Origin of the sequence: Desertimonas flava (assembly GCF_003426815.1) — a bacterium.
Lineage (GTDB): Bacteria > Actinomycetota > Acidimicrobiia > Acidimicrobiales > Ilumatobacteraceae > Desertimonas > Desertimonas flava.
In genome coordinates this window covers 1-56,229 of sequence record NZ_QKYK01000032.1, presented here as the reverse complement: position 1 = coordinate 56,229, position 56,229 = coordinate 1, and the positions used below count along the sequence as shown (strand labels likewise).

The window sequence follows — 56,229 nt, the reverse complement described above, 5'->3', positions numbered from 1 at the left end:
CCACCCCGACGAGCCGCTGGCCGCCTTCTATCCCAACGTCGCCGCCCGTCTCGGCGTCGAACGCCCGCCGGGCCCGGCGATCGAGGCGTTCCGGGCGTTCTGCGGCGACCACGCCGCCGACCTGCGCCGTCTGCTGTCCACGCGGCGCACCCAGACGAACGAGATCGGACGGACAGCGCTGTTCCTGCCCGTCTTCGCGCTCGTCGAGCGGGATGCCGGACCGTTCGCCCATGTGGACGTCGGCGCCAGCGCCGGGCTCAACCTGCTCCACCCCTTCTACGACTTCTCGTACGAGCCCGGCGGCGAGATCGGGTCGGGCTCGACGGTGCGCATCACGTGCGGGACGCGGGGCCAACCGCCGATCCCGTCCACCCGCCCGACCGTGGTCTCGGGGACAGGTCTCGACGCGACCCCGATCGACGTTCGCGATCCCGATCAGGCCCGCTGGCTCGAGGCCTGCGTCTGGCCCGACCAGGTCGAGCGATTCGAACGGCTCGCGGCCGCGGTCGCCATCGCCGTGCGAGAGGGGGTCGACGTGCGCCGCGGCGACGCCGTCACCGACGTCGGGGCGCTCGTCGCCGAGGCGGCCGCAGTGGGGCACCCCGTGGTGACCACGAGCTGGGTGCTCAACTACCTCACCTCCGCGCAGCGCCTCGCGTTCGTGGCGGCCCTGGACGCCGCCGGGGCCGAGCGGGATCTTTCGTGGGTCTACGCCGAGAACCCCACGTTGTGCCCTGAGCTGCCCGGGGGGCCCGTCCGCCCACCCTCGGCGAGCGACCCGACGGCGCTCGTGCTGGTCCGCTGGCGGGGCGGGCGACGCGAGGCCGTCCACGTCGCCGACACCCATCCCCACGGCCGCTGGCTCCACTGGCTGGGCACGCCGACCTGACGGTCCGCCGCCGCCCGGTTGCACGTTCTGGGCACCGATCGTGCCATCTCACGATCTGGACACGACCCGTCGCATCCGTGACACGGATGGTGCCCAGAACGGCAAGGAGAAGCGCTGAGTCAGGCGGAGAGGGCCGACTTCACGGCGTCGGGGATCGGCGCCGGCGCGTGCGTGCCCGGCGTGACGCTGACGTAGACCAGCGTCACGACGAATCGCGGCTCGCCCCGGCACGACCCGGCGATGGTGACGTCGAAGCTGGTGCGCCCCCACCGGCTGACCGAGCAGTCGAGAGCGACCACGTCGGGATACGTGGTGCCGGTCGTCCACTCGACCTCGGCCTTCTTCACCATGAAGTCGAACGTCGCCGAGTCGTTCCCGGCCGAGTACATGGCGCCCGGCGGCATGACCGCCTCGAGCCACCTGGCGACGGCGTCGTCGGCGTAGGCGAGGTAGTGGGCGTTGAACACCACGCCCTGCATGTCGCACTCGCCGTAGCGCACCGCGATCGAGTGCCGGAAGGTGGTGCCGACCGGGGCGGCCCCGGCTGAGCTGGTCGCTGTCACGCCGATCTGTGTACCAGGCGGTCGCGGTCGACGGCGAGGCGGTTGCGGAAGTCGGTCAGCTGGCGTTCGATCACCGCCGGGCCGGCAGCGCCGCGGGACGAGCGCTGCTGCACCCCGACCCCGGGGCGGACGAGGGCGGCGGCATCGGGACCGAGACGTTCGTGCCCCGCGGCGAGTTCGCGCAGCGAGGTGCCCGACGCCAGGTGGTCGCGCACGAGGGCCCCGACGATCGCATGCGCCTCCCGGAAGGGTGTGCCCGCCCGGACAAGCCATTCGGCCAGATCGGTGGCGGCCGTGGTCTCACTGTCGGCGGCCGCGGCCATGCGCTCGGGGACGAACGTTGCCGTGGCGATCATGCCGGTGAGGGCGGTGAGCGCCAGCGAGACGTGCTCGACCGAGTCGAACAAGGGCTCCTTGTCCTCCTGGAGATCCTTGTTGTAGGCGAGGGGCAGGCCCTTGAGCACCGTGAGCAGGGCGACGAGGTTGCCGATGAGCCGTCCCGCCTTGCCCCGGGCGAGCTCGGCGATGTCGGCGTTCTTCTTCTGCGGCAGCATCGACGAGCCCGTCGAGTAGCCGTCGTCGAGCTTGGCGAACCCGAATTCCTCACTCGTCCAGAGCACCCACTCCTCGCCGATCCGCGAGAGGTGGATGCCGAGCAGGGCGATGTCGAACAGCGCCTCGGCGACGTAGTCGCGGTCGCTGACGGCGTCGAGCGAATTGTCGAACGGCCTCGAGAACCCGAGCTGGGCGGCGGTGAACTCGGGGTCGATCGGCAGCGACGTGCCGGCCAGCGCGCCCGCTCCCAGCGGCGACACGTCGAGACGTTCGACGGTCGCCAAGAGACGGTCGACGTCACGGGCGAGGGCCCAGCCGTGAGCGAGGAGATGATGCGCCAGGAGCACGGGCTGCGCCCGCTGCAGGTGCGTGTACCCGGGCAGGTAGATGCTGGTGTCGGCGGCGGCCCGATCGACCAGGACGTCCTGGAGGGCGAGGACGCCTTCGGCGACGGCGACGAGCTCGCGTCGGGCCCACAGGCGCAGATCGGTCGCCACCTGGTCGTTGCGGCTCCGCGCCGTGTGCAGCTTGGCCCCGGCGGGACCGGCGATCTCGGTGACCCTCCGCTCGACGGCGGTGTGGATGTCCTCGTCGGACTGGACGAACTGGAACGTCCCGGCAGCCAGCTCCATCGCGGTCACGTCGAGCGCCGCCAGCACGGCATCGCGCTCGGCGTCGGTGATGAGGCCCACCGCAGCGAGTCCGCGCACGTGGGCGCGCGAACCGGCGATGTCGTCGGGCCACAGGCGTTGGTCGAACGACAGGCTGGCGTTGAATCGCATGAGGGCGTCGGCGGGGCCCGACGCGAAGCGCCCGTGCCACAACGTCTTGCCCGTGGTCTCGTCGCTCACCGTCAGGCCTCCAGTCCGGCGAGGTTGCGCAGGCGGTCGGCGAGGGCGGCGCCGCCCTCTGCGGCCTGCGTCTCGGCGGCGACGCAGATGAGCGTGTCGTCACCCGCCACGGTGCCGAGCAGGCCGTCGATGGCGCTGCGGTCCAACGCCGACGCGACGACGTGGGCGCACCCGGGCGGGGTGCGCAGCACGACGAGGTTGCCCGATGACGAGACGTCGGCGACCCACTCCCCCAGCACGCGCCGGAGCTGGTCGAAGGGCGCGATCCGATCGGTCTCGATGGCCGGCAGGGCGTAGACGCTCTGGCCTCCCGGGGCGCGGACCTTGATCACCCCCAGCTCGTCGAGGTCGCGTGACACGGTGGCCTGAGTCGTGGCCAGGCCCTCGCCCTCGAGCAGCTCGAGCAGCTGAGGCTGACTCGCCACGGCGTGCTGGCCGATGAGGCGGGTGATCGTCTGCTGCCGATGCTGCTTAGCGCTCACGGCCTCACTCCGAGCACGAAGGCGAGCGCACCGCGGGCAGCGGGAAGGCGGGCGTGGCCCTGCTGGAACACCCGGCTCTGCGGGCCGTCCATCACCTCGGCCGTCACCTCGAGGCCACGGTACGCCGGCATGCAGTGCATGAACACGGCGGACGGGGCCGCCGCGCTCATCAGGGCCTCGTCGACCGTGAACCCCTCGAAGGCCTGGACCCGAGCGGCCTTTTCGTCCTCCTGACCCATCGACACCCACGTGTCGGCGTGCACGGCGTCGGCTCCGGCGACGGCCTCGACGGCCTTCACGTGATACTCGGCACTCGCCGCGCCGAGCACCACGAAGCGCTCCAGCTCTCCGGGATCGGGACCGAAGCCGTCGGGGCAGGCGAAGGCGAGATGGGCGCCGAGCAGGGCACCGATCTCGCCGAGCGATCGGGCGACGTTGTTGTAGTCGCCGACCCACGCGATGCGTCGTCCGGCGAGCGGTCCGAACGCCGCCTCCATCGTCAACGTGTCGGCGAGCGCCTGCAGCGGGTGGGAGTGGTCCGACAGCATGTTGACGATCGGAACCCCCTCTGTCGCTGTGGCCACGGCGGCCATGCGCTCGAGCAACGAGTGCTGGAAGACGCGGGCCGCGATGACGTGGTGGTAGCCCTGGAGGATCTTGACGATGTCGTCGGCCGGCTCCCGGACGTCGATGCCGACCTCCTCGCCACGGGTGTACACGGGATGGCCACCGAGGTGGAACACGGCCATCTCCATCGAGTGGCGCGTCCGGTTCGAGGGCTTCTCGAAGATCAAGGCCGCACCCTTGCCCTCGAGCGGTCGGCCGAGCGCGGCCGGGGGCTTGGCTGCGAGGTCGAGGATCTGGCGGATCTCCCCAGCGGTGAAGTCGGCGATATCGAGCAGATGGCGCGTGGTCATGACCACTCCCTCGAGGTCGCGGCCTGCGTGGCCGGGGAACGCAGCAGATGGCGCGTGGTCATGACCACTCCCTCGAGGTCACGGCCTGCGTGGCCGGGGCACGCAGCAGATGGCGCGTGGTCATGCCCACTCCCTCGAGGTCGCGGCCTGCGTGGCCGGGGAACGCAGCAGATGGCGTGACTCGCTGGTCATGACAGGACCTCGGTCAAGATGGCGATCGCCTCGTCGATCTCGTCGTCGGTCACGGTGTAGGGCGGCGCGAACCGCAGCGCCGTGGGGGTCACGGGATTGGCGACGAGCCCGCGGTCGAGCAACTCGGCGTAGACCGCCTTGGCGTCGCGGTCGGCGAGCTCGGCGGCGAGCAGCAGGCCGCGCCCACGCACCTCGGTCACGCCCGGCACCGACCGCAGCACGGCGGCGAACCGTTCACCCTGCTTGGCGACGAGGGCAGGGGCGTCGAGGCGGCGCATCTCGGCGAGCACGGCACCGACCGCCGCCGTGGCGATGGCCGTGGCGCTGTAGGTGCTGCCGTGGTCGCCGGCCTCGAACACCGAGGCCACCTCGTCACGGGCCCAACACGCGCCGACGGGCATCCCGTTGCCGAGGGCCTTGGCCAGCGTGACGACGTCGGGGACCACCCCGTCGTGCTCGAAGCCGAACCACGCGCCGGTTCGTCCGAGCCCGGTCTGGATCTCGTCGACGATCATCAGCGCGCCGACCTCGTCGCAGATCTCACGGATCGCCTGGAGGTATCCGGGCGGGGCGACGTTGACGCCGCCCTCCCCCTGGACCGGCTCGATCAGGACGGCCGCGACCGTGCCGTCGACCGCCATCTTCAGGGCGTCGACATCGCCCCAGGCGACGTGGCGGAAGCCCTCGGGCATCGGCTGGAACGGTTCGTGCTTGGCCGGCTGGCCGGTGGCCGCGAGGGTGGCGAGCGTCCGGCCGTGGAAGCTGCCGAACGCGCTGACCACGGTGTGGCGACCACGACCGCCGTACTTCCGTGCCAGCTTGATCGCGCACTCGTTGGCCTCGGCGCCGGAGTTGGTGAAGAACACGCGGCCGGGCTTCCCGGTCACCTCGGCGAGCAGGTCGTCCACGGCGACGGCGGCGCGGATCGCCGGCGGGTTGGCGAAGAAGTTGCTCACGTGCAGCAGCTCGCCGGCCTGCTTCGAGATCGCCTCGGCGATCACGGGATTGGCGTGGCCGAGGGAGGTGACCGCCAGCCCGCACAGGAAGTCGAGGTAGCGCTTGCCGTCACCGTCGAACAGCTCGGTGCCGCGGCCGCGCACGAAGAGTCGTTGCGGCGGCCCGAAGACCTCCATGAACGGCGAGTGGTCGAGCCCCAGGCCGGCATACACGTCAGTGGTCATGATCTCTCTCCGTTCCGTTCAACCGCGTCGCGACCATCGTGCCGATGCCCTCGTCGGTGAACACCTCGAGGAGCAGCACGTGGGCGATGCGCCCGTCGAGGATGTGCGCCCGGCCGACCCCATTGCGCACGGCATGGACGCAGCTGGCCACCTTGGGAATCATCCCGCCGGCGATCGTCCCGTCGGCGACGAGGGCCTCGAGGTCGTCGGCGGTCACCTGCCGGATGAGGCTGGCCGGGTCGTCGACCTGGCGGCGCAGACCCTCGATGTCGGTGAGGTACACCAGCTTCTCGGCGCCGAGCGCCTCGGCGATGGCACCGGCGACGGTGTCGGCGTTGATGTTGTACGCCTGCCCGCTCTCGTCGACGCCGATGGTGGCGACGACCGGGATGAACTCGTCGGCGAGCAGGCCGTCGAGGATCTCGGGGTTCACCGCTGACACGTCGCCGACGAAGCCGAGGGCGGCGTCACGCGGTGTCGCCCGCAGCAGGCCGGCATCCTCGCCGCTGACGCCGACGGCGTAGTTGCCGTGCACGTTGATCGCCGCGACGATCTGCGGGTTCACCTGGCCGACGAGGACCATGCGGGCGATGTCGACGGTCTCGGCGTCGGTGACGCGCAGGCCGTCGCGGAACTCGGTGGTCTTGCCGAGACGCGACATCAGCGAGGAGATCTGCGGGCCACCGCCGTGCACGACGACCGGGCGCATGCCGACGAGACGCATCAGCACGATGTCCTGGGCGAACACCTCGAGGGCGTCGTGGCCGTCGGTGCCGGCGATGGCGTTGCCGCCGTACTTGACGACGACGGTCTTGCCCGCGAAGCGGCGGATGTACGGCAGCGCTTCGACGAGCAGCGCCGCCCGCTGATGCTCGACGTCGAGCATCACGGCATGAGGCCGACGGTCGGGAGACCGGCGGTCTCGTCGAGGCCGAGGGCGACGTTGGCAGCCTGCACGGCGCCGCCGGAGGCGCCCTTGGTGAGGTTGTCGATGGCCGAGATGACGAGGACGTAGCCCGTGCGCTCGTCGTAGCGGGCCGTCACGTGGGCGGTGTTGGAGCCGAGCGTGGCCTTGGTCGACGGCGATGCCGGGGTGACGTGGACGAACGGCTCGTCGGCGTAGGCCTGCGTGAGCGTGGCCAGCAGGGACTCCGTCGACAGCCCGTCGCCGGTCGGCCGGGCGTAACACGTGGCGAGGATCCCACGGTTCATCGGCACGAGGTGCGGCGTGAAGATGACGCTCACGTCGCGGCCGGCGCCGGCCAGGTTCTGTTCGATCTCAGGCGTGTGGCGATGGTCGAGCAGGCCGTAGGCGGTGAGGTTCTCGTCGACCGTGCAGAACGCCGTGGCCTCCTTCGCCGCTCGCCCGGCGCCGGAGACACCCGATGCAGCGTCGACGATCAGTCCCGTCGGGACGATCAGGCCGGCGTCGAGCAGCGGGGCGAGGGCGAGCGTGGCCGCCGTGACGTAGCAACCGGGCGTGGCGACGAGACGAGCACCCTCGAGGTCGCCGCGTGTCCGCTCGGGGAGGCCGTACACGGCCTCGGCGAGCAGCTCGGGTTGGTCGTGGTCGAAGCCGTACCACTGCGGGTAGAGCGACGCGTCCTTGAGCCGGAAGGCCGCCGAGAGATCGACGACGCAGCCGACCTTGCCGACGAGTTGCGGCGCCAGCGCCATCGACGCCTCGTGCGGGAGCCCGAGGAAGACCAGGTCGAGTCCATCGGCGGCCGCCGGGTCGAACGTGTCGAACGTGCGCCCCGGGTAGTGCGCGGCGAGCGATGGGTAGAGGTCACCGAGGGCGACGCCGGCCTGGGTGTCGGCGGTGGCGTAGGCGAGCTCCAGCTCCGGGTGGAGGGCGATCAGCCGAAGCAGTTCGGCGCCGGTGTAGCCCGACGCCCCGAGTATGCCGACACGAACCATGACGCATGATCATACGGAGCGCCGCATGTTCATGCAAGCAGGTACGCGGTTCTCATTTCTTCAAGACCACCGCCGAGTCGCCTCGCGACGATGCAGCTCATGAAGCTCGTCGACGACGAACGCGGAGCCATCGATCTGTTGACCACGCCGCGGACGTGATCGACGAAACCCGTGCTGCGGGTGGCGGGTGGACAGCGACCGCGCATTGCTCGTGGCGAGAGTTCGGCGGCCTGTCTCTGAGCAGCGGTCAGAGCAGCGTCCGGAGGGCCTCCACCCAGGTCCGGCGGGCGTCGTCACCACGCCGATCGTGCTCGTCGCGCAGCTGGGCCCACGACTCGAACGACGTCAAGGTGCTCACCACGGCGACCAGGTCGTCGCGCTGGGTGGGTGCGAGGGGATCGAGCTCCGCGGCGAAGTGCGTGCGCACCTGGCCGGAGAGCAGCGCCCGCCCCTGGTGCAGACCGGCGCCGAAGGCCGTCACCGCGACTCGATCGCGAGCGAGCCGGGCCATCGGCTCGGTCGTCTCGTAGAGCGCGAGGCGCGCGTCCACGAACCGCCCGATCCGCTCGTCGAGCGCCCCGACACCGATGTCGGGGATCTCGAACAGGTGGGCATAGCGCTCGAAGTACCTCCGGACCGTGGCCTGGCGCAGCTCGTCGAGGTTGTCGAAGTACCGGAACAGCGACGCCTGGGACACGCCTGCCCGTTCGGCCACCTGCTCGGCCGTCGGCGGGAGGTGACCCTCGAGGGCCAGATCGATCATCGCCTCGGTGACAGCGAGACGCCCGCGGGTTCGGCGAGCCCGACGGCCATCGACGGGCTCCGCCTGCCCGTGTGCCGTCCCGCCGAACCCGCGGTCCGTGCCAGCGCCCACCCCATCTTCGACGCCGGCACCATCTCGTTGCTCCACCGGTTGTGAGAGTATCACACGCGAAACAAATTGACACCCTCTCTCTCAAAAGTTACGTTCGGCCAGGGAGGGACACATGACACAGCCAGTCTCGGGCCGCATCGGTCGGACCGCCGCCGAGTCGGAGCCGTGGTTCGAGGAGGCACCACATCCCGGCGAGGATGCGCCGAACGTCGTCATCGTGCTCCTCGACGACACCGGCTTCGCGCAACTCGGCTGCTACGGGTCGTCGATCGACACCCCGCACATCGACGCCCTGGCCGCGGACGGCCTGCAGTTCACCAACTTCCACGTGACGCCGCTCTGCTCGCCGACCCGAGCGGCGCTGCTCACCGGACGCGCCCAGCACGCCGTCGGGATGCGGACGGTCGCCAACTTCAACACCGGGTTCCCCAACCAGCGGGGTCACATCAGTGAGCGCGCCGCCACCGTGGCCGAGATCCTCCACGACGCCGGGTACGCCACGTTCTGCGCCGGCAAGTGGCATCTCGCCCCGATCGACGAGTGCTCGGCCGCCGGGCCGTTCCGGCACTGGCCGCTGGCGCGCGGTTTCGACCGGTTCTACGGCTTCCTCGACGGCGAGACCGATCAGTTCCACCCGCAACTGGTCGCCGACAACCACCCGGTCGACCCCCCGTACGGGCCGGACGACGGCTACCACCTCAGTGAGGATCTCGTCGACCAGGTCCTGCGGATGATCGCCGACAGCCGCGGCGTGCGCCCCGACCGGCCGTTCCTCGCCTACGTCCCGTTCGGGGCCACCCATGCGCCGCACCAGGCGCCCACCGCCTACCTCGCCAAGTACCGCGGCGCGTTCGACCACGGCTGGGACGTGGAACGGCACCGCGTGTGGGAGCGTCAGCTCGAGCTCGGCGTGATCCCCCGCGGCACCGCGCTCGCGCCGCGCAACCCGGGCGTCGACGCCTGGGACGACCTCCCCGAGACGCAGCAGCGGCTGGCCTGTCGCCTGCAGGAGGCCTTCGCCGCCTTCCTCGACCACACCGACGCCCAGATCGGGCGCCTCGTCGACGGGCTCCGCCGGCTCGGGGTGCTCGACGACACGCTGCTGTTCGTGATGGCCGACAACGGGGCGTCGCAGGAGGGCGGGCCGTTCGGCGTGATGCACGAGATGAAGTTCTTCAACGGCATCCTCGAGACCCCCGACGAGGCGATCACGCGGATCGACGAGATCGGCGGCCCCCACAGCCACACCAACTACCCGTGGGGGTGGGCGCAGTGCGGCAACACGCCGTTCAAGTGGTACAAGCAGAACACCCACGAGGGCGGCGTCCACGTTCCGATGGTGCTGCACTGGCCGGCCGGGATCGCCGCCGGCCAGCGCGGCACGCAGCGCAGGCAGTTCGTGTACGTCGCCGACGTCGTCCCGACGATCTACGACCTCCTCGGCATCACTCCCCCGCCGGTCCGGCGCGGCCTCGACCAGCTCCCGGTCACGGGCCACTCGTTCGCCTCGGTCCTCGCCGACGCAGCGGCTCCGGCGACCAACGAGGTGCAGTACTTCGAGATGACCGGCAGTCGGGCCATCGTCGCCGGGCGGTGGAAGGCGGTGTGCCGTCACGTCGCCGGCGCCGACTACGACACCGAACCGTGGGAGCTCTACGACCTGACCACGGACGCGTCCGAGTGCCACGACCTGGCCGGCGAGTTCCCCGACCGCCTCGACGCGCTGGTCGACCTGTGGTGGGACGAGGCGGCGGAGCACGGGGTGCTGCCCCTCGACGACCGCGGCGTCGAGCTCTTCGGCGCCCGCTTCCGTGAGCGTTCGGCCCATCCGCCGGCGCGCCGCTACGTGTACCGACCGCCGATGTCGCCGATCCCGGCTCAGGCGTCGGCGGCGATCGGCGGCCGCAGCTTCGACCTGACCGCGAGGATGTCGCGGTGCACCGGTGACGACGGCGTGCTGTGGGCGACCGGCACGGAGAACTCGGGGATCTCCGTCTTCGTCCAGGACGACCGCCTGGTCGTCGACTACAACGCCTTCGACGCCCACACCATCGTCGAGTCGAGCGTGCCGGTGCCCGCCGGTGACGTGGAGGTGACCGCCCGCTTCCGGCGCGGCGACGGCCGCAGCGGCACCGTCGAGCTCGCCGTGGATGGCGTGCCGGCCGGGCGCGCCGACATCGCGCTGTACATGCGCATGATCTCGTCGATCGGCACCAGCATCGGTTCCGACGCCGGGTCGGCCGTGTCCCGGCGCTACGCCGCGCCGTTCGCCTTCTCCGGCACGCTCCACGAGATCGTCATCGAGCTCGTCTCGCCGCCCGCTCCCGGCACGGCGGACGCCGCGCAGCGGGCGGAGCTCGCTCGCCAATGAGCCTCCTCGTCACGGTGCTGGGCACCGGCAGCCCGATCCCGGCACCCGATCGCGCCGGACCGGCGACATTGATCTCGACCGGGCCGGCGCGCACCGACGACCATTACCTCGTCGACGCCGGTCGCGGCGTCCTGATGCGCCTGGCCGCGCTCGGGATCGGCGCCGGCGATCTCTCCGCCGTCCTGTTGACCCATCTGCACAGCGACCACATCACCGACCTCAACGACGTGATCACCACCCGGTGGGTGATGTCGCTTGCGCCGGCCCCGTTGCGGATCATCGGCCCGGCCGGCACGCGCGCCGTGGTCGACCGACTCCTCGAAGCGCTCGGACCCGACATCAGCTATCGGACCGCCCATCACCGGGATCTCGCCGGCGATCATCTCGTCGAGGTCACCGACGCCACGCACGGCCCGCTGGGCGTCCCCGGCCGGGTCGCTGTGCGCTGCGCGGCCACCGACCACCGCCCCGTGGAACCGAGTCTCGGCTATCGCTTCGAGTCGCTCGGCGCGAGCGTCGTGACCGCCGGCGACACCGTCCCGTGTCCCGGTCTCGACGCGCTCTGTGCCGGCGCCGGCGCCCTCGTGCACAGCGTGATCCGCAAGGACGTCATCGCCGGTGCCCCGGTCCAGCGCCTCCGCGACATCCTCGACTACCACTCGTCGCCCGATCAGGCCGGCGCCACGGCCGCTCGCGCCGGCGTCGGCACGCTCGTGCTCACCCACTTCGTTCCCCCGCCGGCACCCGGGACGGAGGACGAGTGGCGTGCCATCGCCTCCCGCACGTTCGCGGGCCGCATCGAGATGGGCCCCGATCTCCACCGCGTCGACGTCCCACCCACCACCACGACCACGACCACCACGACCACCACGATCCCCCGGAGCGACTGACCGATGGACATCCTGCGCACCCCCGACGACCGCTTCGAGGGGCTCGACGGCTTCCCGTTCGCGCCGCACTACGCCGAGATCCCCGACGGTGACGGCGGCACGCTGCGCGTCCACTACCTCGACGAGGGTCCGGCGGAGGCGTCACCCGTCCTGCTGATGCACGGCGAACCGTCGTGGAGCTACCTCTACCGCCACATGATCGGGCCGCTGGTCGTAGCCGGTCACCGGGTCATCGCCCCCGATCTGGTGGGCTTCGGCCGGAGCGACAAGCCGGTGGCGACCACCGACTACAGCTACGCCCACCACGTCGACTGGATGTCGGCCGTCGTGTTCGATGCCCTCGACCTCCACGACATCACGTTCTTCGGCCAGGACTGGGGCGGCCTGGTCGGCCTGCGGTTGGTCGCCGCCGAGCCCGAGCGGTTCGCCCGCGTCGCCGTCGGCAACACCGGGCTCCCCACGGGGGACGGCCGGCCCAGCGAGGCGTTCCTCGCCTGGCAGCGGTTCTCGCAGGAGACGAAGGACTTCCCCGTCGGTGCGATCGTCAACGGCGGCTGCGTCACCGACCTGCCGCCCGAGGTCATCGCCGCGTACGACGCGCCGTTTCCCGACGACTCGTACAAGGCGGGAGCACGGATCTTCCCGTCGCTCGTGCCCACCAGCCCCGACGACCCGGCGGCGGAGGCCAACAAGCGTGCCTGGCAGGTGCTGGCGACGTTCGAGCGGCCCTTCCTCACATGCTTCAGCGACAGCGACCCCATCACCAAGGGCGGCGCCGCGCCTTTCCTGGCCCGGGTGCCCGGCACCAACGGTCAGGCCCACACGACGATCACGGGCGCGGGACACTTCCTGCAGGAGGACAACGGGCGGCAACTCGCCGAGGTCCTGGCCGCGTTCATCGCCGCCACCCCGTCGGGGTGAGATGCGCCGACGGTCCGATCTCATCGCCCTAGCATGAGGTCGTGGTTCCAGGGACCTCGATCGCGAAGGGGCGGCTGCTCGTGGCGACGCCCGTGCTCGACGACCCGAACTTCGCCCGCACGGTCGTCTACATCGTCGAACACCACGACGACGGGGCGCTCGGGCTCGTCCTCAACCGGCCGAGCTACGAACAGCTCGACGATCCCCTCGACCGGTGGGTCGACGTCCAGTCGTCGCCGCCGCGGGTGTTCTCCGGCGGGCCGGTCGAACCCGACGCCCTGATCGCCCTGGCCCGCACGAAGCAGCCGGCGGTCCCCCCCGACCCCACCACCGACGCCGACGAGGACGACGAGGACACCTACCTCGCCCCGCTGTCGGGCACCATCGCCTCGGCCGACCTGGCCGCCGATCCGGCCCTGGTGGCCGGCAGCATCGACGGCCTGCGCGTGTTCCGCGGCTACGCCGGCTGGTCGCCGGGTCAGCTCGAGATGGAGATCGGGACCGGTTCGTGGCTGGTCGTCGACTCGGTGGAGTCCGACATCTTCACCGACGAACCCGACGAGCTCTGGCGTGTCGTTCTGCGCCGGCAGCCGGGCCGCCTCGGCTGGCTCGCCGAGGCCCCCGACGATCTGTCCTGGAACTGATCGCCGGGGCCGGCGGTCCGCTCACGCCCGCAGCGTGGCGCCGAGCTTGGCCGTGGCCGTCGTGACCGACTTGACCACCGTGGCGACGTCGTCGTCGGTCAGCGTGCGGTCGGCCGCTTGCAGTCGCAACCGGTACGCCAGGCTTCGCGAGCCGTCGGCGACGCCCGCGCCACGGTAGACGTCGAACAGCTCCAGGCCCACGAGCAACGAGCCCGCACCCTGCCGGATCGCCTTGTCGACCTTCTCCGCAGGCACGTCCTCGGGAACCACGAAGGCCAGGTCGAGGTCGCTCGAGGGGTGACGGCTGGTGGGCTTCCACCGGGCGGCCTTGGGCTCGGCGGCGAGGACCCTGGTGAGGTCGAGCTCGAGAACGGCGACCCGTTCGGTGATGTCGAACGCCTCCAGCACCTCCGGCGCGATCTCCCCGACGGCGCCGACGCGGTCGCGGCCGGCGATCAGGGTGGCCGAACGGGTTGCGTGCATGCCGGCGGGCACGGACGACTGGTCGATCCGCGCCCCGATCCCCATCGCCGACGCGATCTCACGCCAGGCCGCCATCGCCGCCGGAGCCTCCTGGCCGGCGAGCACGACAGCGAGCTCCTCGCGCTCGTCGGGCAGCTCCGCGATGTTCGGTGGGGTCCCGGGCGGGTAGATGTGGCCGATCTCGAACAGGGCCACGCCCGGGCGGCGGTGCGACTCGTTGAACGCCACGGCGGCGAGCAGGCCGGGCCGCAGGGACGTGCGCAGCACGTTCTCGTCGGCGACCAGCGGATTGGTGATGTGCAACGCCTCGGCCGGCAGCCCGGCGGCGGCGAGATCGCCGGCCGAGAGGAACGGCGACGGCATCACCTCCGACAACCCGAGACCGATGAGCACGCCACGCAGCTGGCGCCGCCGCTGCTGCACGGGGGTCAGGTGTCCGTGGTTGGGCGACAGCGGGACCTGGGTGGGCACGCGGTCGTAGCCGTAGTGGCGGGCGATCTCCTCGATCACGTCGATCTCGGCGGCGCTGTCGGGCCGCCACGTCGGCAGCGTCACCGACAGCTCGTCGCCGTCGACGGCGGTCACGGTGTAACCGATCGGCGCGAGCAGGTCGGCGATCTCGGCGGCCGTCAGGGACACGCCGATGATGCGGTTGGCCTGGCTGACCCTCGTGACGCACGAGCGATCGGCCGACGGCAACGACTCGGCCCGGGCATCGACGCCGCCTGCGTGGACGACGAGGGCGGGGCAGGTCTCGGCCAGCAGCTCGGCGAAGCGGGCGATCGCCGTGTCGATCGAGTACGGGTCGACTCCCCGCTCGAAGCGGGCGGAGGCATCGCTGCGCAGCCCGGTGCGGCTGACGGTCGATGCCACACCGATCGGCTCGAACCAGGCGATCTCGAGGGCGACGGTGTCGGTGGTGTCGGCGATCTCCGTGTTGGCCCCGCCCATGATCCCGGCGAGACCGATCGGCGAGTCGGCGCCGTCGCAGATCAGCAGGTCGTCGGCGGTGAGCACGCGGTCGACGTCGTCGAGGGTGACGAGGTGCTCGCCGTCGGCCGCCCGACGGACGCGGATCGCGCCACCACCGAGGGTGGCGAGGTCGTAGGCGTGGTTGGGCTGGTTCAGCTCGAGCATCACGTAGTTGCTCACGTCGACGACGTTGTTGATCGGACGCTGACCGACGGCGCGCAGGCGGGCAGCCATCCACGGCGCGCTGGGTCCGACCACCACACCCGACAGCACCGTGGACGTGAACCGCCCGCAGCGGTCGCCGTCGACGATGTCGACCGGCACGCTGCGGGCGTCGCCGGTCACGGAGAGCGTCGGCGCCGGCGGGCGGAACTCGAGCCCGAGATGGGCGGCGAGGTCGCGCGCCACGCCGACGTGGCCGTAGGCGTCGGGGCGGTTGCGGGTCACGTCGATGTCGAGCACGACGTCGGCCACCAGACCGACGACGTCGCCGTACGGCACGCCGACCGGGCTGTCGGGCGGCAGCACGAGGATGCCCGAGTGGTCGGTGCCGAGCCCGAGCTCGCGAGCCGAGCACAGCATCCCGTCGGAGTCGATGCCGAGGATGCCGCGCGAGCCGATGGTGCGGCCGTCGGGCATCTCGGTGCCGAGCGTGGCGAGCGGCACGACGTCGCCGGCGCCGAAGTTGGACGCCCCGCACCACACGTGGCGCACCGCCTCGTCACTCGTGCCGTCGCCGGCGTCGACCCAGACCCGTTGCACCTTGGCGGCCTCGGGATGGGACTCGGTGCGCAGCACCCGGGCCGTGATCACGCCAGCGACGCCGCCGACGTGCTCGACGTCCTCGACGGGGAGCCCGAGGCGCGACAGGGCATCGGACACGGCCTCGACGTCGCTCGGGAAGTCGGCGTACTCCTGCAACCAGTTGAGTGAGATCTTCATTCGTCGCCTCCTTTCAGGCCTTGTCGGTCAGAACTGCTCGGCGAAGCGGATGTCGCCGGTGAACATCTCGCGGAGGTCGTCGATCTGGTGCCGCTCGCGAGCCATGCGGTCGATGCCGAAGCCGAAGGCGAACCCGCTCCACTCCTCGGGATCGATCCCACCGGCGCGCAGCACGTTGGGATGCACCATCCCGCAACCGCCCAGCTCCAGCCACTCCCCCGACGGGGTGCGGATGTCGAACTCGGCCGACGGCTCGGTGAACGGGAAGTAGCTGGGCCGCAGGCGCGAGGAGAAGCCGGGTCCGAAGAACGCCTTGGTGAACGCCTCGATCGTGCCGGCGAGGTGTCCGAGGTTGATGTCCCGGTCGATGACCAGACCCTCGATCTGGTGGAAGACCGGCATGTGCGTCGCGTCGGGCGTGTCGCGGCGGAACACCCGGCCGGGTGCGACGAGGTAGAGCGGCGGCTCGCCGGCGAGCATCGCCCGGATCTGCACGGGCGACGTGTGCGTGCGCAGGACGGTGGTGCCTGGCGGGGCGCCGGCGTGATCGACGAACAGGGTGTCGAACTCGTTGCGAGCCGGGTGCGTCGCCGGCATGTTCAGCGCCTCGAAGTTGTGCCAGTCGGTCTCCACCTCGGGCCCTTCGGCGACCACGAAGCCGAGGCCGATGAAGACGTCTTCGAGTCGCTCCCATGCCTGCGTCACGACGTGGGCGTGGCCGCGGCGGGGGGTGACGACGTACTCGGTGAGGTCGAGGCGCTCGGCGGCGACCCGGGCCTCGCGCTCGGTGACGGCCAACGCGCCGCGGCGCTCGGCGAGAGCATCGGCGACCGCTCGCTGCGCCTCGTTCAACAGCCGCCCGATGGCTTTGCGGTCCTCGATCGACTCCACCGATCCGAGCCCCGACTTCAGCATGGCGAGTGCCCCCCGCTTGCCGAGCAACTCGGCGTCGAGGCGGGCGATGTCGTCGAGGGTCTGCGCGGCGCCGATGCTCGCCAGCGCGGCGTCGCGGGCCGCGCCGATGTCAGCGCTGGTGGGAGTGGTCACGGTCGTTCCTTTCGTCGCGTCGTCGTATTCAGGCGGCCCTGCAGCGGGCCCTACTAGCCGTCCCGGGTGAAGCCGGGGCGGCTACCGAAATCGGTGCGGCGAAAACGTCCACGTCACGGGCACCAGGCTAGCAGCGTGCGCACGCCGCGGGCCGTTCCGGTTCCCGGCGGCGGCCCGGAGGGCGGGAGCGGGGCGATGCCGCGAGGGATCGGATGGCTGCCCTTGGTCAACCAGTGATCGAATAGCATTTTATTATGTTCTGGTGGCTCCTTCAAAGGCATTCGTGGCTCTCTATTTCGGTAAAAACGTACATTTGTCCTTGCTCCTGACCAGACCATCGAGTAGTGTCGGACCATGGAAGAGGACCCGAACAGCACGTCGTGGCTGGATGCCCGCGTCGATGCGCAACGGGTGCTTCGCGACGAGGTCGCCGACCTGGCATCTCAGATCGACGACGCCACGGCGAGCCTGCACAAGCTGCTGGCCGACCACGTCGAGGGCAGCTCCCTGCGCGAGCTGTCCGCCCTGCTGGCCGCCGCCCATCGCGGCCGGGCCACCCTCGAAACCGCCGTCGCCGTCGTGGCGTCGCACTGTGATCGCCTCCAGCAATTCTCCTTCGACGGCCACGCTTGCGTGCGTTCGTGGGTGGCCGCGGTCTGCCACACCACCCACGACGACGCGACCCGCATCGCCGGCCTCGCCGAACTGTTCGCGTTGATCCCCCGCGCCGAGCAACTCGTCAAGGACGGCACCCTCGGCATCGAACAGGCCCGCGAGATCGTCCGGCTCGTGCGCAACCGGCGGATCAGCAACGACGGCATCGTCGCCTCGTTCGACTCGATCGTCGACGCCGCCAACGACGTCACCGCCGACCAGTTCCATGCCTTCATCACCGACCTGCGGGACCGCCTCGACGCCGACGGCGCCCAACGCCGCCACGACACCGCCGCCTTCCACCGCCATGCTCACGTGTCCACCGTCGGCGAGGCCACCTACGTCGACGCGATGCTGCCGGTGCTCGAGGGCGAGTTCGTCAAGGAAGTGCTCGAAGCGTTCAAGCAGGCCGAGTACCTCGCCGACATCGACGCCGTCCGTGCCCGACGAGCCCCCGACGATCACCGCGACCTCGACCAGGGCGATCTTCCCCGATCCGCATCGCAGCGGTCCGGTGACGCCCTCGTCGCCGTGTTCCGCGCCGCCGCCAACGCTCCGCTCGGCGGCAAGCCAGTCGAGGTCGAACTCGTGGTGGTCATCGACCAACCGTCCTTCGAACAACAGCTGCTCGACCTCGTCGACCCGTTCCACGAAAAGCGCCTCGCACTCACCCGCGTCCTCAACGCGCTCGACCAGGCCGCCCCACCACGCGACCACTGCGCCGGCGTCACGCTGGGCCGAACCGAGGGCTGCGGCGAGACCGACGGCAACTACACCGTCGACCACGCCGTCGATCGCCAGCCGTTCGCCGGAGTCGGCGGGCGCCAAGGTGGCACCGGCGACGCCATCGACCGCTTCGCCCAGCAGACCCGCCCGCTGAGCCGTCTCACGACGGGACCATCGGCCCCGGCTGATGCGGCGGTCGTCGCCCTGCTCTTCGGCCACGTCCGCCGGGTCGTCGTCGGAGCCGACAGCGTTATCATCGACGCCGGCCGCCGACGACGATGTTTCACCGACAGCGCCAAACAGGTCGCTGTCACCCAGTCGCTGCTCGACGGCTACCGAGGGCGATGTACGTGGCCGGGCTGCCGGAGTCGCCACCTGCAGACCGACCACGCGACCGAATGGGACGACCTCGGCACCACCTCACCGGGGAACGCCGACCGATTGTGCGCCTTCCACAATCTCGTCAAGACCGGCCGCGGTTTCACCGCCCGCCGAACCACCCACGGCTGGACCTTCTGCCGCCCTGACGGCACCGCCATCACGACTCCCTGACGTCGCGTCGACGCGCCCGCCCCAACGGCGGGCGCGTCGACGCGTCGCGGGTGACGAGAGTGTCGGCGTCGTACCGGGAGGCGGGGACCGGGGATCACGATGTGAGGTCGGACTTCACGCAGCAGGGGGTGTGGTCGATCACGGCCATGTCCGACCCGCGATCAGCACAGCACGGGGAGCAATCATGACCATCAACCACATCCCCACGCCGACAACCGCTCAGCGTCGAACCGGCCGGACCTCCGTCCTCGCAGGCATCGGCGCCGTCGCTCTAGCGGCCGCCGCGATCGCCGGGCTGTCGACCGCCTCGGCCGCTGGCACCACCGGCAGCGAAGTTCTCGACACGCTCGAAGTCGACATCGCCGAGGACGGCACACGGTTCGTCATCGATGAGGCCCCGGTGTTCGACGACGGGTTCCCGGCCCATGGCAACGCGTTCATCACCCAGGGTTACATCTACCCGGCGGGCACCCTGACCGGCAGCAACGGGGTCAACCCCGACGGCAGCGCCGAGTTCCCCGGCGAAGTGATCGGCGAGTGGAGCTGCACGGGCTACTTCATCGGCGACGGCGCCCACGCCACCGAGGGAGCGTGGGTGTACACCACCCAGCTGTTCGCCTTCGGCGACAATCCCGGCAACGGTGCCGAGACCATCGTCGTCACCGGCTACGAAGGCGCCGAGGTCGGCGCCATCGTCACCGGAGCGATCACCGGCGGCTCAGGGAGCTACGCCAGCGCGATCGGTGACGCCAACCAGGAACTCCTCGGGATCAACAATCCCGATCTGCCCACGATGGGCATCAACAAGACCGTCGAGCTCAACATCGAGCAGCGGTAGCGACACACCGACAGGGGTGCTGGTCTCTGCCGGCACCCCTGTGATGGCGCCGCAACAGCACTCGTACGCGCCGCGAAGGCGACGACAGCGAAGGAATTCACCAATGGACGCACCCACCACCCCGTTCTTGCTACAGCTCCTGGCCGAGGCCCGACTCGAAGACTTGCGACGCATCGCCGGACACTCCCGGCGCCGACGCACGTTGCCACACCGACCACGCCGACCGCACCGCGGCTGATCGATCACCTCACAAGAGACACATCGAACCGAAGACATGACCAAGACACAGTCGATCGGTGTTCGGCGCGCCGCGTCGGTACCCAACGACGGTTCCCGTCCTCGTTCTGGACGTGACCGGCCATGTTCACGACGAGCCGGTCTTGCCCGATCCGGCGCCTCACCGAGCTGTTCTTGTCAGACGAGGCACGGGTGCACTCACTCAGATCACGACTCGGCGATGTTCCCGCAACCAAGGGCTGCGGCCAGGCTGTCCGACGGTCGGTTGCCGGACAGCGACGAATCGAGGGGGAGGACGCGGCGCACCTCGACGTCGAACTCGTCGCTGGAGAACGTCTTCATCACGCACGTGCCGGCGAGCAGATCGACGTAGGCGGAGTGCTCGACGGGATACCGATCGGCGTCGGCGTAGCGATTGCGCACCTCGTCGACCGTGACGAGGTAGCCCACCTGCTCGTCGCGATACCACCGCGGGGTGGGGTCGATGGCGCGCAGCACTCCGCGCACGACGAGCGGCTCGGGCGGCAGCCACGGCCCGTACGACTCGACGACGATCTGGGCCCCCGGCGGCACGACCTCGAGGATGTAGTTGCGCGCCGCCGTCCACGGGTCCTCCTCGACGCGTACGAGCGTGCGGACGGTGAGCGCGGCGGGGAGCAAGAAGGCCAGGCCCGAGGCCACGGCAACGGCCCGCCGGCTGTCGGCGGCGATGTGGGCGACGCCGACGACGACGGCCACGGCGGCGAGCGCGGCCAGCCCACCCGACAGCACCAACATGTTGCGGTCGAAGCGAGTGACGTACGTGGCGAGCACGCCGATGTAGGCGACGGCGGCGATGGTGACCGGTGCGGTCCGCAACCGGAACCGGCGATCGAGCGCGATGACGACGGGGACGGCGAGGAGCGCCGGACCGACCATCCGCCCGATCGTCGCCAGGTAGTACCAGGCGGCGCCGCCCTCGTACCCGGGATGACCGTTGCGGTAGTGGCCCTGCTCGCGGCGGAACCAGAACCAGTAGGTGTCGATGTCGATGATCGTCTGCGGGCTCGTGAGGGCGAAGGCGACCACCGCCGCTACCCCGGCCGCGCCGAGCAGCGCGGCGGCGCGGCGTAGCGGCGGCCGCTGGACGGCCACTGCGACGGCGATGCCGACCGAGACCAACACGGCGTTGAACTTGCTGGCGGCGGCGAGCCCCACCATCGCGCCGGCGACGACGGCTCGGCGCAGGGAGAGCCGCTCGGCGAGGAAAACGGCGGCGAGCAGCGCGGCGGTCGAGAAGGCCCCGGCGAACGGGTCCGGTGTCACGGTCGCGCCGAGGCGGACGTCGAGTGGGTTGACGGCGACGAGTGCGGCAGCGAGCAGGGCCGCCGCGGTGCGTCCCGACATCCTGCGGGCGAGGGCCGCCGCCAAGAGGATGTTGACGCAGCTGGCCAGCAGGGTCACGACCCGCATGACCACGATGGCGCCGGTGTTCACCGATCGCGTCGCTCCAGGCGACGAGAACTCGATGGGTGTGTCGGCGTCGCCGATCGTGGCGTCCCACAGCGTCAGCGCCGCGGCCTCGACGTTGAACATCAGCGCCGGGTAGCTGTACACGGTCGTGTCGGTGGTGCGTTGCTCCACCATGGCGGCGACGGCGATGATGCTGCGGCTCTCGTCGGGATTGTGGGTGAAGGGCAGCTGGGCGACCATCGGGGCGACACGCAGCAGGGCACCGACCAGCACGACGGCGAGCACCCAGGGGCCCCCGACGGCCCGCAGGCGGCGCCACACGCCGCTCGGCGCCGTCATCGGTCGGGGTCCGCGCCGACGGCGGCCGCGATGACCGGTTCGAGCCGGGTCCACAGCTCGATGCTCGCCTCCGGGGTCAGGTGGGCACCGTCGGGCCGGCGCTCGACGATGTTGTGGGTGAGGTCGGCGCCGTCGCACAGCCAGTTGCGATAGTCGCTCACCACCGCGGCGTCGTCGGCGCCGGCCAGCACGGCGGCGAGCTCGGCGTTGACGGCGTCGATCCGTTCGGCGTCGTGCTCCTCGCCGGCGGTGTCGGCCGCCGCCCACGTGAAGCACGGCACCTCCAACCAGCGGATCGGTGCGTCGGTGACGGCGCGGATCTCGTCGACGGCCGCCGCAACACCGGCACCGAACGCACGGCGCCAGTCGTCGGTGCCGACCTCCAGGCGTTCGCCGCCGTCGTCGAGATCGAACAACTGGCGCAGCCCGAACGAGACGAGTACGACGTCGGGGTCGGTGGCCGCGAGGCCGGTCCCCCAGTCATCGCTGCGCCCGGCGCAGGCGTCCGACGAGCCGAACGTCGCAGCGCCGGTGTAGATCACGTCACCCACCACGTCGCACTGAGCGTGGAACACGGTGGAGACCCGGTAGGGCAGGTCCGTCGGGACGTTGCCGCCGATCACCCACGCGCTCGAGTCGCCGAGCAGCAGCACCTCGGGCAGACCCCGTGTGGGTTCGTTCGAAACGGCCGGGCCGTCGGCGCCGCCGATGAGGACGCCGCTGGTGTCGGCCGACGACGTCGCCGCCCCGTCGCCGATCGTGGTGACGGCAACGATGGCGAACGTGGCGGCGACCGCCGACGTGACGACGGCCGCTGGGTGCGACACACGGACCCGGCCGGAGTGGATCGGGTGCTCGACGAATCGGAACGTCAGCTCGGTCAGGGTGAGGGCGACGGCGACCCGGAGCACGTCGAGCCAGAACGGACTCAGCTCGACGTGGGGCGGCGAGAGGTAGACGATCACCGGCCAGTGCCACAGGTAGAACGAGTACGTCCGCACCCCGAAGCGCGTCAGCCACCGATTGGCGAGGACCGCCCGCACGGGTCCGGTGCTCATCACCGTGCAGGCGTAGACGAGCGCGACGGCCACCCCCGAGATCAGCACGAACCCGCCCCTCGTGTACACCCACCGGGTGCGCTCGTCGAGGGTCAAGGCGAGCGTGGCCCACGCGGCGAGGGCGCCGACGCCGATCGCCGTCGCCGCCGCCGGTCCGGGACGGCGGCGCACGCCACCAGGCCCGATGGCCACGGCGAGCATGCAACCGGCGATCAGTGCCTGGGCGCGCGTGTCGGTGCCGAAGTAGGCGCGCGACGGATCGCCACCACCTCGGGAGATCACGGCCATCCACACGGCCGACGCCACCAACAGGACGCCGAGGATGGCGAGCATCCGCCGTGGTCGCAGGCCGGTCAGGCGGGCGATCACGATGAACAGCAGCGGCCACACGACGTAGAACTGCTCCTCGACCGCCAGCGACCAGGTGTGCAGGAGGGGCGACTCCTGGAACGAGGCGAAGTACGACCGGTCGGTGACGACGAGGTTCCAGTTCGCCACGTAGAGCAGCGTCGACAACGCCTCCCGGCGCAGCGTGCCGAACGTGCTGACACCGCCCCGCACCCACGCCCACACCATCACGGCCGACAGGATCACGAGCAGCGCCGGCCCGAGGCGGCGGAAGCGGCGGACGTAGAAGCGACGCAGGCTGATCGCCCCGGTCCGGTGATGTTCGCCGACGAGCAGCGACGTGATGAGGAATCCGGACAGGGCGAAGAACACGTCCATGGCGACCCATCCGCCGGGCAGCTTGGTGATGCCGTCGAGGTGGTAGCCGAGGACGAGCAGCATCGCCACGCCGCGCAGGCCGTCGAGCGCGGGCACCCGCGCCGGGCTCGGCGACGGAGGGCTCGAGTCGCTCAGCACGTGAGCGCCCCGCCGCTCTCGACCGTCTGCGGCTCGGCGGACGGCGGCTCGAGGAGCACGAGCTGGTAGTCCATCATCGAGCGGTACTCGAGATCGACCCACCGCTCGAACGCGTCGGCGTCGCCTGCTGGGAGCTCGACGAACCCCCAGGCGCGCCACTCCTTCATCGATTCGGCCAGGCCCCGCGCCGACCGGTCCGAGGTGAGCACGAGCTGGAGGACGTCGATGGCACCTCCGGTGGTTGCCTCGGCCCGCTCCGTGTCGATCTCGATCGATCCCGCCCGGAGCTGGTCGGCGAAGTGCGCCTGCAGCTCGCGCAGCTCGGCCCGCTCCTCGTCGCCGAACGCGGCGACCTCGGCGAGCACCACCGAGTCTGCGGGCAGTTCGAGCAGATCGCCGGCGACCAGGCGCACCCGGGGATACGTCCCGGCCGGAGCGCATCGCGACGAGCCGAACCGGTACAGGTTGGTGTTGCCGGGTGGATAGCGGAACTCGATGCCGGCCCGCTGCAGCTCGGTGAGCACGACGAACGGGTAGGCGTTGCCGAACAGCCCGCCCGAGAGGTCGACCTCGACGGTCCGGGGGAACGTCGGGCTGGAGAACGCCCGGGCGAGCTCGGCGCGCAAGGGCCGGCCGACGCGATCGGCCGCCGCCTCGTCACGGGCCACGGTGGCCACCGGGTACCGCGGCCAGGCGGCGAGCACGCACAGCCCGACGAGGGCGGTCGGGGCGAGGACCGCGATGACGCGGTCGGCGGGGGCGGGAATCGAGGGCAGCGATGCCAGCCCGACGGCCAGGACGATGGACACGAAGGCGCCGACCGCCCAGATCCAGTAGTAGTTCTGCGGCACGAGCCCGAACACCGACGGGGGGATCCGGGCCGCCCCGACCGATCCCGCGACGAGCGCACCGAGCCCGGCGGCACCGGCGAGTGCCGCCGCCCGGCGACCGGTGCGGAAGCCGGCGACGGCCAGCGCGCCGAGGAGGCCGACCCAGACCACCATGGTGGCCCACGCGGCGGCTGCCGAGATCCCGTCGTAGGGCAGCAGGAAGTCGCCGATCGATCCCGGGAACCAGAACGGTGGGGCGAGAGCGCCGCCGGCCAGGAGCTGGACACCGGTCCCGAGCCCGGCACCCGGGCGGCCGCTGTCGGCCGACGTGAGCACGCGACCGAGGTTGCCGTCACCCCAGAACTGGTCGATCACCGGCTGGATCCAGCACACCACGAGGGCGACGACGCTCCACGCGACGACCCGGCCGATCCCGGGGCGCGGCCGCCGGCGGACGTCGAGAACGAACGCGCCCAGCCCCAAGGCGGCGATGACGATGCCCTGGTAGGCGTACGTGAAGTGGGTCTGCACCACCAGGCTCGCCGCGACGAGGCCCCACGGCACCGCTCCCCCGACGCCGGCGGCCATCGCCGTCGCCAGCCACAGCAGGGCATACAGCGGCAGCACCATGGCGAACTGCTGGCGGGCGTCGAGCAGCCACGACAGGCCCAACGTGGACATCAGCACCAACGTGCCGGCCATCACCACGGCCACCCGCCGCGGACCGACGAGCCGCCGCGCCGACCACCACACCAGCACGACACAGCCGGCGTTGACGAGCGCCGTCGCCACGCCGGTGCCCAGATAGGGCGAGACGCGGGTGAACGGGGCGAGCAGGTCGAGCTGAAGGGGCCCGAGGTTGTTGACCAGCTCGTCGAGGGCATCCGACCCCGACGACCAGGCGCCGACGAGGGGCCGATGCGACGTGAACACGTCGAGGGATCGGGCCGTGAAGTAGGTGGCGTCCCCCATCGGCATCCAGTGCTGGACGCGTGCCCTGACCATTGCGACGACGAAGGGAACGACCGCGGCGATCAACGCGAGGTGTTCGAGTCGCGTCGCCCGGCCAGGCAGGTCACGCGCGCCGGGTGCGCACGTTCGGCTGGCCCCCCGCAACACGTCGTCAGTCTGGACGATCGCGGGCGACCTCGAAGCACAGCACCGTCGTCGCCATCGCCACGTTGAGGCTCTCGGCCCGCCCGTGGTGCTCGATGCGAACCCAGTCGGTGATCGCCGGCTCGGCGGGGTCGACCCCTGCCGCTTCGTTGCCGGCGACGACGGCCACCCGGCCCGACCAATCGAAGGCGGTGTGCGCGACGCCTCGGTGCGAGGAGGTGGCGATCACGCGGAGTCCGGCGGCCGCCACGTCGGCGAGGCCCGCGGGCACCACCGGCACGTGGAACAGGGCACCGGCCGACGCCCGCACCACCTTGGGGTTCGTCTCGTCGACGGTGCCCGGCGTGACGACCACGGCGTCGGCGCCAGCTGCCTCGGCCGAACGGATGATGGTGCCGAGATTGCCTGGCTCGGCGATGCGGTCGGCCACGACCACGAACGACGCCGCGGCAAGCGTTGCCGCGGCGTCGCGCGACGGCCGTGCCACCACGGCGAACAGGCCGGTCGGCGACTCCAGATCGGACACCCGCTCGGCGACGCCGGGGGCCAGGCGCGCGACCGGCGTGGCCGCGCCCGTCGTCACCGGCTCGACGCCCGGCGCCGTGAACTGGGCCTCGACCGCCCAGCCGGCCGCGATCGCCTCGGCGACCATCACCGGACCCTCGATGACGAGCGCGCCCTCCTCAGAACGCGAACTGCGGCGCCCGAGAAGGCGCCGCAGTCGTTGAACCCGGGGGTTCGTGAAGCTCAGGCGATCGCTCGCCTGCCGCTCGTGTGCGGTCAGAGTGCCGCCTTGGCGGCCTCGACCAGACGGCCGAAGGCGGCCGGATCGGTGACGGCGAGATCGGCGAGGATCTTGCGGTCCACCTCGATCCCGGCGGCGTTGAGCCCGGCGATGAACCGGCTGTAGGAGAGGTCGTTGGCGCGGCAGCCAGCGTTGATGCGCTGGATCCACAGGCGTCGGAACTCGCCCTTGCGTGCCCGACGATCGCGGAAGGCGTACTGCCCACTCCGCAGCACCTGCTCGTTGGCGGCGCGGAACGAACGGCTCTTGTTGCCGTAGTAGCCCTTCGCCGACTCGAGCACCTTCTTGTGACGCCGCTTCGCCGCGACGCCGCGCTTCACGCGTGCCATGTCTTGTCTTCTCCTGGTTTCGTTCTAGATGGCGCTGTCAGTCGCAAGCGGCTCAGCGGTCGCCGAGCAGGCGCTTGATCTTCTTGACGTCGGTGGGGTGGACGTCGGCATCGGCGTCGAGGCGACGCGTCCGGGTGGACGGCTTCTTCTCGAACAGGTGCTGGCGCATCGACTGCTCGCGGCGCAGCCGACCGCTGCCCGTGGTCTTGAACCGCTTGGCGGCGGTCTTGGATGTCTTCATCTTCGGCATCTGTCAGTCCTCTACTGCCTCTGCTGCTGTCTCATCTACCGACTCGTCGGCTGCTGCTGCCTCGTCGGCTGCTGCCGGAGTCGCCTGGGGGGTGGTGGCGTCCGCCTGCTCGGGGCTCGTGCTGTCGGGCGCCGGGGCAGCCGCCTTGGCGTCGATGGCCTTGCGGTCCGGTGCCAGCACCATCGACATGTTGCGCCCCTCGAGTCGGGCCTGGGTCTCGACCTTGGCGTACTCGCCGACCACGGAGAGCACTTCGTCGAGGATCTTCGAGCCCAGCTCGGGGTGCGCCATCTCGCGGCCGCGGAACTGCATCGTCACTTTGACCTTGTGGCCCTCGTGGATGAATTGGTCGATGCGGCGGACCTTGACGTCGAAATCGCCCTTGCCGATCTTCGGCTTGAACTTGACTTCCTTGACCGAGACGTTGGACGCCTTCTTGCGGGATTCCTTGGCCTTCTGGGCTTCCTCGTAGCGGAACTTCCCGTAGTCCATGATCCGGCAGACCGGCGGGTTGGCCATCGGGGCCACCTCGACGAGGTCGAGGTCGAGGCCACGGGCCATCCGGAGCGCTTCGGGCACCGTCTTGATGCCCAGCTGATCTCCGTCGGGACCGATGAGGCGAACCTCACGTGCCCGAATGCGGTCGTTGATCCGGTGTTGCTCGCGTGCTGCTGGCGCGGCTATGACTGCTCACCCCTGTGCAATGGCGGTACTCCTTGCTGGTCTTTCCGGGTTCTCTGAATTGACGGTCGGCGACCGTGCTCAGTGGTGCTCGACGCGAAGAAGCCGCGGAGCACGCTGCTGACGGACTGACGACCCGAGGTCGTCGGCCGGCCGCCGGAGCGTACCGTTGGACCCGGACGCACGATCTGTGTGGGCTGTCGGGCTCGGAGCCCGCCCGATTCGTGGCCGGGTGGGGGTTGCCCCCACTTCGCGAATATGGCGCCCAGTAGGGTAGCTCACGTGAGCGACGAAACCTCGCAGATCGACGACGGGTCCCTCGACGACGGGAGCGACGGGAGCACGGCCGACGCCATCGAAGAGGCGCAGGACGCCATCGCCGACGCCCGGCGACGTCTGGCCGAGATCCCCGCCGACGTCGTGGTGACCAACCATGCCATGGGCCTCTACGAGCTGGCCGCCATCCACCTGTCGGGCAGTCCGCCCGACCTCGTGTCCGCAGCCCTGGCGATCGACGCCCTCGGCGCCCTCGTCGACGGATTGGGCGATCGGCTCGGACCCGAGACACCGACGTTGCGCGACGCCCTGGCCAACATCCGCGTGGCCTTCGTGCAGGTCAAGGGCGCCCACACGGCGTCTGCCGACTCCTGATCACGCCGCGAAGCGGCAAGCTGTCGCGGCGCGAAGCGGCCAGCCGTCACGGCGCGAAGCGCCCAGCCGTCACGGCGCGAAGCGCCCGAGCGGGGCTTCCACCACCCGGAAGTTGCGCACGATCACGCCCTCGGCGCGCAGCAGGGCCGCCTGTCGGCTCGGCTTCTCCGTGGCGAGCCGGCCGTCGCTGCGCACCACTCGCCACCACGGCAGATCGAGGTCGGTGCTGGCGAGCAGGGCGCCGACCGCGCGCGCTGCGCCGGGACGCCCGGCGTCGTGGGCGACGTCGCCGTAGCTGACCACCTCACCCTCGCGGAGCGACGCGATCACGTCGGCGATCTCGTCGGCCAGCGCGCTCACGGGCGTTCGAGCGCAGCCGCCTCGATCCGGCCGAGCTTGGGCAGCGGGCGGAACGTGACGTGGGCACCGACGGGGATGGCGCGGGTGCCGTCGGCGATCTCGACGCAGTGGAAGTCGTAGCGCGTGCCGTCGTCGCCGTCGACCGCGCCCAACCCGGCGGCCTCGTCGAACTCCACCACCACGCCGTGCATCACGGCACTATTTTCGAGATGGGGATCTCGAGGAGGTCGGTGGCGCCGGCGTCGCTGAGGGCCGGGATGATCACGTTGATCGTCCGCTTCTCGACGACCGTCTCGACGGCGTAGCCGCCGCCGGCGAGTTCGGAGATCGTCGGCGACTTCATCGACGGCAGCACGGCGAGGACGTCCTGGAACTGCTCGGCCGAGACGTTCAGCTTCAGGAGCACCTTCTCGCGGGCGTTGAGCGCACCGTTGAGCAGCGTCATCAGCTGGCCCATCGCATGGCGCTTGGCCGGATCCTCGTACGCGGCCGGATTGGCGATGACCTCGGTGTAGCTGACGAGGACGGTGTCGATGATCCGCAGTCCCGCCGCCCGCAGCGCCCTGCCGGTCTCGGTGATCTCGACGACGCAGTCGGCGATCTCGGGCACCTTTGCCTCGCTCGCCCCGTAGCTCAGCCGGACGTCGGCCTCGATGCCGTGCTTGGTGAAGTACCGCCGCGTCAGCTCGGGGTACTCCGAGGTCACGCGGACGCCGTCGGAGAAATCGGAGACGGCGTTGACCTCGGAGTCGCCGGCCACGGCGACCACCATGCGGATCGGGTCGGACGTCGCCTTGGAGTACTTCAGCTCACCGAGCGAGACGACCTCGCTCGACGTCTCCTCGATCCAGTCGCGTCCCGTGATGCCGATGTCGAACAGGCCCTCGGCCACGTAGACCGGGATCTCCTGGGGCCGCAGGATGCGCACGTCGTCGATGCGAGGATCGTCGACGGTGGCCTTGTAGTCGACCGCCGACGATCGATGCACGGTGAGGTCCGCCGCTTCGAACAACTCGAGCGTCGCCCGCTCCAACGAACCCTTCGGCAGCACCATGCGCAACACGTCGCCGAGGCTAGTGAGCCGGGCCCGGGCGGGCCGCTTCCATACCGCTGGCCGTGGCGGACGACACGCCCCGTGGTTGTATGGGGCCCGATGAACGGATCGATCTTGGGCACCCGGGTCTTGCGTACCGAGGATCCCGCGCTGCTGCGCGGCGCCAACCGCTACCTCAACGACCTCGACGTCGACGGCAAGCTGCACGGCGTCTTCGTGCGGTCGGACATGGCCCACGCCACGCTCGGGACGGTCCACACCGACGAGGCCCTGGCGTCGCCCGGGGTGGTCGCCGTGTACACCGGCGCGTCGATCGGCGTCGCGCCCCACCACGGCTTCGTCACCGTCCACCCCGACTTCGCCCGCCCGCCGATCGCGACCGATCGTGTGCGCTTCGTCGGCGACCCGATCGCTCTGGTGGTCGGCGAGTCGCTCGATGCCGCGGCCGACGGCGCCGCCCTGGTGTGGGCCGACTACGAGCCGTTGCCGGCGGCGATCGATCCCGCCGACGCGCTGGCCGAGGGCGCCGAGGTGCTGTTCCCGGTGCACGGCTCCAACGAGGCGATCTCGTCGTTCGATGCCGTCGCCGTCGAGGACCCCGACGATCCCGACGTGGTCGTGGTGCGCGGGACCTACCTCAACCAGCGCGTCGCCGTGGTCCCGATGGAGCCCAACGGCTGCCTCGCCATCCCCGGCGACGACGGCCGGCTCACGTTCTACGCGTCCACGCAGATGCCCCACGGGCTCGCCGCCCAGGTGGCCGACGCCCTCGGCATGGAACGCTCCGACGTCCGCGTCATCACCCCGCAGGTCGGCGGCGGCTTCGGCGGCAAGGCCGGGATCTGTGCCGAGTACTCGGCGATCGCCGGGGCGGCACGCCAGCTCGGCCGCCCGGTGGCCTGGCACGCCGGGCGCAGCGAGGACATGGTGTCGCTCCCCCACAGTCGCGGCCAGGTGCAGTTTGCCGAACTGATCTGCCGTCGTGACGGCACGTTCGAGGCGCTGCGCGTGCACCTGCTCGGCGACGCCGGCGCGTATCCGAGCATCGGCGCGTTCCTCCCGGCCGGCACCAAGCGCATGTCCAACGGCATCTACCGCTTCGGCGAGATCCAGTTCGACGTCGTCGTCGCCGCCACCAACACCACACCGATGGGCGCCTACCGCGGCGCCGGCCGCCCGGAGGCCACGGCCCTGCTCGAGCGCCTCGTCGACCACGCCGCCCACGAGCTCGGCATCGACCCGATCGAACTTCGCCGGCGCAACCTGATCGCCGACGACACGTTCCCGTTCGCCACCCTGACCGGGCTCACCTACGACAGCGGCGCCTACTCCACGCCCCTCCACGCCGCGGCCGCGGCGGCCGGATACGACGAGTTGCGAGCCGAACAGCAGCGGCGCCGTGCCGAGGGGGCGCGGCTCCAGCTCGGCATCGGGGTGGCCGCCTATGTCGAGATCACGGCGGGCGGCGACGGCTCCGAGTTCGGCGCCGTCGAGGTCCACGACGACGGATCGGCCACCGTCCGGGCCGGCACGCTCTCGCACGGCCAGGGCCACCAGACCGCCTTCGCCATGCTGGTGCACGATCAGACCGGCATTCCCGTCGACCGCATCCGGCTGCTCGACGGCGACACCGACCTCGTCCCCCGGGGCGGCGGCACGGGCGGCTCGCGTTCACTCCAGCTCGGAGGATCGGCGGTGCGGCAGGCCACCACGGCCCTCGTCGAGCGGGCCAAGGGACTCGCCGCCACGCTGCTCGAAGCCGACGTCGCCGACATCGTGCTCGACACCGAGACCGGTACGTTCGGCGTGGCCGGCGTCCCCGCCATCTCGCTCTCGTGGGCCGAGCTGGCGGCGACGTCCGCCGAGACGACCGGCGAACCGCTCGGCGCCGAGGAGGTCTTCAACCAGGACGGGTCGACCTTCCCGTTCGGCGCCCACATCGCCGTCGCCGAGGTCGATCTCGACACCGGCGCCGTCGAGCTGATCCGCCACGTCGCCGTCGACGACTGCGGAACGGTCCTCAACCCGCTGCTCGTCGAGGGCCAGCAGCACGGCGGCGTGGCCGCCGGCGCCGCCCAGGCGTTGTTCGAGGAGGTCCGCTACGACGCCGACGGCAACCCGCAGACGGCGAACCTGGCCGACTACGGCATCCCGAGCGCGGCCGAGATGCCGAGCTTCGAGGTCCTGTCCACCCAGACGCCGACTCCGCTCAACCCGCTGGGGGCCAAGGGGATCGGCGAGGCGGCCACGATCGGCTCCACACCCGCCGTGCAGAACGCCGTGATCGATGCCCTCGCCCATCTCGGCGTGCGCCACATCGACATGCCGTGCACCGCCGAGCGGGTCTGGCGCACGATCCGGGACGCCGAGGCCGGGACGCTGGCCGACCCGTGGCGTGAGCCGCCGGCAGTGTTCGCCCGGCTCCGTGCCGAGCGGGTCGGGGCGGCCGTCGACGAGGAAGGCCTCAACGCCGCCGAAGGCATCTGAGCCGCCAGCGAGCGGGACTCAGTGGGTCGTGGGGGCGTCGCGGAGCAGCTGGAGGGCGTGCGGGACGATGTCGATGATCGCCCCGAGCTGCTCCACGCAGCCCTTCGGTGAGCCCGGCGTGTTGCAGATGAGCGACTGACCGCGGACGCCGGCGATGCCGCGCGACAGCCGCCCGAGCGGGCTGACCAGGCGCATCGCCTCGGCGAGACCGGGGGCTTCACGCTCGATGACGTCGCGGGTGCCTTCGGGGGTCTGGTCACGAGGGGCGAAGCCCGTGCCGCCGGTGGTGACGATCAGCCCGGCGAAGCCCTCACTCATCTCGGTGAGCACGGTCGCGACCTCGAGCGCGCCGTCGGCGGTGAGACGGTGCTCGACGACGTCGAACCCGGCGTCGGAGAGCTGCTCGACCAACGCCCGGCCGCTGAGGTCCTCGCGGGTGCCGTGCACCACGCCGTCACTCACCGTCAGCACCTTGGCCTGCAACACCGCCTCGTCCGGGGAGCTCATGCCCCCGACGCTACTGCGGACCGCGTGGGGTAACAGATGGTGCCAGGCACCATCTGTTACCCAGGCACTATCTCGCAGTCAGGCGGGCGGCGACGGCTTGCATCGCCAGCGCGTAACCGAGGCCGCCGAAGCCGGCGATCGTGCCGGTGGCCACGGGGGCGATCACGCTGGTGTGGCGCCACGGCTCGCGGGCGTTGGGGTTCGACAGGTGCACCTCGACGACGACGCCGTCGAAGGCGGCGAGGGCGTCGTGGATGCTCCACGCGTAGTGCGTGAACGCGCCGGGGTTGATCACGATGGCCGCACAGCGCCCCCGGGCGCCGTGGATGAGCTCGACGAGCTCGCCCTCGTGGTTCGTCTGGTGCGCCTCGACGTCGAGGCCGTGCCGATCGGCGGCGGCGGTCGCCGACGCCACGTGATCGTCGAGCGTGGCGGTGCCGTACACCTCCGGCTCCCGGGTACCGAGCAGGTTGAGGTTGGGCCCGTGCAGGAGCAGGACCAGTGGCCTCGGTGCGTCGTGATCGGCCGTTCCCGGTTCGGTCATGGCTGGGCACCGTAGCGGTGCAGCGTGTCGAGAACGGCGGACGGGTCGACACCGGCGACGACCTCCACCCCGCTGGGGCCGTCGAGCACGAACGTGAGTCCGTCGAGCGCCTTCTTGTCCCGCCCCATCAGTTCGAGCAGGGCGGCCGGATCGAGGCCGGCGGGCGGTTCGGTGGGCAGGCCGTACAGGTCCCCGACGACGGCGACGTGCTCGTCGACCCGGGCGGCGTCGATGCGACCCAGCCGCTCGGCCAGCCGGGCGGCGAAGATCAGGCCGACACCGACGGACTCGCCGTGAGTGAGGTTGTGCCCAGTGGCGATCTCGAGGGCGTGGGCGAGGGTGTGGCCGTAGTTGAGCAGCGCTCGCCGGCCACCCTCACGCTCGTCGCTGGCCACGACGTCGGCTTTGATCCGCACGCAGCGGGCGATGCGGTCGACCAGCGGCAGAGCGGCGAGGTCCTCTCCGACGAGGAAGTGGTATTTGGCCATCTCGCCGTCACCGGAGCGACGCTCGCGGGCCGGCAGGGTGTCGAGGGCGTCGAGGTCGCAGATCACTCCGGCCGGCTGCCAGAAGGCGCCGACGAGGTTCTTGCCCTCCGGCAGGTTGACGCCGGTCTTCCCACCGATCGCCGCGTCGACCATGCCGAGCAGCGTCGTCGACACGTGGACGACGGGCACGCCGCGGTGCCACACGGCGGCGGCGAACCCGGCGACGTCGGTGACCATCCCGCCTCCGATCCCGACCACCACGTCGTTGCGCGTGATGCCCGCGCCGGCGAACGCCCGCGTGACGTGCTCGATGGTGGTGAGCGACTTGGCCACCTCACCGTCGCCGATCTCGATGCGCGTGATCACGCGCCCGCCGAGGTCGAGTGCGGTCAATGCCTCGGCGCCGCCGAGCGGAATGCCGGCCTGCGTGATCACGGCGACACGCCGCGCCGTCGCCGGCAGCAGCGACGGCAGGTGCTCGACGGCACCGGCGCCGACCAGGACGTCGTAGCTGCGGTCGCCGAGCGGGACCGTGACGGTGCGCAGGTCGCTCACGGGTTCGTCCCGCTCGTCGTCTCGCGGCCGACCAGGGCGACGATCTCGTCGGCGATGGCCTCGGGCCGGCGGTCGGTGACGTCGACGACGACGTCGGCCACCTCGGCGTAGAGGTCGGCGCGATCGGTCGCCATCTTCCGGAGCGCGCCGTGCGGGTCGTCGTCGAGCAACGGCCGGTGGGCGCCCGTGACGGCGCGGCCGACGAGCACGTCGGGGTCCGCCGACAGCCACACGACGAGGGCGTCGGCGTCGGCGAGGGCGTGGCGGTTGTCCGGCGACAGCACCACCCCACCTGCGGCGGCGATGATGCTGGGCTCGGCGGCGGCGAGGGCGTCGACGACCACACCGTTCTCGAGGACGCGATACGCCGGCTCCCCCTCGGCCAGCCAGATCTCCCGCACCGTGCGCCCGGTGGCCGCCTCCACAGCGGCATCCGTGTCGACGAGCGGCCGTTGCATCCGCTCGGCGAGGAGCTTGCCGACGGTGGTCTTGCCCGAGCCCATCAGGCCCACCAGGACGACGTGGCGCGTCACGGGTGCAGCTGGGCGTGGAAGGACCGGGCGTTGCGTACGAACTCGTCGACGTTGTCGCCGCCGTACTTGCGCTGGGCCTCGGCGGCGAGGACGAGGGCGACCATCGTCTCGGCGACCACGCCCATGGCCGGCACGGCCGTGACGTCGGTGCGCTCCTTGAACGACACCGCCGACTCCTTGGTCGCCGTGTCGACCGTCTCGAGCACCGGCACATTGAGGGTGGCGAGGGGCTTCATCGCCGCCCGGGCGACGAGCAACTCGCCCGTGGTGATGCCACCCTCCACCCCGCCGGCGAGCGTGGTGTCGCGGCGGTAGCGCTCCTCGTCGGCGTCCCAGCGGATGGCATCGTGGGCGACGCTCCCCCGCTGCCCGGCCACGTCGAAGCCGTCGCCGATCTCCACGCCCTTCACGGCCTGGATGCTCATCAGGGCCTGGGCGAGCAGGGCGTCGATCTTGCGGTCCCAGTGGACGTGGCTGCCGAGACCGACGGGGACGCCGTAGCCGAGCACCTCGACCACGCCGCCGAGCGAGTCGCCATCCTTGGCGGCCGCCTTGATCTCGTGGATCATCGCCTCGGTGCCCGCGGCGTCGAAGCAGCGGACCTCGGAGGCGTCGACGGTGGCGAGGTCGGCGGGCGTCGGCCGGTCGCCCTTGGCGAGCGCCGAGCCGAGCTGGATCACGTGGGAGATGATCTCCACGCCGATCTGGCGCAGCAGGAGTTTGGCCAGCGCGCCGGCGGCCACACGAGCCGCGGTCTCACGGGCGCTCGCCCGCTCCAACACGTCGCGCGCGTCGGAGAAGCCGTACTTCTGCATGCCGGCGAGGTCGGCGTGGCCGGGGCGCACCTGGGTGAGCGGGAAGTCGGTGGCGCCCGGCGCCGGCGACATCTCGTCGTGCCACTTGTCGCTGCGCTTCCACTCCGAGTTGCCGATCTCGATCGCCACCGGCGAGCCGAGCGTGCGGCCGTGGCGGATACCGCCGATCAGCGTCAGCTCGTCGGCCTCGAACCGCTGGCGCGGCCCGCGGCCGTAGCCGAGACGGCGCCGCCCCAGCTCGACGGCGAGGTCGTCGGCCGTGACCTCGAGGCCGGCTGGAAGGCCCTCGACGATCACGACGAGGCTCTGGCCGTGGGATTCGCCGGCTGTCAGGTACCGCAACATCGTTGGGCAACGCTACTGGCCTGCGTCGCCGACGGCCCAGGGCGTTGCCCATCACCTCGGTGATGCACGCATCGACGTCGCCGGACCCGCCTGCTGAGCCTCACCGACCGAGGAGTGTGACTCAGGGACGCGGAAACCCGCGTCGAAGGCTCACACTTCGCCGGCGCGCCGGGCGAGCTCGCGCTCGGCGGCGGCCCGCATGGCCGCCACGTCGGGGTCGTTGCCGGTCCACAGGCGCTGCTGGAGCGCCGCCTGGTGGATGAGCATGCCGAGCCCGTCGAACGTCCGGGCCCCGGCGGCGGCCGCCGCTCGGAGCAGCGCCGTCTCGAGCGGGTGGTAGACCAGGTCGGCCACGAGGTGTTCGGGCCGCAGCCACGCCGGGTCGAGTGGGATGTCGTCGGTGCCGAATCCGACGGACGTGGCGTTCACGACGAGGGTGGCGTCGGCAACGGCCGTGGCTGCATCGTCGGCGGCGTGCGCCGTGCCGGCGAGGGCGACGATGGCGCCGACGCGTCCGGGCGTGCGGTTGACGACGGCGATGTCGGCCGCCCCTGCCCGGCCCAGCGCGCTCACCACGCTGCGGGCCGCACCCCCGGCGCCGAGCACGACGATACGCAGCCCGGTGACGCCGACGCCTTCGGCCTCGAGCGAGGCGACGAACCCGTCGCCGTCGGTGCTGTGGCCGATCAGCCGCCCGTCGCCGCCGGCCACGACGGTGTTCACCGAGTCGAGCGCGGCGGCGGACTCGGCGAGCTCGTCGACACCTGCGGCCACCTGTTCCTTGTGGGGCGTCGTCACCGAGTAGCCGGCGATGCCGAGCACCCGCATGGCGGCGAGCGCCTCGTCGGCGCGCCCGGCGGCGACGTCGAACGCCACGTAGGACCAGTCGAGCCCGGCCGCGGCGAACGCGGCGCGGTGGATCACCGGCGACAACGAGTGACCGACGGGTGACCCGATGACCGCGGCGACCGGCGCCGGCCGGTCAGTCACCGGCACCCAGCAGGCCGGCGTCGCTGGCTTCTTGCACCGCCACGTTGAACTGCTCCTCGGTGACCCAGAAGCTGTGGTTGCCCTGGTCGTCGGCGAGCACGTAGTACATGTAGCGGCACGCCTGCTCGGGGGGCAAGTTCTGACAGACCGCCTCGCCGGCACTCGGGTTGGGCGCCGGATTCAGGGCGGCGTCGATCGATGCCCGCCCGGGATTGGCGATCGGGGTCTGCGGCCAGCCCGCCCTCGTGTAGGTGTTCCACGGGGTGTCGAGCGTGCGCAGCGTGTCGATGTCGCCGGGCTGGAGGTCGGACAGGTCGATGCCCCGCTGCTCCAGCACGGCCGGGTCGTGGCCGTAGAGGACGGTGGCGTCGATGTTGAGCGACCAGCCCTCGGCGAGGCGGTTGTAGATCACGCGGGCGATCAGCGGCCGGTCTCGTTCGGTGCGGGCTTCACGCTCGATCATCGAGGCGATGATGAGGATCTGGTAGGGCGTGTAGCCGGCGGTCTCGGGCGCGGTGATCGCCTCCTGCTCCCCGACACGCTCCATCGCGTCGACCATGCGCTCGACGATCTGGCGCTCGGTGTCGGCGTTGGAGATCTCGTACGTCGCCGGGAACAGCAGACCCTCGAGGCTCGTGACGCCGGCCGGACGGAACGTCGCCGGGATCGTGGGATCGTTGGCCGCCGCCATGAAGTCCTCGGCCGAGAACTGGGGCAACTGCTCCTGGTCGGCGAGGCGGTTGGCCATCTGCTGGAGCGTGTAGCCCTCGGGGAAGGTCACCCGGGTCGTGGTCTCGCTCGGCGAGGTGCGCAGCCGACTCATGATGTTGCCCACGTGGTCGCCCGGGCGCAGCAGGTAGAGGCCGGGCTCGATCGCCTCGAGACCGCCGTGGTCGTCGGCATAGGACCTGAAGAAGCCGGCGTTGGTGATGATGCCCTCGTCCTCGAGGCGGGCGCTCACGTCGGCGAGCGTCTCGCCCTCGGCCACTTCGAACGGGACCACCGCCCCGGCGTCCCCGGGCGGGTTGGCCTGGCGGATGTACCACCAGCCGTAGATCCCGCCGCCGATGATGAGGAGGTGGGCGAGGATGAGCAGACCGAAGCCGACCCACTTGCCGACGCGGGACTGCGATCGGAGCGGTTCGACCTCGCCGGCGCCCAATGAGGCGTCCCACGGGTCCTCGCGCCAGTCGCTCACCGGGGCGCCGGGTTCGTCGAGCTCGCGGGTGGGCATCGGACTATCCCTGCCCCGCGGCGTGCCGGCGGTCGAGGTAGGACTGCAGGAACACGGCCGCGGCCACCTTGTCGACGACCTGCCGGCGGGCCGGCCCGCGCACGTCGGCCGCGGCGAGGGACCGCTCGGCGGTCACGGTGCTCAGCCGTTCGTCGTGCATCTCGATCGGCACGCCGACCACGCTACTCATCGCCTTGGCCTCGGACCGGGCAGCCCGGGCGGCCGGCCCCTCGTCGCCCGACAGGCTCAACGGCAGGCCGATGACCAGGAGCTCGGCTTCCTCCTCGCGCACGAGGGCAGCGATGCGGTCGTGGTCGTGGCGACGGGACTTGGAGCGGTGGATCACCGTCAAGGGCGACGCCACCGTGCCCGTGAAGTCGCTGACGGCGACCCCGATCCGCTTCGACCCGAGGTCGAGCGCCAGCACGCGCATGCCGTCTCCTATCCGAGTACTGAACGTCGCCCGAGTATGGAAGGGCCCGATTCGGGCGCTTCCATACTCGGGTGCGCTGCAGTACTCGAATGAGGAATCGCTAGCCCCTCGCCGACTTGATGGCGGCCCAGGCGATGGTGACGGCCTCGTCGATGCCGGCCGGGTCCTTGCCGCCGGCCGTGGCCACGTCGCCCTTGCCGCCGCCTCCGCCGCCGACGGCCTTGGCCGCGTCGCGGATGAGCGAGGCGGCGTCGAACGGCGAGCCCGGGGTGACGGCCGACGCCAGCGACACGCCGCCGGTGGGCGTCTCGCCCACGAGGACGGCGACGTCGACGTCGGGCGCGTTGCGCACGGCGATCACCAGCTCGCGCAGGTCGCCGGGAGCCAGCCCGTCGACGCGGGCGACGACGGCGCCCTCGACCGCCGACTCAGCGATCTCGTTCGCCCGGCCGGTGGCCAGTTTGGCGCGCAGCACCTTGATCTCGTCCTGCAGCGATCGGATCTCGTCGAGCTTGCGCTGGACACCGCCGCTGGCGTCTCCGGGCGAGCCCACCAGAGCGGCGATCTCCCCGAGCTCGCGCTCGTCCCGCTGCAGCAGGGCGACCGACGCCTCGCCGGTGACCGCCTCGATGCGGCGCAGGTTCGACCCGATCGAGCCCTCGCTGACCACCTTCACGGTGCCGATGTCGCCGGTGGCACGCACGTGGGTGCCGCCGCAGAGCTCGATCGACGGCCCCGCCTCGAGGACGCGAACGACGTCGCCGTACTTGTCACCGAAGAAGGCGATGGCGCCCTTGGCCTCGGCTTCGGCCTTGCTCATCTCGGAGATGGTGACCGGTGTGTTCTCGAGCGTCTCGGTGTTGACCATCGTCTCGATGGCGGCGATCTGCTCGGGCGTGACCTGCTCGTAGTGCGAGAAGTCGAACCGCAACCGGTCGGGGGCGACGAGCGAGCCGGCCTGCTTGACATGGTCGCCCAGCACACTGCGCAGGGCGTGGTGCAGCAGGTGGGTGGCGGTGTGATTGCGGCGGATCGCGGCGCGGCGCGCCGAGTCGATGGCGGCCACCGCGTCCTGGCCGGCGGTGATGCTGCCGCTGGTGATGCGGGCGGTGTGGCGGCGCAGGTTGGGCAGGGCGTAGGTGGTGTCGGTGACCTCGGCGGTGCCGGTCTCGGTGGTGATGGTGCCGGTGTCGCCGACCTGGCCGCCGCTCTCGGCGTAGAACGGCGTGGAGTCGAGAAAGATCTCGACGACCTCGGGGTCGGCGGTGGTGAGCACGTCGAGCACGCGGGCCGCGGCCGAGTCGGTGGCGTAGCCGACGAAGTCGGTGGTGCCGTACTCCTCGATGATCGACCGGTAGGAGTCGACGTTCGCCGCCTCGCGGTGCGCGCCACGCGCCGACTTGGCCCGCCGGCGCTGCTCGGCCATCTCGGTCTCGAATCCGGCCGTGTCGACGGCGACGTCGCGCTCGGACGCGATCTCCTGGGTGAGCTCGAGCGGGAACCCGTACGTGTCGTGGAGCAGGAAGGCGGTCGACCCCGACAGCGTGGACGGACCGTCGCCGAGCTCGCGCTCGAGGATCGACAGGCCGTTGCGCAGCGTGTGGCGGAAGTTCTCCTCCTCCTTGCCGAGCACGCTGACGATGAAGTCCCGCTGGCGGGCGACGTCGGGGTAGGCGTTGCCCATCACGTCGACCGCCACGTCGGCGAGCTCGGGCAGGACCGGCTTCTCGGTGCCGAGGAGGTAGGCGTAGCGCACAGCGCGGCGGATGATGCGGCGCAGCACGTAGCCGCGCGCCTCGTTCGACGGGAACACGCCGTCGGCGACCAGCATCGCCGTGGAGCGGGCGTGCTCGGCCAGGACGCGCAGGGCGAAGCTGTCGCGGTGCTCGTAGTCCCCGGGCACGTAGGTGCGGCCGGTGAGCTCGGACGCCTTGCCGATCAGCGGCTGCATGAGATCGGTCTCCCACACGGCGTCGACACCCTGGAGCAGGCAGAGCACGCGCTCCAGGCCGACTCCGGTGTCGATCGACGGCTTCGGGAGCGGCGTCAGGACTCCCGCCTCGTCGCGGTCGTACTGCATGAAGACGAGGTTCCAGAACTCCATGAACCGGTCGCCGTGCTTGTCGGAACGCGGGCCGCCGTCGGGCCCGAACGCCGCGCCGCGGTCGATGTGGATCTCGCTGCACGGGCCGCAGGGCCCCGTCTCGCCGGCCTGCCAGAAGTTCTCGTCGTCGCCGAGGCGCTGGATGCGCTCCATCGGCACGCCGACCACCTCGTGCCAGATCGCCTCGGCCTCGTCGTCGCTCTCGTGGACCGTGATCCACAGGCGGTCGCCGTCCATCCCCCACGTCTCGGTGACCAGCTCCCAGCTGGTGGGGATGATGTACTCCTTGAAGTAGTCCCCGAAGCTGAAGTTGCCCATCATCTCGAAGAAGACGAGATGGCGCTTCGTGCGACCGACGTCGTCGAGGTCGTTGTGCTTGCCACCGGCCCGCACGCACTTCTGCGAGCTGACGGCGCGCTGGAACGGCGGCGTCTCGTCGCCCACGAAGTACGGCTTGAACGGCACCATCCCGGCGACGTTGAACAGGAGCGTCGGGTCGTGCGGGATCAGGCTCGCCGACGGCACGTACGTGTGATCGCGCGCGGTGAAGAAGTCGATGAACGACGATCGCAAGTCGTCGGCGGTCTGCGGCGGGCGCGAGCTGCGGGGAGGGGTGTCTGCCATGGCGTCGTCCAGTCTACGGAAGCGCAGTTCGCGAGGCCCCCGACGAATGCGGCGCAGACTTGTTGGACGGAGTCCACTAATGTCACCGTGATGACCACCGACGTCGACGCGCTCCGCTCGTTCAACCGGCGCTGGACCGCCGTGCTGGGGCTGCTCGACCGCCACCTGCTGGACTCGCCGTACTCGCTCCCCGAGGCCCGAGTCCTCTACGAGCTGGCCGCGGCCGAGCGGACGAGCCGATCCACCGACGTCGAGCTGCTGTCGCTTCGCCGCCGGCTCGGCATCGACGCCAGCTTCCTCACGCGCGTCACCGGCCGCCTCGAACGAGCCGGACTGATCGACATCTCGGCGTCGCCAACCGACGGCCGCCGGCGCCAGATCCGCCTCACGCCGGCCGGTCGGGCGGCGGCAGCCGACCTCGACGAACGGTCGACCGGCCAGATCGCACGCCTTCTCGACCCGCTGTCGGCCGATCAACGGCGGGTCCTCGCCGAGTCGACGACGTTGGCCGCCGCCCTCGTCGACGCCACGCCGACGACGCCGATCGCACTGCGGCCACACGGTCCCGGCGACCTCGGCTGGATCGTGCAACGCCACGGGGCGCTGTACGCCGACGAGTACGGCTGGGACGGCACGTTCGAGACGCTCGTCGCGACGATCGTCGGGCGGTTCGACGCCACGACCGACCGCGCGTGGATCGCCGAGGTGGCGGGCGCTCGCGCCGGCAGCGTGATGTACTGCCGGCCCGCGGAGCGCACCGGCCAGCTCCGCCTGCTGCTCGTCGAGCCGTGGGCTCGAGGGCTCGGCCTCGGCCGGCGGTTGGTCGACGCCTGCATCGATCACGCCCGGTCGCGCGGCGACACCTCGCTCGTGCTGTGGACCAACGACGTCCTCGTCGCGGCGAGGGCGATCTACCAGGCGGCCGGGTTCGAGCTCGTCGCCGAGGAGTCGCACCACAGCTTCGGCCACGACCTCGTCGGGCAGGACTGGCGCCTCGATCTCCGTGCTTCATCTCCTTCGGCACGGTGACACGCCGAGCGCCTGTGTCACGTCGTCACGTGCGGGGTGTCGGTAGCGTGCGGGCGATGTCCGGCGAGCCCGACGAGATCCGTGAGTGGGTGAGCTTTGCCGACCCGACCGAGCACCGCACGTGGGTGTTCGACGCGACGTTCCTGCGCTCCAGCTACACGTGCATCTACGGGGCCGGCTGCCAGGGCGTGCTCGACGACGACGCCACCGAGATGGCGCAGGGCTGCTGCAGCTACGGCGCCCACTTCGTCGACGAGGACGACGTCGCCAACCTCGTCAAGGCGTTCGTGCGTCTCCGGCCCGAGCACATGCAGTTCCATGCCGAGGCCATGGCCGAGGGCTTCCTCGACGCCGGCGAGCCGGCCGCCGACGGATCCCACGTCACCGTGACACGCCTCGTCGACGACGCCTGCATCTTCCTCAACCGGCCCGGGTTCGCCGCCGGCCCCGGCTGCGCCCTCCACATCGCCGCCCTCGAAGCCGGTGAGCGGCCGCTCGACTGGAAGCCCAACGTCTGCTGGCAGGTCCCCCTCCGGCTCGAGCACTCGACCGACGAGAACGGCCACGTCACGTCCCGGCTGCGCGACTGGAAACGCCGCGACTGGGGCGAGGGCGGCAACGAGTTCCACTGGTGGTGCACCGAGTCGCCCGAGGCGTACGTCGGCCACGACCCGGTGTACGTGTCGGCGCGCGACGAGATCACCGAGCTCGTCGGTGCCGAGATCTACGACCTGCTCGTCGACGTCCTGGAACACGAGCGAGCGCCGGCCCTGCCGACGCCCGTGTCGCTGCGTCCCCGAGCGCGCTGAATCAGCAGATCAGGTTGTACCCAGAGGGGAGAGAGAACGCCGATGTCGCGGCCTGGCCAGCGGGCCATCGGCGGTGCACGCCGACGGCGTGCGGTCAGTCCTCGTCGTTCTCGTCGTCGAAGTCGACGCCGTACTTCTCCGCCAGAGCGGCGTACTCGTCGTCCTCGGACTCACGGGTGTCGGTGGCCTGACGGCCCCGATCGCCGAATCCCAGGTCGAACGCGCCCGGACCCGACTGCTTCAGCTTTCTCGCCTCTTCGAAGCGGCGATGACGACCCTTCTTCACGCAGGGCTCCCAAAACTAGAGAATTGACATTGATGACATTCTACCGGGTGAGACGCTCGGAGAGCGTCATCCCGTCGCGGTCGTCTCGGCGGCCGTTTCGACGTCGGGTTCCTGGCTCGACCCGGCGGCGGGCGCGTCGATCAGGCGCAGGCCGCCATGACCATCGAACGTCAGACCGGCCGAGCCGGCGACCAGCCGCGCGATGCCGTCACCGATCAGCTCGGCTCGCCACCCGTGCCGCAGCCGTGCCGACGGGTCGCCACCGAGCAGTGCCACGAGGTCACTGCGCGTCGCCAGCATCGTGGTGTCGATGCGCGAATCCTTGGCCACCTGGCTCACCCACGCCGAGATCAGCGTGACCGCCGGCCGCAGGCTGCGGTCGATCTCCTCGCCGCCATTCCCCGTCTTCGGTGGCTCGACGTGCCGGGCCTGCTCGACGACGGCCAGCAACTCGTTGCCGATCCGGCCGCGCCGGTGCCGCTCGTCGACGCCGCGGCACTGGCTGAGCTCCTCGAGCGAGGTCGGCTGGCGCTGCGAGATCCCGAGGATGGCGAGGTCGGAGAGCACCTGACGGACGGGGATGTCCAGCGTGCGGGCCTCGCGCTCACGCCACGCGGCCACGTGCTGGGCGACGGCCCGGGACCGAGGACGCAGCGTGCGGGCGTCCTTCAACCGGGTCCAGGCATCGAGCGGATCGAGCAGCCCGGTGGGGCGCGTCCGCAACTCCTCGCAGGCCTCGGCAGCCCACTCCTGGCGCCCGAGCTCGGCGAGCTTGGCCTCGATGCGATCCTGCAGTTCGAGGAGATAGCGCACGTCGGCCGCGGCGTACTCCATCTGGGCGTCGCTGAGCGGACGACGCAGCCAGTCGGTGAGCCGATCACCCTTGGCCGGGGTCTCGCGCAGCTCGCCCTGCACGAGGACGACGAGCGACGGGGTGGAGTAGCCCATGAATCCGGCCGCCAGCTGCGTGTCGTACATGTGGCGGGGAACGGTGCCTACGGAGTGCGTGAGCACGTCGAGGTCCTGCTGGGCGGCGTGCAGCACGGCCACGGCGTCGGACTCGAAGAGCTTGGCGAGCAGCGTCGGGTCCGTCGCCAGCGGGTCGACGAGGGCGATGCCTCCCGGCCAGGCGAGCTGGACGAGGGCCAGCTTGGGGAAGTACGTGCGCTCGCGGTGGAACTCGGTGTCGATCGCGTAGCGCGGTTCGGTGACCAGCTGGTCGACGACGTCGGCGAGCGCGGCGTCGGTGTCGATCCAGCGAGACGTCACGAGGGGCTGTCCCCGGTGACGACCTCACGACCAGAGGCGATCCACGCGCTGGTGCCACCGGCGACGTTGACGACGTCGTAGCCCTCCGCGGCGGCGAACTCGGCGGCGCGCATGCTGCGACCCCCGGAGCGGCAGATGAGATAGGTCGGGCCGTCGCCGGCGAATCGCTCGAGCTGCTCGGGAACCGTCGCCAGCGGGATCAGCTCCGCCCCGGGGACGTGCCCGGCGGTGTACTCGTCGGGCTCCCGTACGTCGATGACTCGCGCCCCCTCGGAGAGCCGTTCGGCGAATGCGGCGATGTCGATCTCTGAGACGGGCACGGCGACACGCTACCCGTGCGAGCCCGTGTCCTGGTACCTCGCGCCGCCCGACGACCGGTCGGCGGCCGGCGTCAGGGCAGGTCAGCGGGACGGTTGGCGTTGCGGAGGGTCGCCGGCACGACGGGGACGGTCGCCGCGCCCACGGCTCGGGCGACCGCCAGGAGGCTCCGCTCGGCGGGGAAGAGCCGGGCGATCAGGGCGGCCGCCCCGGCGCTCCAGCAGGCCAGGGCGGGCTCGGCCCGGCCGGAGTCGGCCATCGTCACACCGGGAGGCTCGCCGGGCCCTGCCTGACCCTCGATCGCCGCTCGGCGATGGGCGTCGAGCACGGTGGCGACCGTTCCGGGGGTGAGGGCCGGAAGATCGCACGCCGCGACCAGGGTGGCCGCGGTGTCGGGCAGCGCGGCGAGCGCGGTGAGGACGCCGCCGACGGGCCCCTGCCCCGGCCACCGATCGGCGACGAACCGGCGACCGGTCGCGGCGAGGGCGCGTCCATCACCGCCGACGAACACGACCGGTGCGCAGCCGGCGGCCTCCAGCGTCCGGGCGACGCGTTCGGCCAGCGGCACGCCGTCGATCGGGATCAGCGCCTTGTCGGTGCCCATGCGCCGGCTGGCGCCGCCACACAGCACGGCTCCGGCGATCGCCGTGGGGCCTGCAGGGCTGGGCACCAGCGGGCCGCGATCAGCTCGGCCGGTGACCCGGATCGAGCTGGTGGAGGAACTGTTGGCAGCGCTCGGCCTCGTCGACCTCGCCGATCGCCTCGGCCATCGCGCCGAGACCGGCGAGGGATCGCAGAAAGCCGAGATTGGTCGGCTCCGACCAGAGCACGTACCCCGATCCCCGCCAGCCGTTGGCACGCAGGGCGTCGAGTCCGCGGTGGTACCCGACCCGGTAGGCGGCGTAGCGCTCGATGGGGTGATCGCCCAGGTCGCCGAGCGTCGCCCAGCCGACGAGGTATCTCGGGTAGTCGGCGACCACGGCAGACACGGCGATCTTGCGGTCGGTCTCGGGGGCCGAGAGCGCCTCGGCGAGCCGCTGCTCGGCCACCGGATCGGCGGGGGGCAGGACCGTCGACGGCGGCCCGCTCGGCGTGAGGGTGACAGGACGTTGGTCGGACACGGTCGTCACGGTACCGATATCCACGACGCAGACGGGTCGTCCGCGTACCGTTGCGGCCCATGCTGGGCATCGATCTCGACACCGTTCGCAACGGCAGCCTCTTCACGGTCGCCGGCGCGGTGCTGCTCGCCCTCGCCGCGGTGTGGCTCGTCAAGCAGGTGGTGACCAAGGTGCTCACGGTGGCGATCCTCCTCGCCATCGCCGGGCTCGTGTACTCCCAACGCACCGAGCTGAACGACTGCGTCGACTCGGCCCGCGTCACGATCGCCGCCGGTCTCGTCGACGACACGGAGTGCACGTTCTTCGGCCAGAGTGTCAAGATCCCCGGCCGCGACACGCTGTTCGATGACGACAGCGCGTCGCCCAGCTCGACGACGTCGTCGGTGCCCGGCGCCGGCTGACGGTGCGAGACCGCGTCGGGCCGCCTCCACCGGTGCGGGGAATTCTCCCACCCACCTGGACGCGATGGGCCCCGAAAAGGTTGATCACGGCGTCAGATTTCTCCAGTCGTCAAGCCCGACGGACCCCGCGCCGGCCGGTTCGTGGTCAGACCGGCCCGAACGTGCCGGCGGCAGCGATCGTGCGGCTGAGCTCTCGGCCCACCGTGACCAGCGTTGCCACCTCTTGCTCGTCGAGCACCTCCCAGGGCGCCGTGGCCAGCTCGTCGGTCCGCCGCTCGATGCTGTCGCGTGCGCCGCGGCCGGCATCGGTGATCGAGCCGTCGTCGTCCACCCAGCCACGGGCGGCGAGTCGCTCGACGCCCGACGCCCACTCGTCGTCGCTCCACGCCCGGGTGGCCTGCAGCACCTGCCGGCTCGGCATCCCGCCGGCGTGCGCGGCGTGCAGGACGAGGGCATCGACGGGATCGAGCCCGCCCTCGACGAGACAGGCGATGTGGCCGTCGCCGCGGAACTCGCGCAGCAGCGTCGCCGCGTGCCACAGCTGCAGGTGCGGCTCGTCGGGCCACGGCAACTGGGCGTGGGCCGCGTAGAGCGGTCGGCCGTGCGGCCGACACGCGTCGGCGGCCCGCCGGGCGAGCGCCGCGGCATCGGCGACGTCGGCATCGCCGATCCGGGCACCGAGGAGCCGGCGGAGGGCGCCGTCGGCCACCGTCAGCCGCGCGGTGAGCACGCGCGCCGGCTCGGCGCGTGTCCACGCTTCGGGCAGGGCGGCGCGCACGAGGTCGGGGTGGAAGTTGAAGAACGTGGCGATCACGACGTCGGGTCCGACGGCGCCGAACGCCGCCGATCTCGATGCGAAGTACCCCATCCGCCCCGTGAGACCGAGCCGGCGGTACTCCGCTCGCCCCTCGGGCACGAAGTACACCATCCCGTGATATCGCTCGAGCGCGTGGTGCAGGCGGCGGGCCGCCGCTGCCGATGAGTCGGTCGTCCCCGTCGCGGCCATCCGCACGGTCTACTTCGGTGACGGCCACGACATCGGGTCGGCGGTCCGGTGACCGGCGCAGCGAGGGCGTACGCTGGTCGGGCAATGGCCGCTACGCGCACGCCGCACTTCCGGCTCCTCGGGTTCCCCGTTCACGTCGGCTACGGCTTCGTCATGTTCATGGTGCTGATCGCCGTGATGCCCCGCGGAGACGGTGGCGGACAGTTCGGGCTCTGGCTGGCCGGGAGCGTCGCCGCGTTCACGCTGATCCACGAGCTCGGGCACGCCCTCGTCGCCCGGCACGTCGGCGCCGAGGCCGGGATCTCGCTCGAGTTCATGGCCGGCTACACCTCGTTCCGCCCGACGCGACCGATCTCGAGGCCGTGGTCCGTGGCGATCTCCCTCGCCGGCCCGGCGGTCCACATCGCCACCAGCGTCGCCGTGCTCGTCGCCATGGGCGTCAACCCGCTCGACCACGACAGCGTGCTCGAGAGCCACGCCACCCAGGCCATCTGGTGGGCCGGCCCGTTCATCGGCCTGATGAACCTCGTGCCCGTGCTCCCGCTCGACGGCGGCAACGTGGTGATGACCGCCATCGACGGCGTGGCGCCGGGAAAGGGCCGGCCGATCATGGTCTGGGTCAGCCTCGTCATCACCGGCGCCGCGCTCGCCTCGGCGGCGTTCGTCGACGAGACACGTCGTTTCGTCGTCTTCATCGGGATCCTGTTCGCCCTCCAGCTCGCCGCCGTGTTCGACGAGCGGAGCCGCAACGCCGTCTCCCCGTTCGACGCCGCCGCCAAGGCGATGCGCAACGGCGACGAGGCCAAGGCCGTGCGGATCCTGTCGCGGGGCCTGAGCCGCCCGACCCCCCGTCGTCTCGTCCCCACCGAACTGTCCGCACCGTCAGACCTCGCGCTCGAGCACGTCATCAGCCGGCTCCCGCGGCCGCTGCCTGCGGGAGACCCGTGGAACGAGTACCTCCTCGCCACGTTCCTGACCCGCTTCGGCCGGGCCAACGAGGCCGCCGAGTACGCCGCGGCGAGCTTCCACGACGAGCCGTCGGCGCTCGCCGCGTCGGCGGTTGCCCGCGCCGCCGCGTCACTGGGTGACAGTGCCACGGCGGCCGGCTGGCTGCGTGCCGCACGCGATGCCGGCCTCGCGGACACCGACCTGCGTGCACTCGTCACGGCGAGCAGGGAGTTCGCGACCGTGCGCGACAGCCCGGAGTTTCAGGAACTGCTGGGTGGGCCGACCGGCTCACCGACGGCCGAGCCGCGTCGCACGTAGCCGAGCGCGCGCTGACCCGCCACGGTGGTGAGCGTCCCGACCACGTCGCCCGACGCCGGATCGACGATGTCGTCCCCGGCCGCCGCGCCGGCACCGACATCGAGGATGCGGAGCGACCGGGGTGCGGCCGCACCACGCGAGTCCATGCGCTCGACGAGCTCCTGACCCGGGTAACAGCCCTTGGTGAAGTTGACGGCCACCGACGTGATGCCGGTCTCGGCCGGAATCGTGTCGCCGGGAACGATCTCGCTGCCCATCGCCGGCCATCCCGCGGCCACGCGGTCGGCCGGGTCCTCGCTCACGGGCGCCGTGGTGCCCCACCACCCGACCAGGTCGTCGCCGACCACCGCCGTCGCCTGCGCCACATCGACAGCGACGCGTATCTTGAAGCGCAGCAGTCGAGCCGCGAGCGCGTCGCCGAACCCCGGGTCGGTGTCCAGTTCGAAACGCTCGTCGTCGATGCACCGGATCCGGGCCAGGGCGTCGACCTTGCCATTCGGGGCGAGCACGAACGTCCATCGGCTCTCACCGGAGTCCAGCGACTGCACGTCCTGGGAGACCTGACTGTGAAGGTAGCGGCGGGCGTCGGCTCCGCTCACCGTGACGACATCGCGAGCAGCTGCCATGGGTCGAGTCTGCCTGGCATCACGGCCGAACGGCACCGGGCGCTGCCACACTGGTCCGGATGAGCAACCTCGACGATGTCGGGCGCCTGGCGGACCGGGCGATCGACGCCCTCGGCAACCTGGCGAGGAAGGCCAGCGCGCTGACCACGGGCGTGGCGATCGTGGCAGCGTTCGTGAGCGGACTCGCCTATCTCGTGGGTCTGGCCGCGTTCGACGGTGGCACACGCAACGTCTGGCTCGTCGTGGGTGCGGCGATCTTCATCTGTGCGGTCGGCGCGCCCCTCCTCGCCAGCTTCCGCCTGCGGTCCCTGCCCAAGCAGTCGGCGCAGCTCGCCGGTGAACTGCGCACCCTGCTGCTGCGCAACGACGACGCCAAGCGTGTCGTCGTCGAGACGGTCTCGTGGGAGAACGACGCCGCCCCACGTCCCGGTCCGGGTGGCCGGCCGATGCCGGCGGTGGTCTGGCAGAGCCAGCACTACACCACGCTGCGCGGCCTCGTCGGTCACTCCGACGACGTCAAGAACCTGGCCGGGGCGTTCCGGCGCATCGCCACGTTGCCCGGCCTCATCACGCTCGGCCTGGTCCTCACCGGGCTCAGCGCCTTCTGTGGCTTCGTGTTCCTGCTGATCTGGATCTTCTGATCCAGACAGGAGGAGATCAGCGCCGGCCGACGCCGTCGTAGCGCAGCCCGGCGGCGCGCACCGCCGCCGGATCGAGCAGGTTGCGGGTGTCGACCACGGCCGAGCCGGGGACGAGCACGCCGGCAAGCGCGTCGAGGTCGAGCTTGGCGAACTCGGGCCATTCGGTGGCGATGACGAGCACCGCGGCGCCGGTGGCGGCCGACAGCGGGTCGGCGCACAACTCGACGCCGGCGAGCAGCTGCGCCTTCGGGCCCGTCGGCGCGACCTCGACGGTGGGGTCGAACGCCCGCACGGTGGCGCCGGCGGCAACCAGGCTCTGCACCATCGTCACGCTCGGCGAGTCCCGCAGGTCGTCGGTGCCGGCCTTGAACGTGAGACCGAGCACGCCGACCTTGGTGCCGGTGAGGCGCAGACCAGGGCCGACGCCGACGGCTTCGCGGACCTTGGCGACCATCCGCCGCTTCTGCTCCTCGTTGACGTCGATGACGCCCTTCATCATCGTGAAGTCGTAGCCGTAGTCGGCGGCGATCTTCACCAACGCCTTGGAGTCCTTGGGGAAACAGCTTCCACCCCAGCCCGGCCCAGGGCGCAGGAACGACCGGCCGATCCGGGCGTCGGAGCCGATGCCCTCCACCACGTCGTCCACGCTGGCGCCGACCGCTTCGCACATCGCCGAGATGGCGTTGACGAAGGAGATCTTCATCGCCAGGAACCCGTTGGCCGCGTACTTGATCGTCTCGGCCGACGCCGGGTCGGTGATGAGGATCGGCGCCTGCAGCGGCGCGTAGACGTCGGCCAGGCGCTCGCCGGCGGCCCGATCGTCGGAGCCGATGACCACGCGGTCGGGATGCAGGAAGTCGTGGACGGCCGTGCCCTCGCGGAGGAACTCCGGGTTCGACACGACGGCGACGTCGTTGCGCTGCAGCACGTCCTCGACCACCTTGGTCGATCCCACCGGAACCGTCGACTTGTTGACGACGAGGGCCCCGGGCTTCAGCACCGGAGCGATCTGCGTGGCCGCGGCCTCGATGTAGCGCAGGTCGGCGCCACCGTCGGCACCCTGCGGGGTGGGGACGCACAGGAACACGACGTCGGTGTCGGTGGCCGCGGCCTCGGCCCCGAGCTCGAACGACAACCGGCCCGACGCCAGCTCGGCCACGACGATCTCGGAGAGGCCCTCCTCGACGATCGGGATCTGTCCGCGACGGAGCTGTTCGACCCGATCGGCGTCGACATCGGCACACACGACCTCGTGCCCGAGGTGGGCGAGACACGCGCCGGTCGTGAGGCCGACATAGCCGGCGCCGACGACCCCGAGGCGCGAAGGAGTGGGCGTGGGCACGATGTCACTCATGAGCATCCGAAGGCTAATGCCTTCTCGACCGTCCCCGACTCGTACCCCGGTCCGGGACCCGGCGGGCGCGTAGGGTTGTCTCCGATGCTCCTGCTCGTCGTCGCCGCCGCCGACAGCTGCGGCGAGACGCCGGGCGCGGTGTGCGACTGGGTGTACGACCGCACCGGTAACGGCAAGCTGGCCGCCGCCGCCGACTGGTTCGTGGGCCGACCGTTCACGATCCTCGTCATCCTCCTGGTCGCGTGGCTCGTCACGCGCCTCGCCCGGCGACTGGTCCGGCGCCTTACCTCCCGCATCATCCGGTCCGACGGTCTGGCGTCGCTCACCCCGGTCAACCTGATCCCGGGGCGCACCGCGGACAAGACGGCCGATGGCGCTGCGCCGTCGGAGAACACGGCGAAGGTCGGCGAGCCGCGACGGGTCGCCCGCGCCAGCTCGATCGGCGGCGTGGTCACGTCGTCGATCTCGGTGTTCGTCTGGTCGGTGGCGGCGATCATGGTGATCGGTCAGCTCGGCATCGACCTCGCCCCGTTGATCGCAGGCGCCGGCATCGCCGGCATCGCCATCGGCTTCGGCGCGCAGAGCCTCGTGCGGGACTGTCTCGCCGGGTTCTTCATGATCGTCGAGGACCAGTACGGGATCGGCGACGTCGTCGACCTCGGAGCGGCGTCGGGCGTGGTCGAGCGGATCACGCTGCGCACGACGGTGGTCCGCAGCCAGGACGGGACGCTGTGGCACGTCCCCAACGGTGAGGTGCGGCGGGTCGGCAACCGGTCGCAGCTGTGGTCGGTCGCACTCGTCGACGTCGTCGTGCCCAACGGGGCGCCGCTCGACGACGCGAAGGTGGCCGTGATGGAGGCGGCCGCCGCCACGTGCGCCGAGGACCGCTTCGTCGACAGCGTCCTCGAGGCCCCGCGCGTGCTCGGGGTGGAGGACGTCGGCGCCGATGGCGTGTCGCTGCGGCTGGTCACCAAGACGGCACCCGGTGCGCAGTTCGAGCTCCAGCGCGCCCTGCGCGAGGCGATCAAGCGCCGCCTCGACGACTTCGGCACCGGGACCCCGACCCCTTAGCCCAGCCAGGCGGAGCCGCCCGGCGCGCGCGGCCTGCGTGGCCGGGGAACGCAACCGCGCGGTTCAGCGAGCGTCCCGAAGTCCGAGGAGGTAGGGCGGCGGAGCGCCAGCGGAGCCGCCCGGCGCGCGCGGCCTGCGTGGCCGGGGAACGCAACCGCGCGACAACGTCCGGATGTCAGCGAGCGCAGCGAGCGTCCCGAAGTCCGAGGAGGTAGGGCGGCGGAGCGCCAGCGGAGCCGCCCGCCGCGCGCGGCCTGCGTGGCCGGGGAACGCAAATGATAGGAACGAGGGGTGACTCGTATTCTGCTGACCAATGACGACGGGATCTCGTCGACGGGCCTCCATGTGCTGGCCCGCACGATGCGCCGTCACGGCGACGTGGTCATCGTCGCGCCGGACTCCGAGTACTCGGGGGCCGGGGCGGCCCTCGGAGCACTGCACCTCCTGCAACCGGTCGCCAAGCGCACGAGTGTCGACGGCGTCGACGAGGCGTGGACGATCAACGGCCCGCCCGCCTTGTGCACGATGTTCGCCCGGTTCGGCCTGTTCGGGCAGATCGACCTCGTCGTGTCGGGCATCAACCCGGGGGCCAACGTCGGCCGGTCCGTCTACCACTCGGGCACCGTGGGGGCCGCCCTCACCGCCCGCAACGGCGGCATCAGCGGTGTGGCCGTCAGCCAGGCCGTCGCCGGGATGGGCATCGAGGGCCAGGCGTGGGACGACATGATCCGAGATCAGGAGTGGCAGTCCGCCGCCGACGTGGCCTCCGTCATCGTCGGCCAGCTGGTCGAGGACCTCCCCGCCGACCCGGTCGTCGTCAACATCAACGTGCCGAACCTGCCGCTCGAGAAGATGTCGGGATGGCGGCACGCGTCGATCGGCAGTGCCCCGCCGCGAGCCGTCGGCTCGGCCACGCTCGAGCCGCTGGGCGGAACGGAGGGCTGCTTCGCCGTGCGGATGGAGTGGGGCGACATCATCGACTCCCCCGCCGACACCGACAGCGGCGCCATCGAGAGCGACGAGGTGACGATCACCTACATCAGCCGCCTGCAGCCCGAGGATCGCCCCGACCTCGGCGCCGTCGACATCGCCCTCGACGGGCTGCTCGCGTCATGAGCGTTCCTGAGCAGCTCGCGTCGTACCGGGCGAGCATCGACAACATCGACGCTGCGCTCGTGCACCTGCTCGCCGAGCGCTTCAAGATCACCCAGGCCGTGGGGCGATTCAAGGCCGAGGCCGGCCTCGACGCGTCCGATCCCGGACGCGAGGACGAGCAGATCGCCCGCCTCCGCGCCCTCGCCGAGGAGTCCGGCCTCGATCCCGGATTCACCGAGTCGTTCCTCCGGTTCATCGTGTCCGAGGTGATCCGCCACCACGAGGCGATCGCCCGCGAGCAGTAGCGGTCGCGACGAGCGGCGCGATCAGTGACGCAGGTGCTCGGCGCTGATGTCGAGCAGCTGGCGCACGTGGGCGTCGTCGAGGCAGTAGTAGACGAGCCGTCCGCTCTTGCGGTTGCGCACGATGCCGGCCGTGCGCAACAGGCGCAGGGCGTGTGACACCGACGTCTCGGGCACGTCGACGACGGCGGCGAGATCGCTCACGCACATCTCCCCCACCTCGGCCAGCGTGTAGAGCAGCCGGACTCGGGTGGGATCACCGAGCAGCTTGAACAGCTCGCTGAGATTGGTCACCTCGCCGGCGTCGATCATGCGCTGGCGCCCGTCCTGCACCTTGGCGGCGTCGACGATGCGCACGCCACCCGAGTCGGCGGCGGTGGTCATCGTCATACCCCGAGTCTAGGAGGCGTTCCCAACAGCGGATGGGTCGCTCGTGGCGCGGCCCGGACCGCTAGTGGTCTGTCGTCGAGTTGGTGAGGTGGATCGCGCCGCTGGGCTCGTCGCTGGCAAGGCGCGAGGACGAAGGAATACACCCAGTCTTTCGAGGACGAGCAACGCAGCCAGCGGCGAGGTCCAGCAAGCGAGACACCCTTACCAATCCGGCGACAGACCGCTAGATCGTCGCCAGTAGGTCGGTCAGCGGGTCGAGGCCCATGCCGCCGAACTGCAGCGCCTTGGTGTGGAAGTCCTTGAAGTCGAACGAGGCGCCGTGCCGGGCACGGGCCGCGTCGCGGCCGGCGATCCAGATGCGCTCTCCGACCTTGTACGAGGGCGCCTGGCCGGGCCAACCGAGGTAGCGGTCGATCTCGTCGGCGGCGTGGGCCGGGTCGGAGATCGTGCGAGTGAGGAGGAACTCGAGACCGAGCTCCGGCGTCCAGCGCTCGCCCTCGTGGAACCCGGTGCCGCTCGGGATCTCCAGCTCGAGGTGCATGCCGATGTCGATGACGACCCGGGCGGCGCGGAACAGCTGGGCGTCGAGCATGCCGAGGAGGTCGCCGTCGTCATCGAGATAGCCGAGTTCGCGCACCAGGCGCTCGGCGTACAACGCCCATCCCTCGGCGTGCCCGCTGGTGCCGGCCACGAGTCGCTGGAACTCGTTGAGGGAGTCGCGCTGGTAGGTGGCCGTGCCGATCTGCAGGTGATGGCCCGGCACGCCCTCGTGGTAGACGGTGGTCACCTCGCGCCACGTGCCGAAGACCTCGCGACCGGCTTCGACCGACCACCACATGGCGCCGGGCCGGGTGAGATCCTCGTTGGGCCCGGTGTAGTAGGCGCCCACGCCGCCACCCGGCGGGGCGATCTTGCAGTCGAGCTTGCGAAGTGGCTCGGGGATGTCGAAGTGCGTGCGACCGAGCTCGGCGATCGCCCCGTCCGACAGCTCCTGCATCCACCGCTGGAGGCCGTCGGTCCCGGTGACCTGGTAGCGCGGATCGGCATCGAGCTGGTCGGCGACCTCGCGGGGTGTGGCCGACGGGTTGATGCGCAGGGCCACCTCGATCAGTTCGGCCTCCAGCGAGAGGAACTCCTCCCACCCCCACCGGTAGGTCTCGAGCAGGTCGACAGTGGCGCCGAGGAAGTCGCGAGATGCCCGGGAGTACACGTCGGGGCCCACGGCGTCCCGCTCAGGAGCCTGCGGGCGCAGCTCGCGTCGCAGGAAGTCGCCGAAGTCGGCATAGGCGCCGTCGGCGGCAGCGGCCGTGGCGGCGAGTCGATCGCCGAGCGCGCCATCCCGTTGCGCCGACGCGGCGAGTCCGGCGAAGAACCCGGTGCCGCCGCCGGCGCCGGAGTACGTGTCGCACTGCTCGGCGCACTTGTCCACCTGGCGCACGGCGGCCACCCGACCGGATCGGGCGGCCTCGGTGAGGCTCGCCTCGTAGCCGGCGAACGCCACGGGCAGCGCTTCCATGCGGGCGGCGAGCGACTCCAGCTCGTCGTCGGTGGTCCTGGGAAGGAGATCGAACACCATCCGCAGCTCCTGCATCGGCGAGGCGATCACGTTGAGGTCGGCGAGGAAGTCACCCGCCTCGTGACGATCGACGAACAGCGTGGCCCGCTCGGTGATCACGTCGCGTGCGACGGCGTCGGCCTCGCTGTCGACCGGGGCGGTGGCGAGCTCGGCGAGCGTCCGACGGAAGAGTTCTGCTGTCTCCTCGCGGCCCTCGGGCGAGAGGTCGTCGACGAGACGCTCGGACGGCAGTCCGAGGTAGACACTGATCGACGGGACCATCTCAGCCAGGTCGCGGACGAAGGCGTTGGAGATCTCGTTGACGCTGCGCTGGGTCACGCCGGCGACGCTACCCCGCCCCGCGCACCCGGGATTCTGCGCGCGGATCTTGCCAATTCACGTTCTGGGTGCGTTCCGTGACGGTGAGCGTCACTGTTCTGTCGCGCAACATCGGTGACACGTATGTCGCGGAACATGGGTGACAGTTCATGACGTTACCCGGCGGGGTTGGCGGGGGCCGCCGCGGCGTTGGCGGCTGGGT

The 56,229-nt window shown here is 71.2% G+C and carries 56 protein-coding genes (1 of these 56 only partly in view); 17 read left to right on the top strand and 39 right to left on the bottom strand.

Annotation, left to right across the window (positions count from 1 at the left end; all coding sequences use genetic code 11):
* Positions 1-889 carry the 3' portion of a DUF2332 domain-containing protein gene (locus DN771_RS24530; protein WP_162942373.1) on the top strand. It extends 242 nt beyond the left edge of the window, so 889 of the gene's 1,131 nt are visible here — the last part of the coding sequence; its start codon lies off the left edge, out of view; its stop codon occupies positions 887-889.
* A gap of 119 nt (positions 890-1,008) precedes the next feature.
* On the opposite strand, the gene DN771_RS24525 is transcribed toward DN771_RS24530, so the two are convergent.
* From DN771_RS24525 to DN771_RS24490, 8 genes are all read right to left on the bottom strand, one after another.
* Entirely contained in the window at positions 1,009-1,452 is a 444-nt protein-coding gene (locus DN771_RS24525; protein ID WP_117000205.1) for an acyl-CoA thioesterase, read from the bottom strand.
* Positions 1,449-2,858 carry an argininosuccinate lyase gene (gene argH, locus DN771_RS24520; protein ID WP_227462468.1) on the bottom strand — a complete coding sequence of 470 codons (1,410 nt, stop codon included), beginning with the start codon at positions 2,856-2,858 and terminating at the stop codon, positions 1,449-1,451. Before argH ends, DN771_RS24525 begins: the two co-directional genes overlap by 4 nt.
* A 2-nt stretch (positions 2,859-2,860) precedes the next feature.
* Entirely contained in the window at positions 2,861-3,340 is a 480-nt protein-coding gene (gene argR / locus DN771_RS24515; RefSeq protein ID WP_117000204.1) for an arginine repressor, read from the bottom strand.
* A complete protein-coding gene (locus tag DN771_RS24510; protein ID WP_162942372.1) occupies positions 3,337-4,257 on the bottom strand; it encodes an ornithine carbamoyltransferase in 921 nt (306 codons plus the stop codon). The genes argR and DN771_RS24510 overlap by 4 nt, the downstream gene beginning before the upstream one ends.
* 188 nt (positions 4,258-4,445) lie before the next feature.
* Entirely contained in the window at positions 4,446-5,630 is a 1,185-nt protein-coding gene (locus tag DN771_RS24505; protein WP_227462467.1) for an acetylornithine transaminase, read from the bottom strand.
* Positions 5,620-6,516: an acetylglutamate kinase gene (gene argB / locus DN771_RS24500; protein ID WP_117000202.1), complete on the bottom strand. Its 897-nt coding sequence runs from the start codon at positions 6,514-6,516 to the stop codon at positions 5,620-5,622. The genes DN771_RS24505 and argB overlap by 11 nt, the downstream gene beginning before the upstream one ends.
* Complete coding sequence (gene argC, locus DN771_RS24495; protein WP_117000201.1) at positions 6,516-7,550, bottom strand: N-acetyl-gamma-glutamyl-phosphate reductase; 1,035 nt, start codon at positions 7,548-7,550, stop codon at positions 6,516-6,518. The genes argB and argC overlap by 1 nt, the downstream gene beginning before the upstream one ends.
* Positions 7,551-7,797: 247 nt before the next feature.
* Positions 7,798-8,313 carry a TetR/AcrR family transcriptional regulator gene (locus DN771_RS24490; RefSeq protein WP_117000200.1) on the bottom strand — a complete coding sequence of 172 codons (516 nt, stop codon included), beginning with the start codon at positions 8,311-8,313 and terminating at the stop codon, positions 7,798-7,800.
* 223 nt (positions 8,314-8,536) lie between these two features.
* On the opposite strand from DN771_RS24490, the gene DN771_RS24485 reads away from it, so the two are divergent.
* Genes DN771_RS24485 through DN771_RS24470 form a run of 4 tightly spaced genes read left to right on the top strand, consistent with a single transcriptional unit; the run spans position 8,537 to position 13,250 of the window.
* Positions 8,537-10,795, top strand: coding sequence for an arylsulfatase (locus DN771_RS24485; protein WP_117000199.1), 2,259 nt, complete (start codon positions 8,537-8,539; stop codon positions 10,793-10,795).
* On the top strand, positions 10,792-11,685 hold the full coding sequence (locus tag DN771_RS24480; RefSeq protein ID WP_117000198.1) for a ribonuclease Z: 894 nt from the start codon (positions 10,792-10,794) through the stop codon (positions 11,683-11,685). Before DN771_RS24485 ends, DN771_RS24480 begins: the two co-directional genes overlap by 4 nt.
* Before the next feature lie 3 nt (positions 11,686-11,688).
* Positions 11,689-12,606: a haloalkane dehalogenase gene (locus DN771_RS24475; RefSeq protein ID WP_117000197.1), complete on the top strand. Its 918-nt coding sequence runs from the start codon at positions 11,689-11,691 to the stop codon at positions 12,604-12,606.
* Between the two features lie 41 nt (positions 12,607-12,647).
* On the top strand, positions 12,648-13,250 hold the full coding sequence (locus DN771_RS24470) for a YqgE/AlgH family protein (RefSeq protein ID WP_117000196.1): 603 nt from the start codon (positions 12,648-12,650) through the stop codon (positions 13,248-13,250).
* A gap of 21 nt (positions 13,251-13,271) precedes the next feature.
* Here the strand turns inward: DN771_RS24470 and pheT are convergent, their stop codons facing one another.
* Entirely contained in the window at positions 13,272-15,647 is a 2,376-nt protein-coding gene (pheT, locus tag DN771_RS24465; RefSeq protein ID WP_117000195.1) for a phenylalanine--tRNA ligase subunit beta, read from the bottom strand.
* A gap of 27 nt (positions 15,648-15,674) precedes the next feature.
* The gene (pheS, locus tag DN771_RS24460) at positions 15,675-16,694 is read right to left on the bottom strand and encodes a phenylalanine--tRNA ligase subunit alpha (RefSeq protein WP_117000194.1); all 1,020 of its coding nucleotides are present in this window, start codon (positions 16,692-16,694) and stop codon (positions 15,675-15,677) included.
* 354 nt (positions 16,695-17,048) lie between these two features.
* Here pheS and DN771_RS24455 point away from each other — a divergent pair, with 354 nt between their 5' ends.
* Positions 17,049-18,626 carry a 13E12 repeat family protein gene (locus DN771_RS24455; protein WP_117000193.1) on the top strand — a complete coding sequence of 526 codons (1,578 nt, stop codon included), beginning with the start codon at positions 17,049-17,051 and terminating at the stop codon, positions 18,624-18,626.
* A 184-nt stretch (positions 18,627-18,810) separates the two neighbouring features.
* Entirely contained in the window at positions 18,811-19,464 is a 654-nt protein-coding gene (locus DN771_RS24450) for a hypothetical protein (protein WP_117000192.1), read from the top strand.
* A gap of 444 nt (positions 19,465-19,908) precedes the next feature.
* On the opposite strand, the gene DN771_RS24445 is transcribed toward DN771_RS24450, so the two are convergent.
* Genes DN771_RS24445 through infC form a run of 7 tightly spaced genes read right to left on the bottom strand, consistent with a single transcriptional unit; the run spans position 19,909 to position 27,428 of the window.
* Entirely contained in the window at positions 19,909-21,492 is a 1,584-nt protein-coding gene (locus DN771_RS24445) for a glycosyltransferase family 39 protein (RefSeq protein WP_162942371.1), read from the bottom strand.
* Positions 21,489-23,372 carry an acyltransferase family protein gene (locus DN771_RS24440; protein WP_117000190.1) on the bottom strand — a complete coding sequence of 628 codons (1,884 nt, stop codon included), beginning with the start codon at positions 23,370-23,372 and terminating at the stop codon, positions 21,489-21,491. The genes DN771_RS24445 and DN771_RS24440 overlap by 4 nt, the downstream gene beginning before the upstream one ends.
* Before the next feature lie 35 nt (positions 23,373-23,407).
* Entirely contained in the window at positions 23,408-25,363 is a 1,956-nt protein-coding gene (locus DN771_RS24435) for a hypothetical protein (RefSeq protein WP_117000189.1), read from the bottom strand.
* Between the two features lie 4 nt (positions 25,364-25,367).
* Positions 25,368-26,111, bottom strand: coding sequence for a TrmH family RNA methyltransferase (locus DN771_RS24430; RefSeq protein WP_420810939.1), 744 nt, complete (start codon positions 26,109-26,111; stop codon positions 25,368-25,370).
* 29 nt (positions 26,112-26,140) lie between these two features.
* Positions 26,141-26,494 (bottom strand): 50S ribosomal protein L20, encoded by a 354-nt coding sequence (rplT, locus tag DN771_RS24425; protein ID WP_117000187.1) that lies wholly within the window; start codon positions 26,492-26,494, stop codon positions 26,141-26,143.
* A 52-nt stretch (positions 26,495-26,546) separates the two neighbouring features.
* Complete coding sequence (rpmI, locus tag DN771_RS24420; RefSeq protein WP_117000186.1) at positions 26,547-26,744, bottom strand: 50S ribosomal protein L35; 198 nt, start codon at positions 26,742-26,744, stop codon at positions 26,547-26,549.
* A 3-nt stretch (positions 26,745-26,747) separates the two neighbouring features.
* A complete protein-coding gene (infC, locus tag DN771_RS24415; protein WP_117000185.1) occupies positions 26,748-27,428 on the bottom strand; it encodes a translation initiation factor IF-3 in 681 nt (226 codons plus the stop codon).
* Between the two features lie 279 nt (positions 27,429-27,707).
* Here infC and DN771_RS24410 point away from each other — a divergent pair, with 279 nt between their 5' ends.
* Positions 27,708-28,076 (top strand): hypothetical protein, encoded by a 369-nt coding sequence (locus tag DN771_RS24410; protein WP_117000184.1) that lies wholly within the window; start codon positions 27,708-27,710, stop codon positions 28,074-28,076.
* 69 nt (positions 28,077-28,145) lie between these two features.
* Here DN771_RS24410 and DN771_RS24405 read toward each other — a convergent pair whose 3' ends face one another.
* From DN771_RS24405 to hisG, 3 genes are read right to left on the bottom strand one after another with little or no spacing between them, the layout of a single operon-like run.
* Positions 28,146-28,436 carry an MGMT family protein gene (locus DN771_RS24405; RefSeq protein ID WP_205528754.1) on the bottom strand — a complete coding sequence of 97 codons (291 nt, stop codon included), beginning with the start codon at positions 28,434-28,436 and terminating at the stop codon, positions 28,146-28,148.
* Positions 28,433-28,630: a hypothetical protein gene (locus tag DN771_RS30180; protein ID WP_205528753.1), complete on the bottom strand. Its 198-nt coding sequence runs from the start codon at positions 28,628-28,630 to the stop codon at positions 28,433-28,435. Before DN771_RS30180 ends, DN771_RS24405 begins: the two co-directional genes overlap by 4 nt.
* The gene (hisG, locus tag DN771_RS24400; RefSeq protein WP_117000182.1) at positions 28,627-29,499 is read right to left on the bottom strand and encodes an ATP phosphoribosyltransferase; all 873 of its coding nucleotides are present in this window, start codon (positions 29,497-29,499) and stop codon (positions 28,627-28,629) included. Before hisG ends, DN771_RS30180 begins: the two co-directional genes overlap by 4 nt.
* Before the next feature lie 90 nt (positions 29,500-29,589).
* Here hisG and DN771_RS24395 point away from each other — a divergent pair, with 90 nt between their 5' ends.
* Positions 29,590-31,977 (top strand): xanthine dehydrogenase family protein molybdopterin-binding subunit, encoded by a 2,388-nt coding sequence (locus tag DN771_RS24395; protein ID WP_117000181.1) that lies wholly within the window; start codon positions 29,590-29,592, stop codon positions 31,975-31,977.
* A gap of 18 nt (positions 31,978-31,995) precedes the next feature.
* Here the strand turns inward: DN771_RS24395 and DN771_RS24390 are convergent, their stop codons facing one another.
* From DN771_RS24390 to alaS, 9 genes are all read right to left on the bottom strand, one after another.
* The gene (locus tag DN771_RS24390) at positions 31,996-32,484 is read right to left on the bottom strand and encodes a MogA/MoaB family molybdenum cofactor biosynthesis protein (RefSeq protein WP_117000180.1); all 489 of its coding nucleotides are present in this window, start codon (positions 32,482-32,484) and stop codon (positions 31,996-31,998) included.
* A 67-nt stretch (positions 32,485-32,551) separates the two neighbouring features.
* Positions 32,552-33,028: a type II 3-dehydroquinate dehydratase gene (locus tag DN771_RS24385; protein ID WP_117000179.1), complete on the bottom strand. Its 477-nt coding sequence runs from the start codon at positions 33,026-33,028 to the stop codon at positions 32,552-32,554.
* Complete coding sequence (locus DN771_RS24380; protein ID WP_227462466.1) at positions 33,025-34,071, bottom strand: 3-dehydroquinate synthase family protein; 1,047 nt, start codon at positions 34,069-34,071, stop codon at positions 33,025-33,027. The genes DN771_RS24385 and DN771_RS24380 overlap by 4 nt, the downstream gene beginning before the upstream one ends.
* Complete coding sequence (locus tag DN771_RS24375; protein WP_205528752.1) at positions 34,068-34,604, bottom strand: shikimate kinase; 537 nt, start codon at positions 34,602-34,604, stop codon at positions 34,068-34,070. Before DN771_RS24375 ends, DN771_RS24380 begins: the two co-directional genes overlap by 4 nt.
* Positions 34,601-35,764 (bottom strand): chorismate synthase, encoded by a 1,164-nt coding sequence (aroC, locus tag DN771_RS24370; RefSeq protein WP_117000178.1) that lies wholly within the window; start codon positions 35,762-35,764, stop codon positions 34,601-34,603. The genes DN771_RS24375 and aroC overlap by 4 nt, the downstream gene beginning before the upstream one ends.
* A gap of 150 nt (positions 35,765-35,914) precedes the next feature.
* The gene (locus tag DN771_RS24365; protein WP_162942369.1) at positions 35,915-36,754 is read right to left on the bottom strand and encodes a shikimate dehydrogenase; all 840 of its coding nucleotides are present in this window, start codon (positions 36,752-36,754) and stop codon (positions 35,915-35,917) included.
* Positions 36,747-37,988, bottom strand: a complete 1,242-nt coding sequence (mltG, locus tag DN771_RS24360) for an endolytic transglycosylase MltG (RefSeq protein ID WP_117000176.1) — start codon at positions 37,986-37,988, stop codon at positions 36,747-36,749. Before mltG ends, DN771_RS24365 begins: the two co-directional genes overlap by 8 nt.
* Positions 37,989-37,992: 4 nt before the next feature.
* Complete coding sequence (ruvX, locus tag DN771_RS24355) at positions 37,993-38,421, bottom strand: Holliday junction resolvase RuvX (RefSeq protein WP_117000175.1); 429 nt, start codon at positions 38,419-38,421, stop codon at positions 37,993-37,995.
* Positions 38,422-38,521: 100 nt separating this feature from the next.
* Positions 38,522-41,149: an alanine--tRNA ligase gene (gene alaS / locus DN771_RS24350; RefSeq protein WP_117000174.1), complete on the bottom strand. Its 2,628-nt coding sequence runs from the start codon at positions 41,147-41,149 to the stop codon at positions 38,522-38,524.
* A 90-nt stretch (positions 41,150-41,239) separates the two neighbouring features.
* Here alaS and DN771_RS24345 point away from each other — a divergent pair, with 90 nt between their 5' ends.
* Positions 41,240-42,178, top strand: a complete 939-nt coding sequence (locus DN771_RS24345; RefSeq protein WP_117000173.1) for a bifunctional helix-turn-helix transcriptional regulator/GNAT family N-acetyltransferase — start codon at positions 41,240-41,242, stop codon at positions 42,176-42,178.
* Positions 42,179-42,234: 56 nt separating this feature from the next.
* Positions 42,235-42,987, top strand: a complete 753-nt coding sequence (locus tag DN771_RS24340; protein WP_117000172.1) for a DUF3109 family protein — start codon at positions 42,235-42,237, stop codon at positions 42,985-42,987.
* A 94-nt stretch (positions 42,988-43,081) separates the two neighbouring features.
* Here the strand turns inward: DN771_RS24340 and DN771_RS24335 are convergent, their stop codons facing one another.
* From DN771_RS24335 to DN771_RS24315, 5 genes are all read right to left on the bottom strand, one after another.
* Positions 43,082-43,273 carry a hypothetical protein gene (locus DN771_RS24335; protein ID WP_117000171.1) on the bottom strand — a complete coding sequence of 64 codons (192 nt, stop codon included), beginning with the start codon at positions 43,271-43,273 and terminating at the stop codon, positions 43,082-43,084.
* A 66-nt stretch (positions 43,274-43,339) separates the two neighbouring features.
* Positions 43,340-44,542 carry a ribonuclease D gene (locus tag DN771_RS24330; RefSeq protein WP_117000170.1) on the bottom strand — a complete coding sequence of 401 codons (1,203 nt, stop codon included), beginning with the start codon at positions 44,540-44,542 and terminating at the stop codon, positions 43,340-43,342.
* Positions 44,539-44,862, bottom strand: coding sequence for a rhodanese-like domain-containing protein (locus DN771_RS24325; protein WP_227462465.1), 324 nt, complete (start codon positions 44,860-44,862; stop codon positions 44,539-44,541). Before DN771_RS24325 ends, DN771_RS24330 begins: the two co-directional genes overlap by 4 nt.
* Before the next feature lie 71 nt (positions 44,863-44,933).
* Entirely contained in the window at positions 44,934-45,530 is a 597-nt protein-coding gene (gene mobA / locus DN771_RS24320) for a molybdenum cofactor guanylyltransferase (protein ID WP_117000169.1), read from the bottom strand.
* 13 nt (positions 45,531-45,543) lie between these two features.
* Entirely contained in the window at positions 45,544-45,981 is a 438-nt protein-coding gene (locus DN771_RS24315; protein WP_117000214.1) for a DUF3151 family protein, read from the bottom strand.
* A 59-nt stretch (positions 45,982-46,040) separates the two neighbouring features.
* Between DN771_RS24315 and DN771_RS24310 the strand changes: the two genes are divergently transcribed.
* Positions 46,041-46,382: a hypothetical protein gene (locus DN771_RS24310; protein ID WP_117000168.1), complete on the top strand. Its 342-nt coding sequence runs from the start codon at positions 46,041-46,043 to the stop codon at positions 46,380-46,382.
* Positions 46,383-46,527: 145 nt separating this feature from the next.
* On the opposite strand, the gene DN771_RS24305 is transcribed toward DN771_RS24310, so the two are convergent.
* A complete protein-coding gene (locus DN771_RS24305; protein ID WP_117000167.1) occupies positions 46,528-47,388 on the bottom strand; it encodes an SCO6745 family protein in 861 nt (286 codons plus the stop codon).
* Between the two features lie 84 nt (positions 47,389-47,472).
* On the opposite strand from DN771_RS24305, the gene DN771_RS24300 reads away from it, so the two are divergent.
* Positions 47,473-48,654 (top strand): zinc metalloprotease, encoded by a 1,182-nt coding sequence (locus tag DN771_RS24300; protein ID WP_117000166.1) that lies wholly within the window; start codon positions 47,473-47,475, stop codon positions 48,652-48,654.
* Here DN771_RS24300 and ygfZ read toward each other — a convergent pair.
* On the bottom strand, positions 48,597-49,280 hold the full coding sequence (gene ygfZ / locus DN771_RS24295) for a CAF17-like 4Fe-4S cluster assembly/insertion protein YgfZ (RefSeq protein WP_162942368.1): 684 nt from the start codon (positions 49,278-49,280) through the stop codon (positions 48,597-48,599). The genes DN771_RS24300 and ygfZ overlap by 58 nt on opposite strands.
* Positions 49,281-49,339: 59 nt before the next feature.
* Here ygfZ and DN771_RS24290 point away from each other — a divergent pair, with 59 nt between their 5' ends.
* Entirely contained in the window at positions 49,340-49,921 is a 582-nt protein-coding gene (locus DN771_RS24290; protein WP_162942367.1) for a hypothetical protein, read from the top strand.
* Between the two features lie 16 nt (positions 49,922-49,937).
* On the opposite strand, the gene DN771_RS24285 is transcribed toward DN771_RS24290, so the two are convergent.
* Positions 49,938-51,275 carry a UDP-glucose dehydrogenase family protein gene (locus DN771_RS24285; protein ID WP_117000213.1) on the bottom strand — a complete coding sequence of 446 codons (1,338 nt, stop codon included), beginning with the start codon at positions 51,273-51,275 and terminating at the stop codon, positions 49,938-49,940.
* Positions 51,276-51,359: 84 nt separating this feature from the next.
* On the opposite strand from DN771_RS24285, the gene DN771_RS24280 reads away from it, so the two are divergent.
* From DN771_RS24280 to DN771_RS24270, 3 genes are all read left to right on the top strand, one after another.
* Positions 51,360-52,346 (top strand): mechanosensitive ion channel family protein, encoded by a 987-nt coding sequence (locus tag DN771_RS24280; RefSeq protein WP_117000163.1) that lies wholly within the window; start codon positions 51,360-51,362, stop codon positions 52,344-52,346.
* A gap of 291 nt (positions 52,347-52,637) precedes the next feature.
* Complete coding sequence (gene surE, locus DN771_RS24275; protein WP_117000162.1) at positions 52,638-53,462, top strand: 5'/3'-nucleotidase SurE; 825 nt, start codon at positions 52,638-52,640, stop codon at positions 53,460-53,462.
* Complete coding sequence (locus DN771_RS24270; protein WP_117000161.1) at positions 53,459-53,746, top strand: chorismate mutase; 288 nt, start codon at positions 53,459-53,461, stop codon at positions 53,744-53,746. Before surE ends, DN771_RS24270 begins: the two co-directional genes overlap by 4 nt.
* Before the next feature lie 21 nt (positions 53,747-53,767).
* Here the strand turns inward: DN771_RS24270 and DN771_RS24265 are convergent, their stop codons facing one another.
* Together DN771_RS24265 and DN771_RS24260 are read right to left on the bottom strand one after the other, a co-directional pair.
* Positions 53,768-54,133, bottom strand: coding sequence for an ArsR/SmtB family transcription factor (locus tag DN771_RS24265; RefSeq protein ID WP_205528751.1), 366 nt, complete (start codon positions 54,131-54,133; stop codon positions 53,768-53,770).
* A 223-nt stretch (positions 54,134-54,356) separates the two neighbouring features.
* On the bottom strand, positions 54,357-55,970 hold the full coding sequence (locus DN771_RS24260; RefSeq protein ID WP_117000211.1) for a DUF885 domain-containing protein: 1,614 nt from the start codon (positions 55,968-55,970) through the stop codon (positions 54,357-54,359).
* Positions 55,971-56,229 lie beyond the last annotated feature (259 nt).

What these genes read in the sequence shown, in the direction of transcription:
- aroC (WP_117000178.1), bottom strand. Translation starts at nt 35,764, where the DNA reads ATGTTGCGGTACCTGACAGCCGGCGAATCCCACGGCCAGAGCCTCGTC.
- DN771_RS24265 (WP_205528751.1), bottom strand. Translation starts at nt 54,133, where the DNA reads ATGACGATGACCACCGCCGCCGACTCGGGTGGCGTGCGCATCGTCGAC.
- DN771_RS24455 (WP_117000193.1), top strand. Translation starts at nt 17,049, where the DNA reads ATGGAAGAGGACCCGAACAGCACGTCGTGGCTGGATGCCCGCGTCGAT.
- argB (WP_117000202.1), bottom strand. Translation starts at nt 6,516, where the DNA reads ATGCTCGACGTCGAGCATCAGCGGGCGGCGCTGCTCGTCGAAGCGCTG.
- DN771_RS24505 (WP_227462467.1), bottom strand. Translation starts at nt 5,630, where the DNA reads ATGACCACTGACGTGTATGCCGGCCTGGGGCTCGACCACTCGCCGTTC.
- DN771_RS24290 (WP_162942367.1), top strand. Translation starts at nt 49,340, where the DNA reads ATGAGCAACCTCGACGATGTCGGGCGCCTGGCGGACCGGGCGATCGAC.
- DN771_RS24510 (WP_162942372.1), bottom strand. Translation starts at nt 4,257, where the DNA reads ATGACCACGCGCCATCTGCTCGATATCGCCGACTTCACCGCTGGGGAG.
- DN771_RS24310 (WP_117000168.1), top strand. Translation starts at nt 46,041, where the DNA reads ATGCTGGGCATCGATCTCGACACCGTTCGCAACGGCAGCCTCTTCACG.
- ruvX (WP_117000175.1), bottom strand. Translation starts at nt 38,421, where the DNA reads ATGCGCGTGCTGGCGCTCGACCTCGGGTCGAAGCGGATCGGGGTCGCC.
- DN771_RS24300 (WP_117000166.1), top strand. Translation starts at nt 47,473, where the DNA reads ATGGCCGCTACGCGCACGCCGCACTTCCGGCTCCTCGGGTTCCCCGTT.
- DN771_RS24485 (WP_117000199.1), top strand. Translation starts at nt 8,537, where the DNA reads ATGACACAGCCAGTCTCGGGCCGCATCGGTCGGACCGCCGCCGAGTCG.
- DN771_RS24475 (WP_117000197.1), top strand. Translation starts at nt 11,689, where the DNA reads ATGGACATCCTGCGCACCCCCGACGACCGCTTCGAGGGGCTCGACGGC.
- DN771_RS24385 (WP_117000179.1), bottom strand. Translation starts at nt 33,028, where the DNA reads ATGACCGAACCGGGAACGGCCGATCACGACGCACCGAGGCCACTGGTC.
- DN771_RS24445 (WP_162942371.1), bottom strand. Translation starts at nt 21,492, where the DNA reads ATGACGGCGCCGAGCGGCGTGTGGCGCCGCCTGCGGGCCGTCGGGGGC.
- DN771_RS24395 (WP_117000181.1), top strand. Translation starts at nt 29,590, where the DNA reads ATGAACGGATCGATCTTGGGCACCCGGGTCTTGCGTACCGAGGATCCC.
- DN771_RS24285 (WP_117000213.1), bottom strand. Translation starts at nt 51,275, where the DNA reads ATGAGTGACATCGTGCCCACGCCCACTCCTTCGCGCCTCGGGGTCGTC.
- rpmI (WP_117000186.1), bottom strand. Translation starts at nt 26,744, where the DNA reads ATGCCGAAGATGAAGACATCCAAGACCGCCGCCAAGCGGTTCAAGACC.
- pheT (WP_117000195.1), bottom strand. Translation starts at nt 15,647, where the DNA reads ATGAAGATCTCACTCAACTGGTTGCAGGAGTACGCCGACTTCCCGAGC.
- DN771_RS24490 (WP_117000200.1), bottom strand. Translation starts at nt 8,313, where the DNA reads ATGATCGATCTGGCCCTCGAGGGTCACCTCCCGCCGACGGCCGAGCAG.
- DN771_RS24305 (WP_117000167.1), bottom strand. Translation starts at nt 47,388, where the DNA reads ATGGCCGCGACGGGGACGACCGACTCATCGGCAGCGGCGGCCCGCCGC.
- DN771_RS24270 (WP_117000161.1), top strand. Translation starts at nt 53,459, where the DNA reads ATGAGCGTTCCTGAGCAGCTCGCGTCGTACCGGGCGAGCATCGACAAC.
- DN771_RS24340 (WP_117000172.1), top strand. Translation starts at nt 42,235, where the DNA reads ATGTCCGGCGAGCCCGACGAGATCCGTGAGTGGGTGAGCTTTGCCGAC.
- DN771_RS24345 (WP_117000173.1), top strand. Translation starts at nt 41,240, where the DNA reads ATGACCACCGACGTCGACGCGCTCCGCTCGTTCAACCGGCGCTGGACC.
- DN771_RS24280 (WP_117000163.1), top strand. Translation starts at nt 51,360, where the DNA reads ATGCTCCTGCTCGTCGTCGCCGCCGCCGACAGCTGCGGCGAGACGCCG.
- argC (WP_117000201.1), bottom strand. Translation starts at nt 7,550, where the DNA reads ATGGTTCGTGTCGGCATACTCGGGGCGTCGGGCTACACCGGCGCCGAA.
- rplT (WP_117000187.1), bottom strand. Translation starts at nt 26,494, where the DNA reads ATGGCACGCGTGAAGCGCGGCGTCGCGGCGAAGCGGCGTCACAAGAAG.
- alaS (WP_117000174.1), bottom strand. Translation starts at nt 41,149, where the DNA reads ATGGCAGACACCCCTCCCCGCAGCTCGCGCCCGCCGCAGACCGCCGAC.
- ygfZ (WP_162942368.1), bottom strand. Translation starts at nt 49,280, where the DNA reads ATGGCAGCTGCTCGCGATGTCGTCACGGTGAGCGGAGCCGACGCCCGC.
- mltG (WP_117000176.1), bottom strand. Translation starts at nt 37,988, where the DNA reads ATGCCCACCCGCGAGCTCGACGAACCCGGCGCCCCGGTGAGCGACTGG.
- DN771_RS24390 (WP_117000180.1), bottom strand. Translation starts at nt 32,484, where the DNA reads ATGAGCTCCCCGGACGAGGCGGTGTTGCAGGCCAAGGTGCTGACGGTG.
- DN771_RS24480 (WP_117000198.1), top strand. Translation starts at nt 10,792, where the DNA reads ATGAGCCTCCTCGTCACGGTGCTGGGCACCGGCAGCCCGATCCCGGCA.
- DN771_RS24450 (WP_117000192.1), top strand. Translation starts at nt 18,811, where the DNA reads ATGACCATCAACCACATCCCCACGCCGACAACCGCTCAGCGTCGAACC.
- DN771_RS24260 (WP_117000211.1), bottom strand. Translation starts at nt 55,970, where the DNA reads ATGGTCCCGTCGATCAGTGTCTACCTCGGACTGCCGTCCGAGCGTCTC.